This is a genomic window from Zoogloea sp. (assembly GCF_041914405.1).
In the GTDB taxonomy this organism is placed as follows: Bacteria; Pseudomonadota; Gammaproteobacteria; order Burkholderiales; family Rhodocyclaceae; genus Zoogloea.
Map to the genome: position 1 here is coordinate 57,356 of NZ_JAYSDK010000011.1, position 56,350 is coordinate 113,705.

General features: G+C 68.3%; 51 protein-coding genes (2 of these 51 cut by a window edge). 30 read left to right on the plus strand and 21 right to left on the minus strand.

Going from position 1 to position 56,350, the window contains the following annotated elements; translation table 11 throughout:
• Together ACE3RX_RS08880 and ACE3RX_RS08885 are read right to left on the minus strand one after the other, a co-directional pair.
• Positions 1-130: the beginning of an FAD-dependent oxidoreductase gene (locus ACE3RX_RS08880; RefSeq protein ID WP_374482470.1), read on the minus strand. 2,003 nt of this gene lie to the left of the window's left edge; 130 of the gene's 2,133 nt are visible here — the first part of the coding sequence; its start codon is at positions 128-130; the stop codon falls past the left edge of the window.
• 6 nt (positions 131-136) lie between these two features.
• A complete protein-coding gene (locus tag ACE3RX_RS08885; protein ID WP_374482472.1) occupies positions 137-967 on the minus strand; it encodes an alpha/beta fold hydrolase in 831 nt (276 codons plus the stop codon).
• 267 nt (positions 968-1,234) lie between these two features.
• Between ACE3RX_RS08885 and ACE3RX_RS08890 the strand changes: the two genes are divergently transcribed.
• Positions 1,235-3,082, plus strand: coding sequence for a long-chain-acyl-CoA synthetase (locus ACE3RX_RS08890; protein WP_374482474.1), 1,848 nt, complete (start codon positions 1,235-1,237; stop codon positions 3,080-3,082).
• A 232-nt stretch (positions 3,083-3,314) separates the two neighbouring features.
• Entirely contained in the window at positions 3,315-3,509 is a 195-nt protein-coding gene (locus ACE3RX_RS08895) for a hypothetical protein (RefSeq protein ID WP_374482476.1), read from the plus strand.
• Positions 3,510-3,555: 46 nt separating this feature from the next.
• Here ACE3RX_RS08895 and ACE3RX_RS08900 read toward each other — a convergent pair whose 3' ends face one another.
• A complete protein-coding gene (locus ACE3RX_RS08900; RefSeq protein ID WP_374482478.1) occupies positions 3,556-3,999 on the minus strand; it encodes a PaaI family thioesterase in 444 nt (147 codons plus the stop codon).
• A gap of 167 nt (positions 4,000-4,166) precedes the next feature.
• On the opposite strand from ACE3RX_RS08900, the gene ACE3RX_RS08905 reads away from it, so the two are divergent.
• Positions 4,167-5,087: a LysR substrate-binding domain-containing protein gene (locus ACE3RX_RS08905; protein ID WP_374482480.1), complete on the plus strand. Its 921-nt coding sequence runs from the start codon at positions 4,167-4,169 to the stop codon at positions 5,085-5,087.
• Here the strand turns inward: ACE3RX_RS08905 and ACE3RX_RS08910 are convergent.
• Together ACE3RX_RS08910 and ACE3RX_RS08915 are read right to left on the minus strand one after the other, a co-directional pair.
• Entirely contained in the window at positions 5,065-6,021 is a 957-nt protein-coding gene (locus ACE3RX_RS08910; protein ID WP_374482482.1) for an alpha/beta fold hydrolase, read from the minus strand. The genes ACE3RX_RS08905 and ACE3RX_RS08910 overlap by 23 nt on opposite strands.
• Positions 6,022-6,177: 156 nt before the next feature.
• Positions 6,178-7,170 (minus strand): GlxA family transcriptional regulator, encoded by a 993-nt coding sequence (locus ACE3RX_RS08915; RefSeq protein ID WP_374482484.1) that lies wholly within the window; start codon positions 7,168-7,170, stop codon positions 6,178-6,180.
• A gap of 115 nt (positions 7,171-7,285) precedes the next feature.
• On the opposite strand from ACE3RX_RS08915, the gene ACE3RX_RS08920 reads away from it, so the two are divergent.
• Entirely contained in the window at positions 7,286-8,017 is a 732-nt protein-coding gene (locus ACE3RX_RS08920; protein ID WP_374482486.1) for an NAD(P)H-dependent oxidoreductase, read from the plus strand.
• Here ACE3RX_RS08920 and ACE3RX_RS08925 read toward each other — a convergent pair.
• The gene (locus ACE3RX_RS08925; protein ID WP_374482488.1) at positions 7,993-8,403 is read right to left on the minus strand and encodes a cupin domain-containing protein; all 411 of its coding nucleotides are present in this window, start codon (positions 8,401-8,403) and stop codon (positions 7,993-7,995) included. The two genes, ACE3RX_RS08920 and ACE3RX_RS08925, sit on opposite strands and share 25 nt — an antisense overlap.
• Before the next feature lie 155 nt (positions 8,404-8,558).
• On the opposite strand from ACE3RX_RS08925, the gene ACE3RX_RS08930 reads away from it, so the two are divergent.
• The 5 genes from ACE3RX_RS08930 (at position 8,559) to ACE3RX_RS08950 (ending at position 16,056) form a co-directional block, all read left to right on the plus strand.
• Positions 8,559-9,164 (plus strand): DUF2760 domain-containing protein, encoded by a 606-nt coding sequence (locus ACE3RX_RS08930; RefSeq protein WP_374482490.1) that lies wholly within the window; start codon positions 8,559-8,561, stop codon positions 9,162-9,164.
• Positions 9,161-11,005 carry an Hsp70 family protein gene (locus tag ACE3RX_RS08935; RefSeq protein ID WP_374482492.1) on the plus strand — a complete coding sequence of 615 codons (1,845 nt, stop codon included), beginning with the start codon at positions 9,161-9,163 and terminating at the stop codon, positions 11,003-11,005. The genes ACE3RX_RS08930 and ACE3RX_RS08935 overlap by 4 nt, the downstream gene beginning before the upstream one ends.
• 10 nt (positions 11,006-11,015) lie before the next feature.
• Positions 11,016-13,769, plus strand: coding sequence for an Hsp70 family protein (locus ACE3RX_RS08940; RefSeq protein ID WP_374482494.1), 2,754 nt, complete (start codon positions 11,016-11,018; stop codon positions 13,767-13,769).
• Between the two features lie 128 nt (positions 13,770-13,897).
• On the plus strand, positions 13,898-15,109 hold the full coding sequence (locus ACE3RX_RS08945) for a thiolase family protein (RefSeq protein WP_374482496.1): 1,212 nt from the start codon (positions 13,898-13,900) through the stop codon (positions 15,107-15,109).
• Positions 15,110-15,114: 5 nt separating this feature from the next.
• Positions 15,115-16,056 (plus strand): OB-fold domain-containing protein, encoded by a 942-nt coding sequence (locus ACE3RX_RS08950; RefSeq protein ID WP_374482498.1) that lies wholly within the window; start codon positions 15,115-15,117, stop codon positions 16,054-16,056.
• A 105-nt stretch (positions 16,057-16,161) separates the two neighbouring features.
• On the opposite strand, the gene ACE3RX_RS08955 is transcribed toward ACE3RX_RS08950, so the two are convergent.
• Positions 16,162-16,641, minus strand: a complete 480-nt coding sequence (locus ACE3RX_RS08955; protein WP_374482500.1) for an RES family NAD+ phosphorylase — start codon at positions 16,639-16,641, stop codon at positions 16,162-16,164.
• Entirely contained in the window at positions 16,638-17,090 is a 453-nt protein-coding gene (locus ACE3RX_RS08960) for an antitoxin Xre/MbcA/ParS toxin-binding domain-containing protein (RefSeq protein WP_374482502.1), read from the minus strand. The genes ACE3RX_RS08955 and ACE3RX_RS08960 overlap by 4 nt, the downstream gene beginning before the upstream one ends.
• 180 nt (positions 17,091-17,270) lie before the next feature.
• On the opposite strand from ACE3RX_RS08960, the gene ACE3RX_RS08965 reads away from it, so the two are divergent.
• From ACE3RX_RS08965 to ACE3RX_RS09030, 14 genes are all read left to right on the plus strand, one after another.
• Entirely contained in the window at positions 17,271-18,167 is an 897-nt protein-coding gene (locus tag ACE3RX_RS08965) for a VOC family protein (protein WP_374482504.1), read from the plus strand.
• Between the two features lie 20 nt (positions 18,168-18,187).
• Entirely contained in the window at positions 18,188-19,063 is an 876-nt protein-coding gene (locus ACE3RX_RS08970; protein ID WP_374482506.1) for a CoA transferase subunit A, read from the plus strand.
• Between the two features lie 23 nt (positions 19,064-19,086).
• Positions 19,087-19,884 carry a CoA-transferase subunit beta gene (locus tag ACE3RX_RS08975; RefSeq protein WP_374482508.1) on the plus strand — a complete coding sequence of 266 codons (798 nt, stop codon included), beginning with the start codon at positions 19,087-19,089 and terminating at the stop codon, positions 19,882-19,884.
• An 18-nt stretch (positions 19,885-19,902) separates the two neighbouring features.
• Positions 19,903-20,820: an enoyl-CoA hydratase gene (locus tag ACE3RX_RS08980; protein WP_374482510.1), complete on the plus strand. Its 918-nt coding sequence runs from the start codon at positions 19,903-19,905 to the stop codon at positions 20,818-20,820.
• Positions 20,817-22,001: an NAD(P)H-dependent flavin oxidoreductase gene (locus ACE3RX_RS08985; protein WP_374482512.1), complete on the plus strand. Its 1,185-nt coding sequence runs from the start codon at positions 20,817-20,819 to the stop codon at positions 21,999-22,001. The genes ACE3RX_RS08980 and ACE3RX_RS08985 overlap by 4 nt, the downstream gene beginning before the upstream one ends.
• Entirely contained in the window at positions 21,998-22,750 is a 753-nt protein-coding gene (locus ACE3RX_RS08990; RefSeq protein ID WP_374482514.1) for an enoyl-CoA hydratase family protein, read from the plus strand. The genes ACE3RX_RS08985 and ACE3RX_RS08990 overlap by 4 nt, the downstream gene beginning before the upstream one ends.
• Before the next feature lie 7 nt (positions 22,751-22,757).
• On the plus strand, positions 22,758-23,933 hold the full coding sequence (locus tag ACE3RX_RS08995) for an acyl-CoA dehydrogenase family protein (RefSeq protein WP_374482516.1): 1,176 nt from the start codon (positions 22,758-22,760) through the stop codon (positions 23,931-23,933).
• Between the two features lie 8 nt (positions 23,934-23,941).
• Complete coding sequence (locus ACE3RX_RS09000) at positions 23,942-25,000, plus strand: acyl-CoA dehydrogenase family protein (RefSeq protein WP_374482517.1); 1,059 nt, start codon at positions 23,942-23,944, stop codon at positions 24,998-25,000.
• Between the two features lie 2 nt (positions 25,001-25,002).
• Entirely contained in the window at positions 25,003-26,154 is a 1,152-nt protein-coding gene (locus ACE3RX_RS09005) for an acetyl-CoA C-acetyltransferase (protein WP_374482519.1), read from the plus strand.
• Between the two features lie 64 nt (positions 26,155-26,218).
• On the plus strand, positions 26,219-27,094 hold the full coding sequence (locus ACE3RX_RS09010; RefSeq protein WP_374482521.1) for an SDR family oxidoreductase: 876 nt from the start codon (positions 26,219-26,221) through the stop codon (positions 27,092-27,094).
• A gap of 1 nt (position 27,095) precedes the next feature.
• A complete protein-coding gene (locus tag ACE3RX_RS09015; protein ID WP_374482523.1) occupies positions 27,096-28,658 on the plus strand; it encodes an amidase in 1,563 nt (520 codons plus the stop codon).
• A 35-nt stretch (positions 28,659-28,693) separates the two neighbouring features.
• Positions 28,694-29,479: an SDR family oxidoreductase gene (locus ACE3RX_RS09020; protein ID WP_374482525.1), complete on the plus strand. Its 786-nt coding sequence runs from the start codon at positions 28,694-28,696 to the stop codon at positions 29,477-29,479.
• 12 nt (positions 29,480-29,491) lie between these two features.
• Positions 29,492-29,983: a MaoC family dehydratase gene (locus ACE3RX_RS09025; RefSeq protein ID WP_374482527.1), complete on the plus strand. Its 492-nt coding sequence runs from the start codon at positions 29,492-29,494 to the stop codon at positions 29,981-29,983.
• Positions 29,984-29,995: 12 nt separating this feature from the next.
• The gene (locus ACE3RX_RS09030; protein ID WP_374482529.1) at positions 29,996-31,198 is read left to right on the plus strand and encodes an acetyl-CoA C-acyltransferase; all 1,203 of its coding nucleotides are present in this window, start codon (positions 29,996-29,998) and stop codon (positions 31,196-31,198) included.
• Between the two features lie 16 nt (positions 31,199-31,214).
• Here the strand turns inward: ACE3RX_RS09030 and ACE3RX_RS09035 are convergent, their stop codons facing one another.
• Complete coding sequence (locus ACE3RX_RS09035) at positions 31,215-31,715, minus strand: hypothetical protein (RefSeq protein WP_374482531.1); 501 nt, start codon at positions 31,713-31,715, stop codon at positions 31,215-31,217.
• Between the two features lie 8 nt (positions 31,716-31,723).
• Positions 31,724-32,452, minus strand: coding sequence for a hypothetical protein (locus ACE3RX_RS09040; protein WP_374482533.1), 729 nt, complete (start codon positions 32,450-32,452; stop codon positions 31,724-31,726).
• A 231-nt stretch (positions 32,453-32,683) separates the two neighbouring features.
• Between ACE3RX_RS09040 and ACE3RX_RS09045 the strand changes: the two genes are divergently transcribed.
• Positions 32,684-33,808: an acyl-CoA dehydrogenase family protein gene (locus tag ACE3RX_RS09045; RefSeq protein WP_374482535.1), complete on the plus strand. Its 1,125-nt coding sequence runs from the start codon at positions 32,684-32,686 to the stop codon at positions 33,806-33,808.
• Between the two features lie 4 nt (positions 33,809-33,812).
• Positions 33,813-35,048: an acyl-CoA dehydrogenase family protein gene (locus ACE3RX_RS09050; protein ID WP_374482537.1), complete on the plus strand. Its 1,236-nt coding sequence runs from the start codon at positions 33,813-33,815 to the stop codon at positions 35,046-35,048.
• Here the strand turns inward: ACE3RX_RS09050 and prpF are convergent.
• The 6 genes from prpF to ACE3RX_RS09080 form a co-directional block, all read right to left on the minus strand.
• Entirely contained in the window at positions 35,029-36,291 is a 1,263-nt protein-coding gene (gene prpF / locus ACE3RX_RS09055) for a 2-methylaconitate cis-trans isomerase PrpF (RefSeq protein ID WP_374482540.1), read from the minus strand. The genes ACE3RX_RS09050 and prpF overlap by 20 nt on opposite strands.
• A gap of 197 nt (positions 36,292-36,488) precedes the next feature.
• On the minus strand, positions 36,489-37,862 hold the full coding sequence (locus ACE3RX_RS09060) for a DUF1329 domain-containing protein (protein ID WP_374482542.1): 1,374 nt from the start codon (positions 37,860-37,862) through the stop codon (positions 36,489-36,491).
• A 23-nt stretch (positions 37,863-37,885) separates the two neighbouring features.
• Positions 37,886-39,541, minus strand: a complete 1,656-nt coding sequence (locus ACE3RX_RS09065) for a DUF1302 domain-containing protein (RefSeq protein ID WP_374482544.1) — start codon at positions 39,539-39,541, stop codon at positions 37,886-37,888.
• A 146-nt stretch (positions 39,542-39,687) separates the two neighbouring features.
• The gene (locus tag ACE3RX_RS09070; protein ID WP_374482546.1) at positions 39,688-40,917 is read right to left on the minus strand and encodes a helix-turn-helix transcriptional regulator; all 1,230 of its coding nucleotides are present in this window, start codon (positions 40,915-40,917) and stop codon (positions 39,688-39,690) included.
• A gap of 175 nt (positions 40,918-41,092) precedes the next feature.
• Positions 41,093-42,196, minus strand: a complete 1,104-nt coding sequence (locus ACE3RX_RS09075) for a Rieske 2Fe-2S domain-containing protein (RefSeq protein WP_374482548.1) — start codon at positions 42,194-42,196, stop codon at positions 41,093-41,095.
• Between the two features lie 108 nt (positions 42,197-42,304).
• A complete protein-coding gene (locus ACE3RX_RS09080; RefSeq protein ID WP_374482550.1) occupies positions 42,305-43,636 on the minus strand; it encodes a spinster family MFS transporter in 1,332 nt (443 codons plus the stop codon).
• A 142-nt stretch (positions 43,637-43,778) separates the two neighbouring features.
• On the opposite strand from ACE3RX_RS09080, the gene ACE3RX_RS09085 reads away from it, so the two are divergent.
• The 4 genes from ACE3RX_RS09085 (at position 43,779) to ACE3RX_RS09100 (ending at position 49,896) form a co-directional block, all read left to right on the plus strand.
• Positions 43,779-44,852 carry an MBL fold metallo-hydrolase gene (locus ACE3RX_RS09085; RefSeq protein WP_374482552.1) on the plus strand — a complete coding sequence of 358 codons (1,074 nt, stop codon included), beginning with the start codon at positions 43,779-43,781 and terminating at the stop codon, positions 44,850-44,852.
• Between the two features lie 68 nt (positions 44,853-44,920).
• Positions 44,921-46,603 (plus strand): class I adenylate-forming enzyme family protein, encoded by a 1,683-nt coding sequence (locus ACE3RX_RS09090; protein ID WP_374482554.1) that lies wholly within the window; start codon positions 44,921-44,923, stop codon positions 46,601-46,603.
• 182 nt (positions 46,604-46,785) lie between these two features.
• A complete protein-coding gene (locus ACE3RX_RS09095; RefSeq protein WP_374482556.1) occupies positions 46,786-48,171 on the plus strand; it encodes a DUF1329 domain-containing protein in 1,386 nt (461 codons plus the stop codon).
• 24 nt (positions 48,172-48,195) lie between these two features.
• Positions 48,196-49,896: a DUF1302 domain-containing protein gene (locus ACE3RX_RS09100; RefSeq protein WP_374482558.1), complete on the plus strand. Its 1,701-nt coding sequence runs from the start codon at positions 48,196-48,198 to the stop codon at positions 49,894-49,896.
• An 82-nt stretch (positions 49,897-49,978) separates the two neighbouring features.
• Here the strand turns inward: ACE3RX_RS09100 and ACE3RX_RS09105 are convergent, their stop codons facing one another.
• From ACE3RX_RS09105 to ACE3RX_RS09125, 5 genes are all read right to left on the minus strand, one after another.
• On the minus strand, positions 49,979-50,353 hold the full coding sequence (locus ACE3RX_RS09105) for a hemerythrin domain-containing protein (RefSeq protein WP_374482560.1): 375 nt from the start codon (positions 50,351-50,353) through the stop codon (positions 49,979-49,981).
• Positions 50,354-50,389: 36 nt separating this feature from the next.
• Positions 50,390-51,373, minus strand: coding sequence for an MDR family oxidoreductase (locus tag ACE3RX_RS09110; RefSeq protein WP_374482562.1), 984 nt, complete (start codon positions 51,371-51,373; stop codon positions 50,390-50,392).
• 49 nt (positions 51,374-51,422) lie between these two features.
• Positions 51,423-52,070, minus strand: a complete 648-nt coding sequence (locus tag ACE3RX_RS09115) for a TetR/AcrR family transcriptional regulator (protein WP_374482564.1) — start codon at positions 52,068-52,070, stop codon at positions 51,423-51,425.
• A gap of 105 nt (positions 52,071-52,175) precedes the next feature.
• Positions 52,176-54,551: an RND family transporter gene (locus ACE3RX_RS09120; protein ID WP_374482566.1), complete on the minus strand. Its 2,376-nt coding sequence runs from the start codon at positions 54,549-54,551 to the stop codon at positions 52,176-52,178.
• Entirely contained in the window at positions 54,548-55,552 is a 1,005-nt protein-coding gene (locus tag ACE3RX_RS09125) for a WD40/YVTN/BNR-like repeat-containing protein (RefSeq protein WP_374482568.1), read from the minus strand. Before ACE3RX_RS09125 ends, ACE3RX_RS09120 begins: the two co-directional genes overlap by 4 nt.
• 315 nt (positions 55,553-55,867) lie before the next feature.
• Here ACE3RX_RS09125 and ACE3RX_RS09130 point away from each other — a divergent pair, with 315 nt between their 5' ends.
• Positions 55,868-56,350 carry the 5' end (the start) of an acyl-CoA dehydrogenase family protein gene (locus tag ACE3RX_RS09130; RefSeq protein ID WP_374482570.1) on the plus strand. The gene runs 741 nt beyond the window's last position, so the window shows 483 of its 1,224 coding nt (coding positions 1-483); its start codon is at positions 55,868-55,870; the stop codon falls past the right edge of the window.

Consider the following 56,350-nt stretch of genomic DNA (forward strand, 5'->3'; position numbering starts at 1 on the left):
CCTGGATGCGCTCGCCGCAGAAGCCGCCGGGCTCGGCGAAGTTGGAGCCCATCGGCGCCATCACGATGCGGTTGCGCAGCGTCAGCCCGCCGATGCGGCCGGGTTGCAGCAGGTTGTCGAAATCAGCCATGGCGGATCAGCCCTTGTTCAGGAAGTCGAGGCAGCTGCGGTTGAACAGCTCGGTATGCTCCACCTGCACCCAGTGGCCGCAGCGGTTCAGCATGATGATGCGGGCGTTCGGCGCGTGGGCGAGGATCTTCAGCGCGCCGGAGGCCGGGTTGAAGTTGTCGTCGGTGCCCCAGAAGCCGAACACCGGGCAGCGCAGCTCGTGCAGGCGCTCGGTCATGTTGGGCACCATCATCGTCGAGAACAGGTTGGCCGGCTGGGTCACCGCCACGGCGGCCCGTTCGGCGAGCATGGCTTCCTCCAGCTGGCTGGCGTCGTAGAGCTGCAGGCTCATCACGTGGCGCATTTCTTCCACGCCCATCGGGCCCGCATTGTAGGTCTCGACCATGCGGACGATGCCCGGCATGCGGAAATAGGTTTCGCGCTCCTCGACACCGCCGGGCGCCATCAGGATCAGCTTTTCCACGCGCTCCGGGTGGGCCAGCGCCGCGCCCAGGGCAATGGCGCCGCCGAGGGAGTTACCCAGCAGCGTGCAGCGGTCGATGCCGAGGGCGTCGAGGAAGCCGCGCAGGCAGGACACGAAGAAATCCAGGTCGTAGCGGACGTCCGAGGGCTTGTCGGAACGGCCGAAGCCCGGCAGGTCCAGCACCAGGTTGCGGAATCCCGCTTCCGCGAATGCCGGGTAGTTCCCCTTGAAGTTGCTATAGCCGCTGGCGCCGGGGCCGCTGCCGTGCAGCCATACGACGACCGGGCCGCGGCCGATGTCCAGGTAGTGCAGGCGCAGGCCGCCGGGTAGCTCGGCGAAGCGGTCGAGAGGAAGCGGAAGGTCGTGGGATGTCATCGCGATGGGTCTCCTGTTGGCGCCGCCGATGGGCCGGATTGCGGCCCGGGGCGGAGGTCTGCGCGGATGCTGCGCCCGCCGCGGAGGGCGGGCATCGTCCGTTCAGACCAGCTGTGCCATGAGGGGTGGTGCCAGCGTGATTAGTCTTTCCGGACGATGTTTGCGGCATGGGGCGCGGGAATGATGGGCACCGATGGAGCGGGCGCAGATACCGCTCCCGCATCAAGACCAACCACACCAAGCTCGACTTGACCGGGGAGACCGTGCATGAACGCTTCCGATGCACACCACAATAGCGCTGACCCACGGGGAACCCTCGTTTCCCGGGATGTCACGCAGGCCAAGCTCGATCGTCGCGCCGCCGCCGGCGCCCTGATCAAGCCCCGCGACCTGTACACCATCGCCGACCGCCTGGAGGAACAGGCAGACCGCCACGGCGAGCGGCCCTTCATCATCTACGGCGGCCAGCGCTTCAGCTACGCGGAGGTGGACGCCCGCAGCAACCAGGTGGCCCATGCAGCCTACGCCCATGGCCTGCGTGCCGGCGACGTGTGCGCGCTGGCTCTGGAGAACCGGCCCGAGTTCTTCTTCAACTGGTTCGGCCTGGTCAAGCTCGGCGTGGTGGTGGCCTTCATCAACACCCAGGTGAGCGGACGGCCGCTGGTGCATGCGCTGGAAAGCACGGGTGCGCGGGCTGCGCTGGTCGGCGATGAGTGTCTGGCCAATTTCGTGGCCACCGAGGGGCTGCCGGACCTGCTGCTGTGGCGCGTGCCGGATGCCGAGAAGCCGTTTGTGGGCGAAGGTGGCGGGATCGCCGACGCGGGCTTTGCGGAATCCGTGGCGGCCGCACCCCGCGCGCGCTTCGAGCGCAGCCAGCGGGCAGCGACCACTGCCGAGACGCCGACGCTGCTGATCTTCACGTCCGGCACCACTGGCCTGCCGAAGGCGGCGCGCTACAGCCACATGCGCTGGATGTCCTCTGGCGATGTAATGGTGGTGACTATCAACGCGACACCGGATGACGTCTTTTATTGTTGCCTGCCTCTCTACCACGGGGCGGCGGCCACCTCGGTGACATCTACGGCGTTGAAGGCCGGCGCGGCCATCGTGGTGCGCCGCAAGTTCAGCGTGCGGGAGTTCTGGCTCGATGTGCAGCGCAACGGGATCACCGTCTGCCAGTACATCGGCGAGATCTGTCGCTACCTCATCAACCAGCCGCCAAGTGCTGCCGAGCGCGACAACAGCGTGCGCTGCATGATGGGCGCCGGGCTGACGCCGGAGATCTGGCAGCGCTGGGTAGAGCGCTTCGGTCCGGTGCAGATCTTCGAGGGCTGGGGTTCCACCGAGGCCAATACAGCCTTGATCAACCTGGACGACCGCCTGGGCTCCTGCGGCCGCGTGCCCTACTGGGAGAAGACCAACTTCCGGCTGGTGCGCTACGACGTGGAGAGCGAAGCCCATCCGCGCGATGACCGCGGCTTCTACATCCTGTGCCAACCGGGCGAGGTGGGCGAGGGCATCGGCTTCATCGTGGATCACCCGGACATCGGCGGCGGCCGCTTCGAGGGCTATACGTCGGCGGAGGCCACCGAGAACAAGATCCTCCGCGATGTGTTCACCAAGGGCGATGCCTACTGGAGCTCTGGCGATCTGCTGCGCTACGACGAGGACGGCTATTTCTACTTCGTGGACCGGATCGGCGACACCTTCCGCTGGAAGAGCGAGAACGTGTCCACCCAGGAGGTCGCCGATGCGCTGTCCGACTACCCCGGCGCAGAGCTGATCAACATCTATGGCGTGCAAGTGCCCGAGCATGAAGGGCGGGCCGGGATGGCGGCGATCCTGATGCAGGATGGCCAGGCCTTCGATGCCGACGCGTTTTATGCGCTGACGGAGGAGCGCCTGCCGCGCTACGCCGCGCCGCAGTTTGTACGTGTGGCGCAGACCGCCGATCTGACCGCGTCCTTCAAGCTGCGCAAGGTGGACCTGCAGCGTCAGGGCTACGACCCGACCGCCTTCGACGATCCGCTCTATGTGCGCGACGAAAGCCAGCGCACCTATCGACCCTATTCGCCCGAAGCCCTGGCGAGCGCAGGCTTTCCTCCCTTCCGCTGATCCGATTTCGGCGGTGCTCTACGGAACGCCTCTTCGGGGGCGTTCCGCTTTTTTTCATCTAGTCCATTTGGACGATGTGAGCGGTGAAAGCGCGGCGCAAGGTATGCTCCATTGAGCCCGGAGGAGACCAGCAGGCGAGTGATGCGCACAGACGCGTTGCCGTACCGGCTGTCCGGCTTGAGAAGGTAGTTCCACATCGAGACAGGCCCCATCAGGGCCGGAGGAGAAGACCATGATCACCAAATTCTGCGTGTTGAGCCTGATCTGCGGCGCGCTGGGCGCGCTCGGCAGCCTGTTCGGCGGCCGTGACGGCGCCAGCGAGGCGCAGGCCGGCCTGTGTACCGGCCCGTCCAGCCACTGTCCTCAGCAGATTGCGATGGCCAGCGTGTCGGCCGGGCAGTTTTTCTCGATGCTGGCGCATCGCTGAAACTGCGATATTTCCGGGGCCGGGTGCAGGCCCCGGGGGCAGGGCGCTATTTTTCCGCCTTGCCCTGCATGACCATGATGGTCTGCTGCATCAAGGCGCATAGCGTCTCCTTGCCGTCCTTCAGCGCGAAGACTTCAGCCTTGGTCACGATCAGGGTTCGACCCGGACGGACGACCTGCCCTCTGGCAACCAGCTTTTCGCCATCCGCCGGCGCGAGCAGGTTCATCTTGTATTCCACCGTCAGCACCGAGGCACTGGCCGGCACCATGCTCATCGCCGCGTAGCCGGCGGCGGAGTCGGCGATCATGCCGACCACGCCGCCGTGCACGAAGCCGTGTTGCTGCTCGATGCCGCTCCAGTGCGGAACGTGGATCTCCGTCAGGCCATGCTCGACGACGGGCAGGCTCGCTTTCACCAGATGCATGGCGTTCTGCTTGTCGAAACTGGCTCGCACGCGTTCGGCGAAGTGCGGGTCGGAAATAGGGGTCACTGAACTGTCTCCTGTGTTTATCGGCTGGGCGATCGGGCAGGTTTATCCTGTCGTCGCATGCTCCGTGCTCATGTTGGTCTGGTGGCTGATTGGCGGGTTCGCCCATTAGAATGCAGCAATACGGCGCGCTCAAATGAGTTTTTCAGTGCCCAGCATGAGGAAATGGAATGTCAGTCAGCCTGTCGAGGATTCCGTCGGTCGATCTGCTACGGCGCTTCGTCGCCGTGGGGCGGCGGATGAGCATTACCTTGGCGGCGGGCGACCTCTTCCTCACTCAGTCGGCAGTCAGCCGCCAGATCCATGCGCTGGAGGCCGCCCTTGGCGTCAAGTTGTTTGAGCGGGGCCACCGCTCCATCCGCTTCACGGCGGAAGGGGAGCAGCTGTTCCTGGCCGCGGATGCCGCCATGCAGACCTTGCAGGACGCCCTCGGCGTGCTGGAAGACAGCCTGCGCCGCCGTCCGGTGACGATCACCGCCAGCATCGGTTTCGTCAGCCTGTGGCTGTTGCCCCGGCTGCGGGAGTTCCAGAGCCTGCACCCGGATGTGGAGGTGCGCCTGTCGGCGAACAACGAGGTGGTGGATCTGCGCCAGGACGGGCTCGACATTGCGATCCGCTATTGCGCTGAATCCGCAATGCCGGCGGGGGCGAGCCGCCTGTTCGGCGAGACGCTTTTCCCGGTGGCCCACCCCAGCCTGGGGCTGACCCGCCTCGACAGCCCCGCGCTGATCGAAGGCGTCACGCTGCTGGAATTCGAGGGCGAGCCGTCGCCCTGGTGGCAGTGGAGCCGCTGGCTGGAATCCCAGGGCTGGGTCGGGGTGAAGCCGAAGGGCGTACTGCGCTTCAATCTATACGACCAGGTCATCCATGCTGCCGTCGCCGGCCAGGGCATTGCACTGGGCCGTGGGCAGCTGATCGCGCCGATGCTGGCCGACGGCCGCCTGGTCGCGCTCTCGACCCCGCTGCCAGGGCCGCAGTCCGACAAGGCTCACTACCTGATCCAGCGGGACGCCGAGCCGAGCAAGCAGGTGCGGGCGCTGATCGACTGGATCCGTGCCGAGGCACGGCTTACCGACGTGGCTCCAGCCTGATCTGCCGGTAGGGCAGGTCGTCCGTCAGCGCGCCGTCGCGTAGCCAGTCCAGCGGGATGCGCCACAGGGAGTCGGCGAAACGAGCGTTGAAGAAGGCGAAGTGCCCGATCGCCTCGAGCCCGAGGGCCTCCGGCTCGAGGCGCAGGTGGGTGGACGGGCTGCGTTCGTAGTAGCGGAGCAGCCGGTGGATGGCCGGCACCGTGCCGAACTCGTCGTCGCTGGTCGATAGCGCCAGTGTGGGCGCGGTGACGCGGGCAAAGGATTCGACCAGTTGCGTGCGCGCTTCGGCCGATAGCGCCTGCGGGCCGGAGCGGTAGATGTCCTCGAAGCGCGGGTGGGGCGCGACCCAGTCGCGCACGACGCCCCGCGGCGTATCCTCCAGCCAGCCGAGCCGCTTGCCCGGAAAGTAGCCGAACACGGCGGTCAGAGCCGGCATCAGCACATGCCAGCGCAGGTACATCGCCAGCCGCTTGTGCTCGGCGTAGTCCCGCCAGTAGGCAAACTGCGAGCCCATCGTGAAAACGCGCGCGATCAGGTGGTTCGACGGTGCCATGCCGACCAGGAAGCCGCCGACGCTGTGGGCCACGACGTGGATGGGATGCCCTGCGAAGCGCTGGCTCACGAAGCGGAGCACGCCCTCGAAGTCCTTGCTGCCCCAGTCCAGCCAGCTGGCCTCGAAGCCGCGCATCCTGTGCGGCCGCGAGCCGCCGATGCCCCGGTAGTCGTAGGTGATGACGTTGAATCCCTGGCCGTGCAGAAAATCGGCAAAGCGGCTGTAGTAGCGGCTATGGACGGAGGTGGCCGGATTGATGATGACCACCGGCGCCCGGTCGTGGCTTTCTGCCACCTCGTGGATCCAAGCATGGGCGTGGAGAGGGAAGCCATCTACCGCGGGAATGTCCATCCGTAAGGGTTTGGCAGGCGTTGCTTGCATGACGGCGGCGGGTGCTGTGGATCGGGATGGCCTTGAGCCTACGGCCGACAGCCCAGGGGCTCAACCGAGTTTTTGGTCGCAACGCATTCCTGTGCGGAATGCAGGAGCTGGCACGTGGTGGAAAAGTCCGCGATGTCTGGCGCCTTGTCCGCTGGGTCACGGTGTTCCGTTGAGCTGGAAGCGGTTGCGATAGGCGCCGGGGCTCATGCCGACGCGTTGCCGGAAGAGGCGCGAGAAGGAGCTGGTGTCGGTGTAGCCGACTTCGCCGGCGATGAGGTCGACGCTCAGGTCGCCGGTTTCGAGCAGGCGGCGGGCGGCCTCGAGGCGGAGATCCTGCAGGTAGGCCAGCGGCGTCTGCTGCAGCGCGGCCTTGAAGCGCCGGATCAGCGTGCGATCGCTGACCGCCAGTGCCTGGGCGAGCTCGGAGATGCGCAGCTCTTGCGTCATGTGGCGCTGCAGCCACTGCTGGGCGCGTTCCACCAGCGCGTCGGCGTGGTCGCGTTCGGCCAGCAGCGGCAAGTAGGGCACCTGGCTGGTCTGGCTGACGTCGATCAGCATGCTGCGGGCCACCTGCGAGGCGATGGCCTGTCCGACGAAGCGCTCGATGACGCGGATCGCCTGCAGCAGGTAGGAGGCCGAGGCGCCGGCGCAGACCAGCCGTTCCGCCTCGGTGATCACCGAGCGCAGTTGCAGGTCCACCTGCGGGTAGCGGGCACGGAATTGCTGCTCCAGCCACCAAGTGGTGGTTGCGGCCTTGCCGTCGAGCAGGCCGGTCTGGGCCAGGATGAAGGTGCCGGTGCAGTTGGCGGCCACCCACGCGCCGGCCTGCCACTGGGCGACCAGCCAGGCGCAGGTGTCGGCCTGGGCGGTGAGGATCTGCTCGAACGCCTGCCGCCCGCCGTAGTGCAGGCTGGGAACAAAGACGAGGTCGTAGTGCTCGCCAGACTCCAGCTGGCGGGTTGCCAATGACAAGCCATTGCTCGCCACGGCGGGCTGGCCCGAAAGCGACACGAACTGCCACTCGAACTGCTCAGCCGCCGCGCCTTGCCGGTGCACCAGATGGGCGTTGGCGACCTGCAGGATGTCGGCAAAGCCACCGACGCTGGAGGCATGGCATTCGTCAAAGGCAAGGATGGCGGCGCGGATCATGGTTTGGCGGATTTCGCACAAAAATAGTCAGTTCCGCCACTCTACACATCAGCACCCGATTTCTAAACTGCGTTCGTATTCACTACCACCTACCGATCAGAAACGGAGCCCGTTCATGAAAGTGTTCATCGTTCACGCCCATCCCGAGCCGAAGTCCTTCTGTTCCGCAATGAAATCGGCAGCGGTTGAAGAGTTTCAGCGCCAGGGCCACGAGGTGCAGGTGTCCGACCTGTACGCGATGGGGTTCCAGCCGGTGGCCTCGGCGGCGGACTTCGGCGAGCGCGCCAACCCCGACTACTGCGTCTACGCCCTCGAACAGCGACATGGAGCGAGCACTGGCACGCTCAGCGCGGACATTCAGGCAGAGCTCGACAAGCTGTTGTGGTGCGACCTGCTGGTGCTGGTGTTCCCGGTCTTCTGGTTCTCGACGCCGGCCATGCTGAAGGGCTGGATCGACCGGGTCTTCGTGTCCGGCCAGGTCTATGGCGGCAAGCGTGTCTACGACCGGGGTGGGCTAGTTGGCCGCCGTGCCTTGGTCGGCCTTACGCTGGGTGGCCAGGAGCACATGTTCGGGCCGGAGGGCATCCACGGCCCGCTGGACGGCATGCTGCGCCACCTGCTGCAGGGCACGCTGGGCTATGCCGGTCTGGAGGTGCTGCCGCCCTTCGTCGGCTGGCACATTCCCTACATCAGCGAAGAAGCGCGCAATGGGATCATGGACGACTGGAGGCTTCGCCTGCGCTCAATCGAAGGCGACGTGCCGCTGCAGTTTCCGAGCCTCTCCGATTACGACGATCGGCTGCGGCCCCTCGCCACGGCCGCTCAGTGCGCCTCGGCCGGGTCGTAAGGCACGACCTTGTCCTGCTCGGCCGGATCGTTTCGGGCGACGATCGCGCGGGCCGGTTCATCGCTGCTGAGGTTGATGGCTTGATGGGGCACGTCCGGCGGAATGAACAGGAAGTCGCCGGCGCTACTGATCACGCTGTCGCGCAGCCCCGGGCCATAGCGTGTCTCGACACGCCCGGCGAGGACGTAGATCGCCGTTTCGTGGCCGCGGTGCAGGTGGGGCGCTGACATGCCGCCCGGCGGAATCACCACCAGATGCATGGACAAGCCGCCACTGCCGGCGGTGGCGCCGGAGATACCGACAAAATAGGGTAGCCGCTGACTGGTGAGGACTTCACTGTCGGGGCGCACCGCGACGACGGTCTGGGATGGACGGTAGGGTGACATGCAGGGCTCCTTGCGGGGGCTACCACGGCGAGAGCATGGTGCTGCTGTAAAGCTAGCCAAGCCGGGGCGGAAGCGCCAGGCGCTGCGGAAGAATCGTTCGTCGGCCCCGAGTGGGTTATATTGCGACGCGACAAAATCAACAGCCTGGTGTTCCCATGTCTCAAACTCCGCTTTCCTTCCCGCGTCGCATCGCGCTGGCCTGCGGCAGCTTCCTGTCCATACTGACCGACTCCGGTTTTGCCGCGCGGGTCGCTGGCCTGCGGGACGGCGTTGACCATGCTCCGCAGCCGCAGCCGCAGCCGGTTGCCCCGGTAGCACCTGTACCTCCGGTAGCGCCGGCAGCGCCCGCCGCGCCGGTGGCACCGGCAGTGCTGCAACGCGCTCCCCACGAGGCGGCGCAGCAGCTGCTGGGGCTGCTGCAGCGGGATGCACGCCTCATCGACTTCGTGCAGGAGGATATCGCCGCGTATTCCGACGCCGATATCGGTGCCGCCGCGCGGGTCGTGCACGAAGGCTGCCGCAAGGTGTTGAACGAGCACTTCCGTATCGAGCCGGTGCGCAAGGAGAGCGAGGGCAGCCGCGTGACGCTGGCAGAGGGTTTCGACGCCGCGGCTGTGCGCCTGACCGGCAACGTCGTCGGCAGCCCCCCCTTCACCGGTAGCCTCAGCCACCGGGGCTGGCGGGTCACCGAGAGCCGCCTGCCCAGCCTGGCCGACGGCCACGATACGTCCATCATCGCCCAGGCCGAGGTGGAGCTGTGAGCGCGCGCTACACGATCGGCATCGATCTCGGCACGACCCACTGCGCCTTGTCCTATGTGGACATCGAGGCCAGCGACGGCGAGAAGGCCGTCCAGCAGGTGCTGGCGATTCCGCAGCTCAGCGGTCCGGGCACCGTGGATGAACGCCCGCTGCTGCCGTCCTTCCTGTATCTGCCCCACGCCGACGAGCTCGCCGACGGCGATCTCCATCTGCCGTGGTCGCGCACCCAGGACTTCGCGGTTGGTGAGTTTGCGCGCAGCCGCGGTGCCGCCACTCCGATTCGTCTGGTGTCGAGCGCAAAGAGCTGGCTGTGCCACGCGGGCGTGGACCGCCGCGCGGCGATCCTGCCGGCCGAAGCCTCGGCCGACGTGCCGCGGATCTCGCCGCTCACCGCGTCGATCCGCTACCTGTCCCATCTGCGCGACGCCTGGAACCTGGCCCACCCGGAAGCGCCCTTCGCCGAGCAGGACGTGACCGTCACGATCCCGGCGTCCTTCGATCCGGCGGCCCGCGAGCTCACCGCCGAGGCGGCCCAGGCCGCCGGCTACGGCCCGATGACGCTCCTCGAGGAACCGCAGGCCGCGCTCTACAGCTGGATTCAGAAGAGCGGCGGGCAATGGCGCAAGGAGGTGCGCAAGGGCGATCTGATCCTGGTGGTGGACGTCGGCGGTGGCACCACCGACCTGTCGCTGATCGCGGTGCTGGAGCAGGAAGGCAACCTGGAACTGCATCGGGTGGCGGTCGGCGAGCACATCCTGCTCGGCGGCGACAACATGGACCTGGCGTTGGCCTACGGCGTCGCGCGCAAGCTCGCCGCCCAGGGCTCCCAGCTCGATCCCTGGCAGACGCGGGCGCTGGCTCACGCCTGTCGCGGGGCGAAGGAGACGCTGCTATCCGATTCCACGGTGATGAGCGTGCCCATCGTCGTGCCGAGCCGCGGTTCGAGGCTGATCGGCGGCTCGATCCGCACCGAGCTTACCCGTGACGAACTGACGGCCAGCCTGGTCACCGGCTTCTTCCCGCAGGTCGCCGCGACCGACCGGCCGCAGACGCGGGCGCGCGGGGCTTTGACCCAGCTGGGCCTGCCCTATGCGCAGGACGCGGCGATCACCCGCCATCTGGCCGCCTTCCTCGGCCGTCAGCTCGATGCGACGGCAGAACTGGAAGGTTTTGCCGGTGCGTCGGCAGCCAACGAGAGCTTCCTGCACCCGACCGCCGTGCTCTTCAACGGCGGCGTGCTCAAGTCCGAGCTCATCGCCGGCCGCGTGCTGGACATCCTCAACGGCTGGCTGGCGGCTGAAGGTGCCGCGCCGGCCCGCCTGCTCGGCGGGGCCGACCTGGATCTGGCCGTGGCGCGCGGTGCCGCCTATTACGGCTATGTCCGGCGCGGGCGCGGCGTGCGTATTCGTGGCGGCACGGCGCGGGCCTACTACGTGGCGGTGGAGTCGGCGATGCCGGCGATCCCCGGCATGGAGCCGCCGGTGCAGGCCCTATGCCTGGCCCCCTTCGGCATGGAGGAGGGCACCGACGCGGCGCTGCCCGAGCAGGAGTTCGGCCTGGTCGTCGGCGAACCGGTGCGCTTCCGCTTCTTTGGTTCGTCCGTGCGTCGCCAGGACCAGGTCGGCAGCACGCTGGATTTCTGGGCGCCGGATGAATTGCAGGAGCTGGAGGAGATCGAGGCCACGCTGCCCGCCGAAGGCCGCGTGCCCGGCGAGGTCGTGCGTGTGAAGCTGCACGCCCGCATCACCGAAACCGGCACGCTGGAGCTCGAGGCGCTGCCAGTCGGCGGCCATCAGCGCTGGAAGGTGCAGTTTGACGTGCGCGGTGAAGGTGGCGTCTGAGCGGGAGGCCGTGGGCCGCTACACCGTAGGTATCGACCTCGGCACCAGCAACACGGTCGTTGCCTACGCGGCGCCGGGCGACGCGCGCATCGAGTTGCTGGCCATCGAGCAGTTCGTGGGCCGTGGCGAGGTCGCGGCCCGTCCGCTGCTGCCCTCGCTGCGCTACCACCCGGCACCCGGCGAGCTGGATACGCCCTCGCTGAGCCTGCCGTGGCAGGCGGCCTCGGACGGGGATGAGGGCCCGCCGGCGATCATCGGCAGTTACGCCCGCGATCTGGGCGCCCAGGTGCCGGGGCGTCTGGTGGCCAGCGCCAAGAGCTGGCTGTCCCATGCGGGCGTTGACCGCAGCGCGCCCATCCTGCCGTGGGGGGCCGCTGATGATGTGCCCCGCGTGTCGCCAGTGGTCGCCAGCGCCGGCTATCTTGCCCATGTGCGCGCCGCCTGGGATGCGCGTTTTCCGGATGCCCCGCTGGCGGCGCAGGACATCGTGCTCACGGTGCCCGCATCCTTCGACGAAGGTGCCCGTGCGTTTACCGTTGAGGCTGCGCGGCTGGCCGGCCTGCCGCAATTGCGCCTCGTCGAGGAACCCCAGGCGGCCTTTCATGACTGGCTGTTCCGTCACCGCGAACAGCTCGCCAGCGAACTCGACGGGTCGCGTCTGGTGCTGGTTTGCGACGTAGGCGGCGGCACCACAGACCTCACCCTGGTCCAGGTGGAGGTCGGGGAGGGCGGCGTGCCGCGCCTGACCCGCATCGGCGTCGGCGACCATCTGATGCTCGGCGGCGACAACATGGACCTGGCCCTGGCCCATCTGGCCGAGCGTCGCCTGGGGAGCACCGAGCGCCTGTCTGCGGCGCGCTTTGCACAACTGGTGCAGCGCTGCCGGACAGTCAAGGAACAGCTGCTGGCGGCTGACGGGCCGGAGCAACTCAGCGTGACCTTGCTCGGCGAGGGCTCCCGGCTGATCGGCGCGGCACGCTCCGTCGTGCTGACCCGCGCTGAGGTCGAGGCGCTGGTTGTCGATGGCTTTCTGCCCGTCGGCGGCACCGACGACAAGCCGCAGCGGCGCCGGGCGGCGATCGTCGAGTTCGGCCTGCCGTATCCGGCCGACCCGGCGATCACCCGTCATCTGGCGGCCTTCCTGCAGCGCCATGCGAGTGCGGCCAGAGCGGCCCTGGGGCCTGACGCGCCGCCCGCCGGTGGGCTCCCGGTGCCGGATACCGTATTGCTCAATGGCGGCGTATTCCGTGCGGACGCGCTGAGCCGGCGGCTGGTGGACGTGCTCACCGCTTGGCGTGGCCGCGCACCGCGCGTGCTGCACAACGACGCCCCCGATGTGGCCGTCGCCCGGGGGGCTGTCGCCTTCGCCCTGGTGCGGGAGGTGCACACCGGTCTGGGCCCGGCGATCGGTGGCGGTTCGGCACGCAGCTATTTCCTGGTGCTGGAGGAAGACGGGCGGCGGAGCGCGATCTGCGTGCTGCCGCGGGGCACGGAATCCGGCCGCGAAGTGGTATTGCCGGAGCGCCGCTTTGCGCTGCAACTGGGCCGGCCGGTGCGTTTCCACCTTGTGTCGACCAGTGGCGACAGTCCCTGGCAAGCCGGCGATCTGGTTGATCCAGACCAGGCGGATTTCATTCACCTGCCGCCTGTCGCCGCATTGCTGCCTGCGTCGCATGGCGGCCGCAGCAGCGTGGTCGTGAGCCTGAGTGCCACGATGACTGAAGTCGGCACGCTGGAGATGAACTGCGTCGGCACGGGCGAGAACCCTCCACGCTGGAAGCTGGACTTTGCGTTGCGCGGCGAGGCCGCCGAAGTCCCGCCGCCGGCTGCTCCCGGTCTCGCCGAGGCCATCGCGCTCATCGACACGGTCTTCGGCAGCCAGGGCAAGGACGCAGACCCGCGAGGGGGGCGCCAGCTGCGTACCCGTCTGGAGCGCCTGCTCGGCCCTCGGGATGAATGGGACACGGCGCTGCTGCGCCCCCTCTTCGACGCTCTCCTCGAGCGGGCCCGGCGCCGGCGCCGTTCTGCGGAGCACGAGCGGGTGTGGCTGAACCTGGCTGGCTACTGCCTGCGCCCGGGGCTCGGCGCGGCCCTCGACGAGTGGCGTATCGAGCGGCTGTGGGCGCTGTTTGGCGAAGGCATCCAATACGCCAACGAGGGCCGCAACTGGAGCGCCTGGTGGACCTTGTGGCGCCGTGTGGCGGGAGGCCTGCCTGAAGCCGCGCAATTGCAGGTGCTGGAGGTGCTGGCCGGTCATCTGGAGCCCGCCGCCGAGGGGCGGGCCCGTGCGCCGCTGCAGGCCAGCTACGATGACATGCTGCGCTTGGCGGCGGTGCTTGAGGGGGTGCCGGTGATGCACCGCATCGAGGTTGGCAAGTGGCTGGTCGAGCGCTTGCAGCGTCCGGCCGAGAGGGCGCTGGCGTGCTGGGCGCTCGGCCGCGTCGGCGCGCGCGCGTCGCTGTACGGCAGCGCGCACCAGGTGGTGCCCGCCGAGATCGGCGCCGAGTGGCTGGCGGCCGTGTTGGCCCTCGACTGGAAGGTATTGCCGGCGGCTGGCTTTGCGGCCGCGCAGATCGCCCGCCTGACCGGCGACCGCAGTCGGGATCTGCCCGATGCGCTGCGCGAAGAGGTGATCCGCCGCCTCACGGCGATCCGTGCGCCCCAGGGCTGGATCACGATGCTGCGGGAAGTCGTCCGCTTGGACGAAGCCGAAAGCCGCCTCAGCTTCGGCGAGGCCTTGCCGGCGGGGCTGCGCCTGATCTAGCCCCGTCGCCGGGCTTTCAGTGCCCGGCCGGCCTAGTCGATTTGAACGATTGCCGCGCCGGGGCCGTGTGGCATCTTGCGCCCATGGCCGCCGCGTGGCGCGCCCAATCATCGGAGCCGAGAGAACACATGGGACTGAAAGGAAACGCTGCAATCGTGGGCGCGGCCCAGTACAGGCCGGAGAAATACACGACGGCCCCGCGCATGTTCCACCTGGAGCAGGTGGCCGACCTGGCCGCCCGCGCGCTGGCGGATGCCGGCCTCAAGGCCACGGACATCGACGGGCTGGTGATCAACGGTCCGCAGTTTCACGAGGCCTCGGTGTTCGTGCCGGCGATGGCCGCCGAATACCTGGGGCTGAGCGTCAATTTCGCCGAGGTCGTGGACCTGGGCGGCTGTACCTCGGTGGGCATGGTGTGGCGGGCCGCTGCCGCCATCGAGCTGGGCCTGTGCCAGGCGGTGCTGTGTGTGCTGCCGGCGCGCATGGCGCCCTTTGGCCCTGACGAAGATCCGTCGTGGATGGCCCGCGCGATGCGCTTCGGTGGCCACAGCACGGCCTTTGGCGCACCGGAGGCGGAGTTCGACCTGCCTTACGGGCACATGGGCCAGAACACCGGCTACGCGATGATCGCCCAGCGCTACGCGGCCCAGTACGGCTACGACCCGCTGGCGATGGCCAAGATCGCGGTGGACCAGCGTACCAACGCGCTGACCAATCCGGATGCAATCTTCTTCGGCAAGCCGCTGACCGCCGACGAAGTGCTGGCGAGCAAGATGGTCGCCGATCCGCTGCACGTGCTGGAGATCGTCATGCCGGTGGCCGGCGGTGCCGCGGTGATCGTCGCCTCGCCGGAAGTGGCGGCCAAGGCGCGTAACCGCGGCGCCCGTATCACCGGCTTTGGCGAGCATCTGGCCTTCAAGTCGCCGACCTACGCGGCGGACATGACCCGCACGCCCATCGGGCCCGCGTCGGCGCGCGCCTTCGCGATGGCCGGCCTGAAGCCGGCCGACATGGACGCGGCGCAGATCTACGACTGCTACACCATCACCGTGCTGTTGACCCTCGAAGACGCGGGCTTCGCACCGAAGGGCGAGGGCATGCGCTGGGTGCGCGAACACGACCTGACCTGGCGCGGCAACTTCCCGATGAACACCCACGGCGGCCAGCTCAGCTTTGGCCAGGCCGGCTCGGCGGGCGGCATGTCGCAGGTCATCGAGGCCTTCACGCAGATTGCCGGCAAGGCCGGCGACCGCCAGCTGAAGCGCTGCGACACGGTCTTCGTGTCCGGCACCGGCGGCGTGATGAGCGAGCAGGGCGCATTGATTCTCCAGGGAGCATGACGAGCATGTCCACGAACAAACCGATGCCCGTGCCGACCGAGATCTCGGCACCTTTCTGGGACGGCCTGAAGGCCGGCCGGCTCAGCCTGCAGCGCTGCAACAGCTGCGGCCACTGGATTTTCTTTCCGCGCCGGCACTGCGACAAGTGTTGGTCCCACGACGTGGAGTGGCGCGAGGTGGCCGGTACCGGCACGCTGTACACCTACACGCTGACACGCATTCCGACGCTGCCGGATTTCGCCGACGAGATGCCGCAGAAGATGGCGGTGGTCGAGTTGGACGAGGGCGTGCGCATCAACACCACGCTGGTCGGCTTGGCCGAGGACGAGATCGCCGTCGGCATGCGCGTTAAGCCGGTGTTCGACAAGGTGAAGCCCGACGGCACGACGCTGCTGCGCTTCACCGGCCTCGACAAGACCGTGGCGCCGCGCAGCTTCGACGAGCCGGAAGCCGCCGCCGTGCCGGAGGAAGCGGCCGTGCCGATGCGCCAGATCCCTGTCGGCGACGAAGCGGCGCTGCAGGCCCTGGTCAGCGATGAATTTACGCCGTGGAGCAACCAGATCGTCGTGGACCAGGCGCTGATCGACGAATTCGCCCGGCTGTCCGGCGACGACTACTGGATCCACACCGACCCCGAGAAGGCCCGCAAGCAGGGGCCCTTCGGCGGCACCATCGCCCACGGGGCGCTGGTCCAGGTGCTGCAGTCGAGGCTGAAGATCCCCCTCGGCTTCGAGGTCACCGGCTTCACCAACATGGTGAACTACGGCTCAGATCGCCTGCGTTTCCCGTCACCGGTCCCGGCCGGCGCGCGCATCCACGCGCGAGCCCGGGTAAAACGGGTGGAAAAGGTGCGTAGCGGCACCCAGCTGACGCTGGAAGTGAACATCCACGTGGTCGGCGCCGAGCGTCCGTCGGTGATCAACGACCTCGTGATCCTCTACATGTGATCGTCCCGCCGGGGCGCGTTGCCCCGGTCAGTTTTACCCCTCCTTGTCTCCACTTGGTTAGCCAACCCTCGCGGGTTGGCTTTTTTTTGGGGGGGCGAGGGAGGCTCACGCCTGCCGGCCAAGATTGCGCAGCAGGCGGGTATCGGTCTGCAGTGACTGGGGTTCGCCCACCGTGATAAGGCCGAAATCCCGATGGCGGGGGTTGAGCAGGTAGTTCCGCTCGGCCGGAAGCACCGCGCTGGGAACGCTCAGAACCGCGGTTTGCATGTTCTGCAGCCACGCCTGCCCCAGGGCCTGCAGGACGTCGCGGGCGCCGATGGTGCGCCAGTCGTCCGGCAACTGCGCGACGTCGATGCGGGTTTCGGGCAGGTCCGCAGGCAGGTGGGCGGGGATCAGCACGTAATGGGCGCGCAGCGGGCCGTCCTGCACCATCAGCTCGAGCAAGGCCAGGGATTGGGATTCGGCGGTGTAGACCACCTCCCAGCCTTTCGGATTCCAGCGTCCGCCGTAAAGCCGGGCGCCTTCACCGCTGAATGCGGTCTGCGCAAAGCGGGCGGTGGTGATGCGCCAGACAGTCCGGGTCAAGCAAACACTCCGTGCTCGATGCGTCCGAGGGTGTCCATGACGCTGTCGGCGCCGATGTCGGTGTCCAGCAGTGACAGTGGGGTGACGCCGCCCAGCGACGCATTGGGGCTCTGGAGCCAGTCCAGCGCGCCATCGGCATCCTCGAAGACGACCTCGGCGCGTTCGACCACGCGGGCAAAGCGCACGAGCTTGGCCGACTCTTCGGGGGACAGGGCGCCTTCGCGTTTGCGCCTGGCCAGCGTGCGTTCGGGGATGGCCAGGGCATGGGCCAGATCGCTCTGCGTGATGCGCGTGATGCGCACCACCGCGTCCACACAGGCCGACGGCAGACCCCGGCGCACCAGGGGGATCCAGTCCATGATGACCCGGGGCCGGGCGTGCAGCACGCCTTCGCCACCGAGCAGCGTTACGGCTGAAACGGAAGAGACATTCAGGCTGGCGGTCGTCATCGGTGGCTCCTGTGGCATAAGCGCCATTTGGCAGTCATTTTGGTCAAATTTGACCGCAAAGTCCAGGCGGTACGGTATGCCCCATACCGATCAATGCTTAGTCTCAACGGACGATGAGCGCCGGCCTCGCTGTTCGCACAATGCTCCCGACACATCAGGACTCTTCAAAGGGGAGCAGACATGATCGACATTCGCGGTTTGGGCTATTTCGTTGCCGAGACCCCCGACCTCACCGAGTGGCAGCGCTACGCCGAAGACGTGCTCGGCATGATGACTTCGAGCGCGCCCGGCGGCGGCCTTTACGTGAAGATGGACGAGCGGCCCTTCCGCATGCTGGTGGTGCAGGGCGAGCAGCGCCGCTACGTCGCTTCCGGCTGGGAGCTGGCGGGCGAGGGCGCCTTCAAGGATGCACTCGCTACGCTGGAAAAGGCCGGCGTCGGCTACGAGCTGGCCCCGCAAGCCCTGTGCGCCCAGCGCGGCATGCAGGCCATCGCGCTCGTCACCGACCCGTCCGGCAACCGCCACGAGCTCGGCTGGGGCCATCGCTCCGACTGCCAGCCCTTCGTGTCGCCGCAGGGGGTGCCGCGCTTCCTGACCGGCGCGATGGGCCTCGGCCACACGGTGTTGCCGTCGCCCAACTTCGACGCGTCGGTGGCCTTCTTCCGCGACGTGCTCGGCTTCGGGCTGTCGGACATCTTCAACTTCCGTCCCGACCCCAACGGCCCGGCGATCCGCATCCACTTCCTGCACTGTGGCAACGCGCGCCACCACAGCCTGGCCATCGCCGAGTACCCGGTGCCCAGCGGTTGCGTGCACGTGATGGTGGAGGTCGATTCGATGACCGAAGTCGGCCGCGCCCACGACCGCATGGTGGCCCACAAGGTGCCCCTGTCGGCAACCCTCGGCCAGCACCTCAACGACCGCATGACCTCCTTCTACATGAAGACGCCGTCGGGCTTCGACCTGGAGTACGGCTACGGCGGCCTGCAGGTGGACTGGGAGCATCACAGTACCTTCGAATTCACCCGCGTGAGCCTGTGGGGCCACGACTTCAGCGCCGGCCAGAAGGCCGCCTGATCCGCCGGAGACAGCCATCCATGAACAAGCAGATGACGGCGGCGGAAGTCGTCGCCCAGCTCCGCGACGGCATGACCATCGGTTTCGGCGGCTGGGGTCCGCGGCGCAAGCCGATGGCCCTGGTCCGCGAGATCCTGCGCTCGGACCTGAAGGACCTCACCGTGGTGGCCTACGGCGGCCCGGAGGTCGGCATGCTGTGTGCGGCCGGCAAGGTGAAGAAGCTCGTCTTCGGCTTCGCCACCCTCGATGCGATCCCGCTCGAGCCCTGGTATCGCAAGGTTCGGGAGAGCGGGGCGCTGGAGCTGATGGAACTCGACGAGGGCATGTTCCAGTGGGGCCTGCGCGCCGCCGGCATGCGCCTACCTTTCCTGCCGACCCGCTGTGGCCTGGCCACCGACATCGTCAAGCTCAACCCCGAGCTGCAGACGGTGCGCTCCCCGTACGCCGACGGCGAGGTGCTACTGGCCATGCCGGCACTCAAGCTGGACGTGGCGCTGCTGCACGTGAATGTCGCCGACCGCCTCGGCAACACCCTAGTTACCGGCCCCGATCCTTATTTCGACCACCTGTTCGCCCGCGCCGCCGAGCGCTGCTTCGTGTCCGCCGAGCGGATCGAGCCGCGGCTGGAGCTGGACGCCCAGCAGGCGCGCTTCAACACCTTCGAGCGCTACCTGGTGAGCGGCGTGGTAGAGGCGCCCTGCGGCGCCCATCCCACGTCCTGCCCGTCCGACTACGGCTGGGACATGACCCACTTCAAGCGCTACGCGGCGAGCGCCGCTGAGGACGGCGGCTGGCAGGCCTACATGGACGAATTCGTGCTGCCCGGCGAAGCCGCCTACCAGGACCGCAACGGCGGCACCGCCCGCATGGGCAGCCTGCCCCTGCCGGTGTTCTGACGAGAGGCTGAGGAAACATGGCAATGAGCGACAAACCCGATTTCACCCTGGCCGAGCTGATGATCGTCGCGGCCTCGGAAGCCTGGCGCGGCAACGGCGAGGTGCTGGCCTCCGGCCTCGGCATCATCCCGCGCCTGGGCGCCAGCCTGGCCAAGCTGACCCACAGCCCCGAGCTGCTGATGACCGACAGCGAGGCCTTCCTCGTCGAGGAGCCGATCCCCGTTGGTCCGCGTGGCGACTACGTGCCGCGCTACGCCGGCTACATGTCCTTCGAGCGGGTCTTCGAGTGCGTGTGGGGCGGCCGCCGCCACGCGATGATCGGCCCGACCCAGATCGACCGCTGGGCGCAGACCAACCTGTCGGTGATCGGCGACTACCGCAAGCCGAAGTCGGCCATCCTTGGCGTGCGCGGCCTGCCGGGCAACAGCATCAACCACATCAACTCCTTCTTCGTGCCCAGCCACAGCCCGCGCGTCTTCGTGGCCGGTGAGGTGGACATGGTGTCCGGCGTTGGCTTCAAACCCGAGCGCTGGGATGACGGCGTGCGCCGCGACCTGATGGAGGTGCGCATCGTCCTCACCGACCTGTGCGTGATGGACTTCGGGGGCCCCGGCCGCGCGGCCCGTGTGCGCTCGCTGCATCCCGGCGTGAGCTTCGAGGAGGTGCAGGAGAAAACCGGCTTCCCGCTGCTGAAGGCCGAGGACATGGGCGAGACGCCCCATCCCACCGCGGCCCAGCTGGACATCATCCGCCGCCTCGATCCCCACGACCTGCGCGCCGCGCAGCTCAAGGGCAACCCGCCCGGCATCCGTGCCGCCTGACCGACCAGGGAGCCCACCATGACCGCCCCGATCAGCGATCCGCACTTCGTCAGCCGGCCCGACGGCGCGGTGTACGAAACCGACGAACCGGTGACATACACCGTGGCCGACGGCATCGCCAGCGTGACGATGAACCGGCCGAGCTTCAACAACGCGCAGAACTCCCAGATGACCTACGCCCTCGACGCGGCCTTCCGCCGCGCGGTGGACGACGACGCGGTGAAGGTGATCGTACTGCGCGGCGAAGGCCGGCATTTCTCCGCCGGGCACGACATCGGCACGCCGGGGCGCGACATCAACAAGCCCTTCGAGCGGACCCAGCTGTGGTGGGACCACACCAACAAGCCCGGCGGCGAGTTCCTGTACGCCCGCGAGCAGGAGGTGTACCTGGGCATGTGCCGGCGCTGGCGTGATCTGCCCAAGCCGACCATCGCCATGGTGCACGGCGCCTGCGTCGCTGGTGGCCTCATGCTGGCCTGGGTGTGCGACCTGATCGTGGCCAGCGATGACGCCTTCTTCCAGGACCCGGTGGTGCGCATGGGTATTCCCGGCGTCGAGTATTTTGCTCACCCGTACGAGCTGAATCCGCGCATCGCCAAGGAGTTTTTGTTCACCGGCGAGCGCATGGGTGCCGAGCGGGCCTTACAGCTCGGCATGGTGAACCGCGTTGTGGCGCGGGACGCGCTGGAGAGCGCCACCTACGCGCTGGCGGCGCGCATCGCCAGCCAGCCGCGCATGGGGCTGGCCCTCACCAAGCAGGCCATCAACCATGTGGAGGACCTGCAGGGCAAGCGCAGCGCGATGGACGCCGCCTTCGCCTGGCACCACTTTGCTCACGCCCACAACGAACTGCTGTCCGGCGACCGTCTGGGCGGCTTCGACGGGCGCGCGATGGCCGAGGCCAACAAGCGCGCCGCCGCGGGAGAGCAGGCATGAGCCGCGACACCTCCGCGCTGCTGCGCACACCGCTGACCGAGAAGCTCGGCTGCCGCTACCCGATCGTGCAGACCGCGATGGGCTGGGTGGCCGACGCCAATCTGGTCATCGCCACCACCCGCGCCGGCGGCTTCGGCTTCCTGGCCGGTGCGACCATCGCCGCCGAGCGGCTGGAAGGCGAGATCCAGAAGGTGATCGCCGCCACCGGCGGCAGCAACTTCGGCCTCAACTTCCACATGTTTCAGGACAACGCCGCCCAGTGCGTGGACCTGGCCATCCAGTACCGCCTGAAGGCCGTCAGCTACGGTCGCGGGCCGGACAAGAAGACCATCGCCCGCTTCAAGGCCGCCGGCGTGCTGTGCATCCCGACCGTCGGCGCGCTGAAGCATGCGGTAAAGGCCGTCGAGCTGGGCGCCGACATGCTCACCATCCAGGGCGGGGAGGGCGGCGGCCACACTGGCGGCGTGCCCACCACCATCCTGCTGCCCCAGGTGCTCGACGCGGTGAAGGTGCCGGTGATCGCCGCCGGCGGCTACTCCACCGGGCGCGGGCTGGCCGCCGCGCTGGCCGCCGGTGCGGCCGGCATCGCGATGGGCACCCGCTTCATGATGACCACCGATTCGCCCACGCCGCCGGCCACGCTGCAGCGCTACGTGGCGGTGGACGACCCGCAGAAGATCCGCGTGACCCTGGCGGTGGACGGTATGCGCCACCGCATGATCGACAACCCCTTCATCCGCCGGCTGGAAGCCGCCAGCCCCTTCGGCCGTCTTGCCATCGCGCTGAAGAGCGCCTGGCACTGGAAGCGCCAGACCGGCATGAGCGCCGGCCACATGCTCGGCGTGCTGCGCCGGGCCATCAAGGAAGACCCGTCCACGGTCTCGCAGACCGTGATGTCGGCCAACCAGCCGGTGCTGCTGCAGCGCTCGATGGTCGAGGGCTTCCCCGACGAGGGCATCCTGCCCAGCGGCCAGGTGGCTGCGGCCATCGGCGAGTTGCAGAGCTGCCGGCAGGTCATCGAAGGCATTGCCGGCGAGGCCGAAGCCTGCCTCGCTGCGCTGCTCTCGCGTGCCGAGTGCGTTGCGCCGGACGGCGGGCCGGACAAACCCTTCGTGCGCTGGCCGGACGTCGTGCCTGCCGCCTCTTCCCCCAATCCTCTTCCCCTGGAGACTGCCCCGTGACGCAGGCCTTTCGTACCCTCATCGACGCCGGCATCGCCGAGCTGATCATCGACAAACCGCCGGTTAACGCCCTCGACAGCGAGGAGTGGCTGGCTCTGGCCCGTCGCCTGGAAGAACTGGGTGACGACCCGCAGGTGCGCGTCATTGTGGTCCGCGCCGAGGGGCGCGGCTTCTGCGCGGGCGTGGACATCAAGGAACTGGACGCCTACCCGGAGCGCATCGTGGCGGTGAATGCCGGCAACTACGCCACCTTCAAGGCGGTGCACCGCAACCCGGTGCCGGTCATCGTCGCGGTGCACGGCTTCGTGCTCGGCGGCGGCATCGGCATCACCGGCGCGGCCGACATCGTGGTCGCCTCCGACTGCGCCACCTTCGCGCTGCCCGAGGTCGATCGCGGCGCGATGGGTGGCGGCGCCCACCTGCAGCGCCTGTTCCCGGTGCAGAAGGTGCGCTACCTGTTCTTCACCGGCGAGAAGATCGGCGCGCGCGAGGCCGAGCGCTACGGCTTCATCGAGCGCGTCGTGACGAAGGCCGAGCTGCGCGAGGCCGCGATGGAGATCGCCCGCAAGATCGCCGCCAAGAGCCCGGCCATGATCCGCATCGCCAAGGAGGCGCTGAACGGCATCGAGGACGGCAACCTGGAAGACAAGTACCGCTGGGAGCAGGGCTTCACGCTGCAGGCCTACACCAGCCCCGATTCCGCCGAAACCCGCCGCGCCTTCGTCGAAAAGCGCGACGCCAAGTTCTGAGGACGCCATGGATCTTGCCTACACCCCCAAGCAGAAAGCCTTCCGCGCCGAGGTGCGGGACTGGCTGGCGCGCAACCTGCCGCGCCATCCGCTGGCCAGCTACGACACCCGCGAGGGCTTCGAGCAGCACCGCGACTGGGAACGCCGCCTTTTCGAGAGCCGCCTGTCGATGGTCATGTGGCCGGAAGAACTGGGCGGCCGCGGTTGCGACCTCATCGAGTGGCTGATCTTCGAGGAGGAGTACTACGGCGCCGGTGCCCCGATGCGCGTCAACCAGAACGGCCAGCTGCTGCTCGGCCCGACCCTGATGGAGTTCGGCACCGAGGCGCAGAAACGCCGCTTCCTGCCGCGCATGGCGGCCAGCGACGATATGTGGGCGCAGGGCTGGTCCGAGCCCAACGCCGGCTCCGACATGGCGGCCATCACCAGCCGCGCGATCCTGTCGGACGACGGCAGCCACTACGTGCTCAACGGCCAGAAGACCTGGTCCACCCGCGCCATTTTCGCCGACTGGCTGTTCGGCCTGTTCCGCTCCGAGCCGGGTTCGACGCGCCACCACGGCCTGTCTTATCTGCTGGTGCCCCTAAACGCGCCGGGCGTAACGATCCGCCCGATCCTGGCCCTCAACGGCAAGCAGGCCTTCGCCGAGATCTTCCTCGACGACGTGAAGGTGCCGGTGGACAACCGCATCGGCGACGAAGGGCAGGGCTGGCACGTGGCGATGGCCACCGCCGGCTTCGAGCGCGGCCTGCTGCTGCGCTCCCCGGCCCGTTTCCAGGCCACCGCGCGGAAGCTGGTGGCGCTCTACAAGGCCAACCGGGCCAGCGCCGACCGCGACCCCGGCCTGCGCGAAGCGGTCTGCGAAGCCTGGATGGGTGCCGAAGCCTACGCGCTGTCGGCCTACCACACGGTCGGCCGGCTGGCGAAGGGCGCGCGGATCGGCGCCGAGGCCAGCACCAACAAGATCGTGTGGTCCGAGCTGGACCTGAAGATGCACGAGGCCGCGATGCGCATCCTCGGTGCCCGCGGCGAGCTGCTGGCCGACGCACCGGACGCCGGCAGCGATGCCGCCGGCTGGCTGGACGGCTTCCTGTTCGCCCAGGCCGGGCCGATCTACGCCGGCACCAACGAGATCCAGCGCAACATCATCGCCGAGCGGATGCTCGGCTTGCCCAAATCCTGAGGCCGGCCATGGACTTCACCTTTACCGACGACCAACTCAGCTTCCGGGAGGCGGTGAGCCGCTTCCTGATGACCGAAGCGGCCCCCGAAATGCTCCGCGAGATCTGGGAGACCGACCCCGGCCGCTCACCGGCCCTGCGCAGCAAGCTCGCCGCCCAGGGGCTCACCGCCCTGTCGGTGCCCGAGGACTGCGGCGGGCTCGGCATGGACGACGTGGCCTGGGCGTTGATGAGCCAGGAGCTGGGCTACTACGCGATCCCCGACTCCCTCGCCGACGCCGCCTACGTAGCAGCCGGCCTCATCGCCAGCCTGCCGGCCGGCTGCGCCGGGCGCGAGGACTGGCTGGCGCGCATCGCCGACGGCAGCGCCCGCGTGGCGGTGGGGCATGCCGTCAATCCGCTGGTGGCCGATGCCCAGTCCGCCGACCTGCTGCTGCTGCCCCACGGCGACGAGGTGCATCTGGTGCCACGGGCGCTAGTGGATGTGATCGCCAACCCGAGCATCGACCTGTCCCGCCGCCTCAGCCGCGTGATGTGGGAGCCCAGCTCGGCCACCATCGCCGCGAGCGGCGAGGCCGGGCGCCGCCTGTGGGCGGACACCCTCAACCGCGGCGTGCTGGCGGTGGCCGGCCAGCTGCTCGGCCTGGCCCAGCGCATGCTCGACCTGTCGGTGGACTACGCCGCCCAGCGCAAACAGTTCGGCAAGCCCATCGGCGGCTTCCAGGCCGTCAAGCACCACTTGGCCGACGTGGCCACCCGCATCGAGTTCGCCAAGCCGGTGCTGTACCGGGCCGCCCACGCGCTGGCCCACGGCCGGGCCGACGCGGACGTCCATGCCTCCCACGCCAAGCTGGCCTGCGGCGAGGCCGCCTGGCTGGCAGCGCGCCACGGCATCCAGGTGCACGGCGCCATGGGCTACACCTGGGAGGTGGATCTGCAGATGTTCATGAAGCGGACCTGGGCCCTCGATGCGGCCTGGGGCGACCGCGGTTTCCACAAATCCCGCGTGGCCGACGCCGTCCTCGCCGACGGCGCCGAACTCGGCCCCGGCCACACCTTCAAGGAGTAAGCATGGCCCAGGCCTACATCGTGGACGCCCTGCGCAGCCCCACCGGCAAGCGCAAGGGCGGCCTGTCCCACCTCCACGCCATCGACCTCGGCGCCCACGTGCTGAAGGCGCTGGTGGAGCGCAACGCCATTCCCGCCGAGGACTACGACGACGTGATCTTCGGCTGCGTGGACACCATCGGCTCCCAGGCCGGCGACATCGCCCGCACCGCCTGGCTGGCCGCCGGCCTGCCGCTCAACGTCCCCGGCACGACGGTGGACCGCCAGTGCGGATCGAGCCAGCAGGCCATCCATTTCGCCGCCCAGGCGGTCATGAGCGGCACCCAGGACGTGGTGGCGGTCGGCGGCGTGCAGACGATGACCCAGATCCCCATCTCGTCGGCGATGCTGGCCGGCCAGCCGCTGGGCTTTCCCGACCCGTTCTCGGGCAGCAAGGGCTGGCAGGCGCGCTTCGGCGGCCAGCCGGTGAACCAGTTCTACGCCGCGCAGCGCATCGCCGACCACTGGCAAATCAGCCGCGCCGACATGGAGGCCTACGCGCTGGAGAGCCATCGCCGGGCGCTGGCCGCCATCGAGGCCGGCCGCTTCGAGCGGGAGATCGTGCCGCTGGAAGGCGTGCTCCGCGACGAGACGCCGCGCCAGACCACGTTGCAGAAGATGGCCGAGCTGGAGCCGGTAGGGCCGGAGTTCCCGGGCATCACCGCCGCCGTGTCGAGCCAGACCTGCGATGCGTCGGCAGCCCTGCTGGTGGTGTCGGAAGCCGCGCTGAAGCGCTACGGCCTCACGCCGCGGGCGCGCATCCATCACCTCAGCGTGCTCGGCGACGACCCGATCTGGCACCTCACCGCACCGATTCCGGCCACCCGGGCGGCCCTGCGCAAGACCGGCATGAGCCTGTCCGACATCGACTGCGTGGAGATCAACGAGGCCTTCGCCTCGGTGGTCATGGCGTGGCTCAAGGAGACCGGCTACGACCCGGCCCGCACCAACCCCAACGGCGGCGCCATCGCCCTCGGCCATCCGCTCGGCGCCACCGGCGCGCGCCTGATGACCGGGCTGCTGCACGAGCTGGAACGCACGGGCGGCCGCTTCGGCCTGCAGACCATGTGCGAAGGCGGCGGGCAGGCCAACGTAACGATCATCGAACGCTTGTGAGGCAGCGGCGCATCGCCGCCTGCACTACCGCGGACCATAGAGAAGAATATTCTGGAGACAGCAAATGGGTATTTGTGAGGGACGTACTGTCATCATCACCGGCGCCGGTGGCGGCCTGGGGCGGGCCTACGCGCTGGCCTTCGCGGCCGAGGGGGCCAACGTGGTGGTGAACGACATCCGCCTGGCAGCTGCCGAGGCGGTGGTGGACCAGATCGTCACCGGCGGCGGCAAGGCCATCGCGAACGCGGACGACATCACCCGTAGTGAGTCGGCCCAGCGCATCGTGGATGCGGCGCTGGCGGCTTTTGGCGAGGTGCATGTGGTGGTGAACAACGCCGGCATCCTGCGCGACCGCATGTTCATCAGCCTCAGCGAAGAGGACTGGGACGAGGTGATGCGGGTGCATCTAAAGGGCCACTTCTGCCTTGCCAACATCCTCGGCCGGCGCTGGCGCGACCAGGCCAAGGCCGGTAACAAGGTCGATGCACGGATCATCAACACCAGCTCCGGTGCCGGCCTGCAGGGCTCGGTGGGACAGTCCAACTACTCGGCGGCGAAGGGCGGCATCGCCGCGCTGACCCTGGTGCAGGCGGCGGAGCTGGCGCGCTACGGCGTCACCGCCAACGCGCTGGCGCCGGCGGCCCGCACGGCGATGACCGAGAGTGCGATGCCGGACGTGGTGAAGGCGCCGGAGAGCGGCTTCGACGCCTGGGCGGCGGAGAACGTTGCGCCGCTGGTCGTGTGGCTGGGCAGCGCCCTGTCTGCTCATGTGAGCGGGCAGGTCTTCGAAAGCCAGGGCGGGCGCATCTCCGTCTGCGACGGCTGGCGTAACGGCCCGCAGCGGGACAAGGGCGCCCGCTGGCTGCCCGCCGAAATCGGCGCGGTGGTAGACGAGCTGATGGGCCAGGCCGTGCCGGCCCAGAAGGTGTGGGGGAGCTGACATGGAAAACACGCCTGACAAGCCCGGCCGGCGCCGCTTCGTGCAGGGCGGCCTGGCCCTCGGTGCCGCTGCGCTGATCGGCCGCGCGCAGGCGACGACTCAGGTGGCAACCCAAGCGCTGCCACTGCCCGAATACGAGGGCTTCGACGCCCACGACCTGGCGGCCCACATCCGAGACGGCCGGCTGACGCCGCTGGAGGTGGTGGACGCCGCCATCGCCCGCGCCGAGGCGCGCAGCGCGCTCAACGCGGTGGTGCTGCGCCACTACGAGCTGGCCCGCGAAAGTGCAGTCGCCCTGGGCCGCGCCGGGCGTGCCGAGCGGCAGGCGCGGGCGGCCAAGGCGCCACTGGCCGGCGTGCCCTTCGCGCTGAAGGACCTCAACGTCGCCCTGAAGGGCACCATCACCACCAACGGCTGCGCCTTCTTCAAGGACGCCGTGGCCGACCACGACTCCACGCTGGTCCAGCGCTACCAGGCGGCCGGTCTCAACATCTTCGCCAAGCTCGCCTCGCCGGAGTTCGGCCAGACCGGCACCACCGAATCCCGCCTGTGGGGGCAGACCCATAACCCGTGGAACACCGCCCACAGTGCCGGTGGTTCGTCGGGCGGTTCAGCCGCGGCGGTGGCGGCGGGCATCCTGCCGGCGGCCCACGCCAGCGACGGTGGCGGCTCGATCCGCATCCCGTCGTCCCACTGCGGGGTGTTCGGCCTCAAGCCCAGCCGCGGCCGCGTGCCGGCGGGGCCAAAGGCCCTGGAAGGCTGGATGGGCCTGTCGGTGAACAACGTGATCACCCGCAGCGTGCGCGACTCGGCACTGCTGCTGCAACTCACCCAGGGGCCGGAGGCCGGCTCCCGCGTCGGGCCGCCACCGGCCGACATGATGGCCGCGCTACGCCAGCCGCCGAAGGGGCTACGCATCGCGCTGATGGACGTCAATCCCTTCGGGATGGGCGTGCACGCCGACTGCCTGGATGCAGTGAAGAAGGCCGCCCGGCTGTGCACCGATCTCGGCCACAAGGTGGAGGTCGCTGCGCCGCAGCTGCCGATCCAGGAGATGTTCGCCGGCATGGGCGTGGTGACCGCCACCGGCATGTTGAGCAGCGTGCAGGCCCGCGAGAAGCTGCTCGGCCGGGCGGTGCGCGAGGACGAGATGGAGCCGATCAACTGGCGCAGCCTGCAGCTCGCCAAGGGCTACAGCGCCGAGCAAGTGTTCCGCGCCCGCGCCGCGTTCGACCAGGCCGGCCGCATCCTCGACGAGTTCTTCGCACGCTACGACCTGATCCTGTCGCCGGTCACCGCCGCGCCGCCGCCGCTGCTCGGCGCGCTGTCCCTCGACCAGCCCTACGAGGATTTCGTTAAGAACGCGATGCTGGCCTCCCCCTTCACGGCGATGTTCAACATGAGCGGCCAGCCGGCCATGTCGGTGCCGCTGCACTGGAACGCTTCCGGCCTGCCGATCGGCGTGCAGTTCGCCGGCCCCTTCGGCGGCGAGGCGCGCCTGCTGGCCCTGGCTGCGCAGCTGGAACAGGCCGCACCGTGGAAACACCGCCGGCCGCCGCTTTGAGCGACCGACGACGACAAGAACGACTGGAGACACCCATGAGCAAGATCCCCGAATACGTGCCCGGGCACGGCCTGCTGAAGGGCAAGTCCGTGCTGATCACTGCCGCCGCCGGCGCCGGCATCGGCTTTTCCGCCGCCCGCCGCTGCGTGGAGGAGGGCTGCCGCGCCCTGATGATTTCCGACATCCACCCGCGCCGGCTCGAAGAAGCCGTCGCCACGCTGAAGGCCGACAGCGGCCTCACCGAGGTGTATGGCCAGCTGTGCAACGTGACCGTTGAGGAAGAAGTTCGCGCGCTGGTGGCCGCCGCCGAGGAACGCCTGGGCGGCGTGGACGTGCTGATCAACAACGCCGGCCTCGGCGGCCAGAAGCGCGTCACCGAGATGAGCGACGAAGAGTGGAACCGGGTGCTGGACATCACGCTGACCGGCACCTTCCGCATGACCCGCGCGATGCTGCCGCACATGGAAGCACGCGGCCGCGGCGCCATCGTCAACAACGCCTCGGTGCTCGGCTGGCGCGCCCAGAAGGAGCAGGCGCACTACGCGGCGGCCAAGGCCGGCGTGATGGCGCTGACCCGCTGCGCAGCCCTCGAAGCCGCCGAGCACGGCGTGCGCATCAACGCGGTGTCGCCGTCCATCGCGCTGCACGACTTCCTAAAGAAGGCCTCCAGCGAGGAACTCCTCGCCCAGTTGGCCAGCCGCGAAGCCTTCGGCCGCGCTGCCGAAGTGTGGGAAGTGGCCAACGTGATGGTCTTCCTGGCCAGCGATTATGCCTCCTACATGACCGGCGAAGTGCTGTCGGTCAGCGCCCAGCACGCCTGAGCGGAGCCGTCGATGAGCACCACCACTACCACGACTTTCTCCAGCGCCGCCGCGCTGCTGGCCGCCGCCGGCCGTGAGCTTGGCACCACCGACTGGCTGGAGATCACCCAGGAGCGGGTGAACCAGTTTGCCGATGCGACGGGCGACCACCAGTGGATCCACGTGGACCCGGAGCGGGCCAAGGACGGGCCCTTCGGCGGCTGCATCGCCCACGGCTACCTGACCCTGTCCCTCGCCAACTTCTTCCTGCCGCAGCTGATCCACATCGACAACATGAAGATGGGCGTCAATGTCGGCGCCGACCGGGTGCGCTTTCCGGCGCCGGTCCGCGTCGGGGCGCGCATCCGCGGGCGCGGCGAGATCCTCAAGGTGGAGGCCGTCGGCGAGGCGGTGCAATCCACCGTCCGCGTCAGCATCGAGATCGAGGGCGAAACACGCCCCGGCTGCGTGATCGACACCATCAGCCGTTACACCTTCCATTCCGCCGCCGAGGCGATTTCCTGAGAGATGCCCGTCATGACCGAAGCCGTCATCGTTTCCACCGCGCGTACCGCGCTGACCAAATCCTTCCGCGGCGCCTTCAATGACACCGAAGCGCCGGTGCTCGGCGGCCATGTGGTACGCGCCGTCGTCGAGCGGGCCGGCATCGAGCCGGCCGCCGTCGAGGACGTGATCATGGGCGCCGCCGTGCAGCAGGGCACCCAGGGATACAACATCGGGCGCCTGTGCGCCTACACAGGCGGTCTGCCGCAGAGCGTGGCGGGCATGGCGGTGGACCGCATGTGCGCGTCCGGCCTGATGAGCATCGGCATCGCTGCCAAGAACATCCTGGCTGGCGAGATGAAGATTGCCATCGCCGGCGGCGTCGAGTCCCTGTCGCTGACCCAGACCAAGCACAAGAACAGCTATCGTGCCCAGTCGGAAGCCGCCATCGCGGCGATGCCCAGCGCCTACATCCCGATGATCGAGACGGCCGAGATCGTCTCCCGCCGCTACGGCATCAGCCGCGCCGCGCAGGACGCCTATGCGCTGCAGAGCCAGCAGCGCACCGCAGCCGCGCAGGAAGCGGGCCTCTTCGACGACGAGATCGTGCCGCTGGCGGCGCGCCGCCTGCTGCTCGACAAGGAAGGCAAGCCGCTCGGCCACGAAGACGTGGTAGCCCGCAAGGACGAATGCAACCGGCCGTCCACCACGCTGGACGACTTAGCCGCGCTGAAGCCGGTGTGGAAGGACGGCAAGTGGGTGCAGCAGGGCGAGTTCGTCACCGCCGGCAATGCCTCGCAGTTCTCCGACGGGGCCGCCGCCGCGCTGTTGATGAGCCGCGCCGAAGCCGAACGCCGTGGGCTGGCGCCACTGGGCATCTACCGCGGCATTGCGGTGGCCGGCTGCGCGCCGGACGAGATGGGCATCGGCCCGGTCTTCGCGATTCCGAAACTGCTGGAGCGCTTCGGGCTCAGCGTCGGCGACGTGGGGCTGTGGGAGATCAACGAGGCCTTCGCCTGCCAGGTGATCCACTGCCGCGACACGCTGGGCATCCCCAATAATCGCCTCAACGTGAATGGCGGCGCGATTTCCATCGGCCACCCCTTCGGCATGTCGGGCGCCCGTATGGTCGGCCACGCGCTCGCCGAAGGCCGCCGCCGCGGCGTGCGCTACGTGGTGGTGTCGATGTGCATCGGCGGCGGCATGGGCGCGGCGGGGCTGTTCGAGGTTGCCTGAGCGGCCCTGAACAGGACTACTTCTTCGGCACGCCGCGTCCGTCCTCCAGGGGCGCGGTCGACGCCGACAGCTCAAGTGCCTTGCAGCTTTGAAGCGGAATCGTCGCGCGGGCCAGTGCCTCGGTGAAGCCGGTGAGCTGCACGGGCTTGCCATCGACGCGAATGCGGACGAAACCCGGCCCCTGGTAGTCCGGGTTGCGCAGTTCGAGGGTGGCTTTCGCAAAGCCGTCCGGCTTCGCCTTGGCGGACGGCATCCGGATCGCCGCCACCTGGGCCAGCTGGAGCGTGCTCGCCGCTGCGTTGCCGATGCGCAGCTCGATCATTGGGGAGGCCTCGTCGGCAGCCAGCCGGGCCCGTTGCAGCGTGGTGGTTTCCCCGCTGTCGCGGTAGGTGCAGCGCGCCTCGATGGTCTGGGAGCCGCTCGGCCGCGGCGGGTTGATGCCGTTGCCGAAGGCCGGCTCGCCGAGCAGGCCGCACAGCAGCAGGGGAATCGCGTATCCGTAGCGGGTTGGCTTCATTGCACACCTCATTGCTGGTTGATCCGCCGGACGATCATCGCCGCCACGTCGTCCGTGCCGCGATTGCCGATCTCCACCGCCTGGGCCTTGATCTTCGCGTGTTCGTCGAAGGCATCGAAAGTCGGGTCGAACTGGGCGCAGGGGCTGTGGCTGCGGGTGGTCGGCGTGCAGTACAGGCCGGTGAGCCATCTGTCGATCGAGGCCGAGACGATGTTCAGCCGGATCGCGTAGTCCTTCAGGGCCTTGTCGACGGTCGGCGTGGCGGCGGCAGCGGCGTCGTCCTGGAACACCACCGACAGGGCGACCACCTTGGCGTAGGCGTCGTAGCGGCGCAGCTTGATCTCGGCGATCCGGCTGACGTATTGCAGATAGACGTCTTCGTCGATCTCCACCCGCTGGGTCAGCGGCAGCACCGCGTAGTACTCCTGCCACAGGGTGTTGCTGTAGAGCAGGAACTGGGCGAGGCAGTCCTGCATCAGCACCACCTGCTGCTTGCGGTTGTCGTAACGGCGCTGGAAGTCGGGCACCAGCACCGAGGTGATCAGCGACCCCACCAGCAGCAGCACGAAACCGTTGGAGAGAAAGTCGAGTACCTGTGCCAGGCGGCCCCTGGGGGCTGCCGGCGCTTCCGGCGGACGCGCCTCCCGCGCCGCGATCAGGGCGTAGCGAACCTCCGCGCGGATCTTCGCCTGCTCGGATTCGGAAAGTTCCGGCACCTCATCCGCTTCCTTCGTCATTGGCCCTGGCCTCGTTCTTGTTGGTATCCCTCGTTCCCAGTGTAGGAAACGGGAGCCCGGAGCGCTGACCCGGTCATCCATCTAGGCCTTACGGACGATGCCGCCCGATTGGCGCCTCCCGCACCATCGTCGCCACACCCATACAAAACGTGAGGAGATGCAATGAGCAAGTCCAGCAAAATGCCGTTCAATGGCGGCACCTTCACTATCTGAGCGGATGAGGGCAGGCTGATGAACTTCGATTTTTCCGACGACCAGCAGCTGCTGCGCGACGAGTTGCGCAAGTTCCTGGTCAATGAGTCGCCGCTGAGCGAGGCCCGCCGCGTGATGGACCAGGGCCTCAGCCACAGCGCCACTGTGTGGGCGGGGCTGGGCGGCATGGCGGTCAATACGCTGATGCTGCCGGAAAGCTGCGGCGGGCACGGGCTGGGGGCGCTGGAGCTGTGCGTGGTGGCGGAAGAGGCCGGGCGCCAGCTGGCGCCGGTGCCGCTGGCATCGACGCTGTATCTGGCGGTGCAGGCCCTGCTGCTGGGGGCCGGCGAGTCCCAGCAGCTGCGCTGGCTGCCGCGCGTCGCCGACGGGCAGATTGCCACGCTGGCGGCGCCGCTGGATGGCAACCCGATGGCGCGCCCCCGCTTCGACGGCAAGGCATTGCACGGCAGCGCGCCGCTGGTGATGGATGGCGAGGCCGCCCATTTCGCGGTGGTGCTGGCCGACGGTCCCGACGGCCGGCCGCTGCTGGTGGTCGCGGAGCTGGGTGCCAGCGTGGCGCGCCGCCGCCTGGCCACCATCGACCCGAGCCGCGGCTTTGCGGCGCTGGCTTTCGAGGCCACGCCGGCCGAGGCGCTGGACGCGGTGGACGACGCAGAGGCACTGCTCGACACGCTGCGCAACCGGGCGGCGATCCTGCTGGCCTTCGAGCAGCTCGGCGGCGCCGACAGCGCGCTGGCGATGGCCGCCGGCTACGCCCGCGAGCGCAAGGCCTTCGGGCGGGCCATCGGCTCCTACCAGGGTATCAAGCACAAGCTGGCCGACATCTACACGCGCAACGAGATGGCCCGCGCCCATTGCTACTACGGCGCCTGGGCCCTGTCCTGCGACGCGCCGGAGCTGGGGCTGGCGGCGGCCGGTGCGCGCATCGCCGCCACCGACGCCTTCGGCTACGCCGCCCAGGAGAACATCCAGACCCACGGCGGCATGGGCTACACGTGGGAGATGGACTGTCATCTCTATTACCGCCGCGCCCGCCAGCTGGCCGTGGCGCTGGGCAGCCGCCACGCCTGGAACGAGCGCCTGGTGCGCGAGCTGGAAGCTCGCCTGGACGACGCGGCGGCGCCGCAGGATCACAAGGAGTAATCGCATGGATTTCAAGGACTCTCCCGACGAAGCCGCCTTCCGCGCCGAATGCCGCGCCTGGCTGGAAGCCAACGCCACGCGCAGGACGCGCCCGGACCAGGTCTACGGCCGCGGTCTCAATGCCGAACAATTGATGGCCGCGTCGCGGGAATGGCAGGGCCGCAAGGCGGCGGCCGGCTACGGCGCGATCACCTGGCCGGCGGCCTTTGGCGGCCGCGGCGGCACGCCGATGCAGGAAGTGATCTACCGGGAGGAGGAAGGGCAGTTCGAGGTGCCGCCCAACGCCTTCGCGGTGAGCCTCGGCATGGTCATCCCGTCTCTCTTCGTGCATGCCAGCGATGAAGTGCGGGCGCGCTACGTCGGCCCGGCGCTGCACGGCACGGAGCTGTGGTGCCAGCTGCTGTCCGAGCCGGGCGCCGGCTCGGACCTGGGCATGGTGCGGACCCGCGCCGAGCGCTGCACCGACGGGCGCGACGGCTGGATCCTCAACGGCCAGAAGGTATGGACCACCTACGCCCAGTTCGCCCAGTTCGGCATGGTGCTGGCGCGTACCGACCCGAACGTGCCGAAGTTCGACGGCCTGACCAGCTTCTTCATCGACATGCAGGCACCGGGCGTCGAGGTGCGGCCGATCCGCCAGGCCAGCGGCGAGGCGGAATTCAACGAGGTGTTCTTCAACGACGTATTCGTTCCCGACGCGCAGCGGGTCGGCGGGGTGGGCGCCGGCTGGAAGGTGACCGTGACGGCGCTGATGAACGAGCGCCTGTCCATCGGTGGTGTGATGCCGCCGGGCCTATGGAAGACCGCCGCCGGCATGATGCGCGAAGCGAGCCTCAACGGCGCCAGCGCGCTGGCCGACGGCCGCATGCGCGAGCGCCTGGCCGATCTCTACCTCAACGCCCACGGCCTGTGGCTGCTGCAGGCCCGCGGCCTGACCGCCCTCGGCAAGGGCCGCGAGCCGGGGCCGGAGCTGTCCATCGCCAAGATCGTCGGCGCCCGCACGTTGCAGGATTTCGGCTACCTGGCCATCGACCTCCAAGGGGAACGCGGCGTGCTCGCCGCTGAGGAACAGGGCGAAGCCTGGCGTCTGGTGGAGCAACTGTGGTTCGGCGCGGCCGGCATGAGGATCGCCGGCGGCACCGACGAGATCGTCAAGAACAGCGTCGGCGAACGGGTGCTGGGGCTGCCGCCGGAGCCGCGTACGGACAAGGGGGTACCCTTCAGCCAACTGGCGGGTTGAGTGCATCGCCCGGCACCCGCACCCAGCCTTCCATCAGGATGCGGGCGCTGCGGCTCATGGCAGCGCGGGTGACCACCCAGCCGCTGCCTGTGGCGCGTGCCTCGGCGCCGACGCGCAGGGTGCCGGACGGGTGGCCGAAGCGCACGCTGTTGCGTTCGCCGCCGCCCGCGGCGAGATTGACCAGGGTGCCGGGGATGGCGGCGGCGGTGCCGATGGCGACCGCCGCCGTACCCATCATCGCGTGGTGCAGTTTGCCCATCGACAGGGCACGCACCAGTAGATTGATGTCAGCCGCCGCGACGGCCTTGCCGCTGGAAGCGACGTAATCGGCCGGCGGGGCGACGAAGGCGATCTTGGGGGGGTGCTGCCGCGTCGCCGCTTCGGCGAGACTGCGGATCAGGCCCATACGCAGCGCGCCGTGGGCGCGGATGGCCTCGAAGCGGGCCAGCGCGGCGGCGTCACCGTTGATGGCGTCCTGCAGTTCGGTGCCCCGGTAGCCGAGGTCGGCGGCGTTCACGAAGATGGTCGGAATGCCGGCGTTGATCAGCGTGGCGCGCAGCCGTCCGCCGGCGATCAGCGTTTCGGGCAGTTCCAGCTCGTCCACCGGCTGGCCGGTCGGGAAGAGGGCGCCGCCAGCCCCCTCGGCGTCGCCCTCTTCGGCTGGATCGAGGAACTCCAGCGCGATCTCGGCGGCGGGAAAGCTCACGCCGTCCAGTTCGAAATCGCCGGTCTCCTGCACGTGTCCATTGCGCAGCGGGACGTGGGCGATGATGGTCTTGCCGATGTTGGCCTGCCAGATCCGCACCGCGCACAGGCCGTCCGCCGGGATGCGGGCGACGTCCACGAGACCGGCCGTTATCGCGAAGGGGCCGACCGCCGCCGACAGGTTGCCGCAGTTGCCGGACCAGTCCACGAAGTCGCCGTCGATGGCGACCTGGCCAAAGAGGTAGTCCACGTCGTGCTCGGGTCGGGCGCTCCTGGCCAGGATAACCACCTTGCTGGTGCTGGAGGTGGCGCCGCCCATGCCGTCGATCTGCTTGCCGTAGGGATCGGGGCTGCCGATCACCCGCTGCAGCAGGCTGTCGCGGGCCGGGCCCGGCATGCGGCAGGCTTCCGGCAGGTCGTCAAGGCGGAAGAACACCCCCTTGCTGGTTCCGCCGCGCATGTAGGTGGCGGGGATGCGGATCTGTGCCGGAAAAGCTGGAGGCAGATCGGCGGGAGACGTTGTGGTGCTGCGGGTCATGTCGGGCTCCTGGCCGGCGCGGGGCGGGAAATCGTCAGCGCGGCATTGTAGGACGTGCGGCGCGCTGTGAGCCGGCAGGAGCGAGGTGGAAAGCGAAGCGCTTGCGGCGGACCGGGGGAGGTGCGACCTTCCCGGTCAGTCCGGCGTGGATGGTGACGGCTGCCGAAAGCGTCCCGGCGGCCGTCGCCCTGGAGGGCTCAGAGCCCCGCGCGGCGCGCGGCTTCCGGCCCGAAGTCGCGCTCGCTGAACTTGCCCTCGTTGAGCTTGTAGGCACCGGGCTGCTCGTTGATGAGGTTGAAGGCCAGGTAGGTGCCGGCATTCAGGTCATGGTAGAGGCCTACGCCGGCCTGCCAAGTGTTCATCTCGTAGGCGTAGAAGTAGTTGAGCATGGAGGTACGCCACAGCTCGCCGCGGGTGTCGTAGTTGTCCGCCATCACCATGAACCAGGTGTCCTCGTCCAGGTACATCACGCGCTTGCCGTACAGGTGGCGGAAGCCCGGCTTGAGCTCGGCTTCGAGCACCCACACCCGGTGCAGCTCGTAGCGCATGTGCTCCGGGTTCACGTGGCCGGGGCGGATGATGTCGCTGTACTTGAGCTTGCCGGAGTGGAAGCGGTAGGCGTTGTAGGGGATGTACAGCTCTTTCTTGCCGACGATCTTCCAGTTGAAGCGTTCCGGCGAGCCGTTGAAGTGGCGCACCTCGTCCACGGTGATGGAGCCGCCAGTGCCGGGGAAGGACATGTCGTAGCCGTAGCCGGGTGATTGCCGCACCCGCCGCGTGCCCGGATCGTAGCGCCAGCTCTGGCGCGGCTCTTTGGCGAAGTTCCAGTACTCGGTGCCGGTGTTCACCTCGCCCTTGTCGCGCTCGGGCAGCAGGGTTTCGTTCATGTAGAAGGACGAGTGGCCGACGGTCTTGCCACGCTTGCCGGGTTCGCTGGGCGGTGCGAAGTTGCGCGACTTGACGCGGCCCCAGTTCACCTTGCCGTCGGCCAGCACGTAGGCGTTGTCGGAGACGAGTTCCTCGGTCCACGCGCGGTAGGGGGCGTTGGCGTTCCACAGCAGTTCGAGGCCGGACTTGGGCAGCGGGAACAGCGGACCGCCGCCGGTGCCGGCAACACCCTCGCCGCCGTCGATCAGCTCGGCGCTGGCGGCGTTGTCGAGGGCCGTCTTGCAGACCGCGTCGGGGAAGCGGAAGTCCCGGTGGGACGGATACACCGGCATGCGGAAGGTGGACGGGTAGCGGGTGAACAGCGCCTTCTGGCCCGGCGACAGGCGGTTGGCGTACTGGGCCATGTTGGCGGCGGTGATGACGAACAGCGGCTTCTCGTTGGGGTAGGGATCCACCGGGTGGTGGCCGGTGCCCTTGAAGTCCACGCCCGGCGGTACGCCGAGCCATTTGCCGCTGAAGGCAGGAATGCTGCCGTCGGCGTTGGCGGCCTTTTCGGCGCCGACGCAGGTGAGGTCCTTGCCGAGGCGGGCGATCTCGTCGGGGGCCGCCTTGGCCAGCGCGGCGGAGGCCGGCAGCAGGGCCACGGCGGCGCCGAGGACAAGGCCGGTGATCTTCTTGCTCATGGTGTCTTCCTGGTTATCGGGCATCAGAAGGTGTACTTGGCGTTGAAGGAGAGGTAGTCGCGGTCGGACAGGCTGCGGCCGTCACGCAGGCTCGGCGAGCCGATATAGCCCACGTAGGTGAGGCCCAGTTGCAGGTTGCCGAGGTACTTGAAGTCGGCACCGAGGGTCAGGCGCCGCTCGTCACGGCCCATGCCGGAGAAGCTGCTGCCGGCCAGGTTCTGGGTCCAGATCACCTTGGTGCTGAGGTCCCAGCCGCTGAACAGGTTGGGGTAGTCGAACAGGGCGCCGAAGCCGCCGACGGTGGTGCTGCGGGTTTGGCCGTCATAGACGAAGCGGTTGAAGTCGCCGTTCTGGGTCGGCAGGCCGCCGCTGATGGTCAGCGTGTCGGCACCGGTGATGCGCTGGTGGGCCACTTCGCCCATCAGCGTGGTCTGGTGGGCGATGGCGCTGGGGCCGAGCATGTAGACGAAGTTGCCGTTGCCCTGCACGTAGCGGCCGCGGGTCGGGGCACCGTTGTCCAGGTAGACCGGCGCGCCGTCGCGGTAGCTGAGGTCGCCGCCGAGCTGCACGGAGTCGCCGATCTTGGTGCTCAGACTGAGGCCGGTGAGCTTGATGTCCTCGAAGTAAGCGAGCTGGAAATAGGGCGCACTGCCCCCCAGGCCGCCGAAGCGCGGTACCGACGAGTAGCGGGTGCTGCCGGTGAAATCGAACAGCAATGCGCCGACCCGGTCGTGATAGCGATAGTGGAACAGGCCCAGTTCGGTGGTGTCGCTGAGCTGGTAGCGGGTGCCGAGGCCCCACTGGCCGGAGTCGCGGGCGCTCAGCTCGCCAGCGAAGTTGGCGACGGTGAAGCTGTGGTCGGGCAGGCTGGACACCGTGCCGGCCGCCAGGCGGAAGAACTGGGCGCCGGGGCCGAAGTAGTCGCTGCCGAAGTAATCGCCGACCGGGTTGAGGCGGCTCTTTTCCCACTTGTATTGGTAGTAGCCGGTAACCGTCAGGGCGTCCGTCAGGCCGAGGCTGGCGGACAGCTGGCCGACCGGCAGGTAGGCTTCCTTGGCCTCGGTGCCGGGCACGTTGAATTTGGTGGCGTCCACCGGCACCTGGCCCTGGCTGATGTTGGGCCAGAACATGCTCTCGCCCCACACCACCGCATGGCGGCCAAGCTTGACCGACAGCGGGTGCTCGCCGCCGAGCAGCCAGTTGCCGTACACGAAGGCTTCGAGCAGGCGGGAGTTCTGGCCGCTGAGGCGGCGGGTGTCATGGACGAACTCGTCCGCCGGCCCGATCTTGTTGACGGTAGCGGGCGAGTCGTTGTCGTTGCTGCCCCGGTAAACGCTGTCGTAGAAGGCGCTGCCGCGCAGCATGCCGCCCAGGTTGTCGTGCTTGAACTTGACCTCTCCGAGCAGGTTCACCCGGTTGTTGATGAGGCCGTAGCGCTTGAAGTTGCGGCTGCCGTCGTCGTTGTTGAGGTCGGCTAGGTATTCGCTCGCCGGCTTGGCGGTGCGCATCGAGCTGGTGTACGACAGGGTCAGGGACGTATCGACGGTGGTGGCGTCGTCCAGCGTGAAGCTGGGGCCGGCCCAGGCGGGGCTGCAGGCCAGGGCGACCAGCAGCGGGAGCCGGCGTGGCTGCAGGGAACGGGCAGCGTGCCGGGGCGGACGGATGTCCAGGTGGGGCATGGGTCTTCCTCGTATGGTGGGTCTGTCGGTCTTGTTGTGTGCACCGTGCCGGGCACGGCCAGGCCATGGTGCCGATGGGTATGGCGTGGCCGCATCACCCATACGGGTGATAGGGGTATGAAAAATGGGATGGATCGGCGGAGGCGTCAGCCCAGCGGCGCGACGCTGCGCAGGATCAGCCGCACCAGCTCGGTCTGGCGGGTGACGCCGGTCTTGGCGAAGATGCTGCGCAACTGGCTGCGCACCGTGTGGCGGCTGCTGCCGAGGCGCACGGCGGCCTCCTCCAGCGTGATGCCGTCGGCGAGCAGCAGGGCCAGGCCGGCCTCGGCCGGCGTGAGGTTGAACAGCGCGCGGATCACCGCCGGCGAGGCGCCGACCTGGCGCTCGGGGTCGCTGATGTGCAGCACGGCCACCGGCCGGGCGCCGTATATCAGGCCATCCGCCGGACGCAGGGGGCGGACCAGCACGCCGTAGGGGCTGCGGCCAGAGGGACGGCTGAGGGTCAGGCCGGCGACCAGCCCTGGTTGCTCGGCTTCGCCGCCTGCGGCCTGGGCGATGAGTTCGGATAGAGCCTGGCGTTCGCGGCGCAGGTGGGGGCGCAGCTCGTTGTTGATCAGCTGCAGGCCGTCGTCACCGGAAAGGATGTCCCTCGCGACGCGGTTGGCCGCGACGACCTTGCCATGCCCGTCGAGCAGCAGGGTGCCCACCGCGAGGCGTTCGACGGTGCCGCAATGGAGCTGGCGCTCCGTCTCCAGCGCCTCGACGGTGGAGTGGATGCGCACCGCGCGGCGCAGGTGGGGCAGCAGCAGTGAGCACAGGGCGCGCTCGGCTGTGCCGAAACGGCCGTCGCCCGCGCCGCGGCTGACCCGGAAGCGGCACACGCGGCCGTCCGCCAGCGCCAGGTCCGCGCCGATCAGGTAACGCACGCCGAGGGGCGCCAGGTAGGACTGGTAGACCGCGCTGGCCAGCCAGTCCAGTTCGTCGATCAGCTCCTCGACAGCCATGATGCGGTCGCGGGGCAGGTTCACGAACGGATCCAGCGCGTGCAGCGAGCCGGTGTAGCGGGCGGTCAGGTCCGGCTCGGCGCGGCCGGCGAAGAGGGCCGACCAGCCACCGTCGGACAGGGCTGGCGGCAGCAGCAGGGACACGTAGCTGGCGCCCAGGCGCAGGCGCATGGCGTCCAGCCAGCCCTGCCACGGGCGGTCCTCGAAGGGACCGTCCTGCAGCAGGGCGATGAGCGCGTCGAAATCGGCGAAACCGATGGCTGCCTGACGGAAGAGGGCGTCGGTGTCGGCGGCCTGGCTTGATTGGCAGGTTTCGTGATGTGGGTGGGAAGGGCTGACGGAGGCAACGAGGGGGGAGGCGAAGGGCGTCACGGTCCGGAGCGAGAAGTGGCGTTCCGCCTAGGGTTCCATGGGGTGTCGCGGGCCGGCATCGTCCGGGCGGACGAGTTGTGGTGTTTCGTTATGGCCGGACTCGGTAATCGTGGCCCGTGATAAGAAAACGGCCCACCGCGTGCTGCGGCAGGCCGTTTGAACCCGGTGCGGCAGATCAGGCCATCACGGGTTCGCTATATGGCATCGCGCCCTTGGGCACATAGACGCCCTCGCACTGGTCAAGGAATTCCTGCTTTTTGGCGCGCGGGTTGTAGAACTGTTTGTACCAGATGCGGGCCTTCATGAAGGGGCCGTCGCTGGGGATGAACAGGCCGTTCAGGCACGGCCCCTTGTTGGTCCATACCTCGAAGTCCTGGGCGAAGGCGAGGCGGCTGGACTCCTGGAACTGGCGTGCGGCGACCGTGTCGGCCACGGTGACCACGTCGTTGCCGCCCGGCGACTTGACCAGCAGGGAATGCCAGACCTTGACGCTGCCGTCGTCCACCGGAGTGTGGGTGATCATCAGCACCGATTCGTAGAGGCCGGTCAGCTCGGACAGCAGCACGCCGGGGCCGTGGTAGGTGGTCAGGGTGTGCAGGATCGGGCTGATGCCGTCGGCGCCCACCAGGGTGCGGTGCGGGCCGCACTGGCGCTGGGTGGCGGTGTGGCCGGCGAATTCGTTCTCGTACTTCTGCACCGTGGAGCCGTGAATCGGGCTCAGGTGGCCGTAGTCGCAGATGTTGTCGATGACCTCCTGCGGGTGCTGGTTGAGCACGCCCAGGTGATCGAACTTCCAGCGCACCCAGGACGGGTCGTCCCACTGGGGCAGGCTCGGGTGGGCCCATTCCGGTTCGCCGCCTTCCGGGTCGTGCCACACCCAGATGGCGCCGAGGCTCTCGACGACGGTCCACGACTTGACGCAGGCCGACGCCGGGATGGGGCCGGTGTGGTAGGGGATGTCGTCGCACTTGCCATTGGCGTCGAAGCGCCAGGCGTGGTACGGGCAGCGGATGCCGTCGCCTTCCACGTTGCTGCCGCCGCCGTCCACCACCACGTAGGAGGTGTTGTTGGGCGCCGCCAGGTGGGTCTTCATGTGCGGGCAGTAGGCGTCCAGCAGGACCACCTTGCCGGTGGCGCGGCCGCGGTACAGCGCGAAGTCCATGCCGAAGAAGCGTACCGCCAGCGGCTTGTGGGTGTTCAGCTCTTCCGCGTCGGCGATCATGAACCAGCCGCGGGGGAAGGTGTATTCGCCCAGCCGGTAGTCCTTGGATGTGGCCATGTGTCCTCCTTGTGTCGGTGTGTTTGGGTGTCCCCGGAGATTCTGTGGATTTGCATCCGGCGCCGCATACCCTGTTCGGACGATGGGCGCCGGAGCTTTCCGCTTTCTTCAACTGGCGGTGGTGGCAAGGGCGCCGAGGCGGGCCTCGTAGGGGCGCACGGCACGCCAGAACAGGAACAGCGTGGCGAGCATCACCAGCAGCGTGGCGACCAGCGCGTAGCGCAGGCCGGCCGGGCCGAGACTGGCGGTGAACAGATCGCTGAGGGCGCCGGACAGCAGCGGGCCGAAGCCGGCGCCGAAGAGGGTCAGGAACAGGTTGAGGATGGCTGCGCCCATCGCCCGCTGGTGGGACGCCATCATGTGGCTGGTGGCGGCGTAGGACAGCGGCGGCCACCAGCTGTTGAAAAAGCCAAAGCCGGCGGCGAACAGCATGGCGTGGGGCACATGCAGTGCGCCGATGGCCCATTGACCCTCCGCCGGCCACAGCAGGAAGGCGATGCCCATCGGCAGGCTGGCGGCGACGCCGCCGAGGGGCATCAGGATCTGCCAGCGCACGTGGCGGCGGGTCAGGCGGTCGCAATACCAGCCGGCGAAGATCGCCCCAGCGGCGGCGCCGAGGCCGCTGGCCAGGCCGAACAGCAGGCCGGCCTGGGCCAGCGGCAAGCCGTGGCTGCGCACCAGGAAGGTTGGCACCCAGATCCCGTAGCCGTAGCCGGCCACGCCGGCCAGCCCGCAGCCCAGGCACACGTAGCGGAAGGCCGGGATGGCGAGCAGCGTGCGCACCTGGGTCAGCAGCGAGCCACTGTCCGGCGTGGCGGCGGCCTTTGCGCTGGAGCCGTCGAAGGCGCCGCGGCGGGGCTCGCGGACCAGCAGCCACAGCAGGCCGGCCAGGAGCAGGCCGGGAGCGCCGAAGGTCAGGAAGGTGGCACGCCAGCCGTACTGCTGGGCGATCCAGCCGCCGAATGCCATCGCCAGGATCAGGCCGACGTGGGGTCCGACCATGAACAGGCTGATGGCCAGCGAGCGGCGCTCCTTCGGGTAAAGGTCGGAGACCATCGAGATGGCCGGGGCCATGCCGCCGGCCTCACCGACGGCAACGCCCATGCGGGCCAGCATCAGCTGCCAGAACTGGCCGACCAGCCCGCAGGCCATCGTCGCGCAGCTCCACAGGCCGCAGCACACCGCAACCAGGTTGCGCCGGTTGGCGCCCCGGTCGGTGTAGCGGCCGAGCGGAACGCCCATCACCGCGTAGAGCACGCCGAAGGCGAGGCCGGTGAGCAGGCCCATGGCGGTGTCGGAGGCGCCGAACTCGCGTTTGATCGGCTCGATGAGCACCGCGATGACGGTGCGGTCGATGTAGGAGAAAACATAGACCAGGGCCAGCAGGAGCAGGCTCAGGTGGGTGCGCCAGGTGACGCTGGGCGGGGGGGCGGCGTTCATGGAGAGTCCTCGGGGGGGGGCGGGCAGGCTGGCCCATGGCGGGGCATGCTGGGCTCGCGAAGGAGTGCGGGCATCGTCCTTTTGGACGTTTTGCATGCACAGGCATGGCGCCTAGATTCAGGTACCCCAACAAGGAGGGCCTATGGCTGACTTCGCCCGAGATTCCGACACACCGGCGGCTGCAGCCGCCGCCCCGCTGGCTTTTCCCTTCGACCCACCCACCCCCGACGGCGCCGTGGTGGAACTGGCGCCGGGCATCCTGTGGGCGCGCATGCCCATGCCGATGCAGCTGGACCACATCAACGTCTACCTGCTGCGCGACGACGATGGCTGGTACATCGTCGATACCGGCCTCAACACCGAAACCAGCCGGGCCCTGTGGGAGCAGATCGCCGCCACCCGGCTGGACGGGCTGCCGTTCAAGGGCCTGCTGTGCACCCACTTCCACTACGACCACGCCGGGCTGGCCGACTGGCTGACGCGGCGCTTCCACATTCCGCTGTGGATGACCCACGGGGAGTTCTACATGATGCGGGCGCTGGCGGTGCCGCTGCCCGAGCCGGAGCCGGACGGGCTGCGGCTGTTCCATGCCCGCGCCGGCATGCCGGCGGAGCGCATCGATGCGATGATCCGCGGCCTGCGCCGCGACCCCTTTCTGCCGCCGCAGCCGGAGAGCTTCCAGCGCCTGCGCGCCGGGCAGACCCTGCGCATCGGCGGGCGGAGCTGGCAGGTGGTGGTCGGCGAGGGGCATTCACCGGAGCACGCCTGCCTGTACTGCGCCGCCGACCGCATCCTGATCGCCGGCGACCAGTTGCTGCCGCGCATCACCTCGAACGTCCTGGTGTCGAGCATCGAGCCGGAGGGCAATCCGCTTCAGTTATGGCTCGAATCCCTCGACCGGCTCGAGAAGCTGGCGCCGGACACGCTGGTGCTGCCGTCCCATGAGAAGGTGTTCACCGGCTTGCCGGCCCGTGTCGTCGGACTGCGCGATCATCATTACACCCAGTTTGGGCTGGTGCTGGCGGCCCTCGCGGAGGCCGACTCTGCCACCGCCTTCGAGGTGATGGGGCGACTTTTCCCGCGCCGCCTGAGCTCGGTGGAGGAGATGATGGCCCTCGGCGAAACCGTCGCCCACCTGTCCTGGCTGCGCTACGACGGCCAGGTGGTGCGCGTGCTCGATGAGGATGGGGTTTACCGATTCAGCGTGGCTGCCTGAGACTGGCGGCCGCGAGACAACCATAACAACGCCCGGCCCGCCCGACAGCGGCCGGCGAGGAGACCACGATGACTCATTCCCTGGACCTGGCGCTGCAGTGCCGGGCGCAGTTGCTCGCCCCCGGCGGCCCCTTCGAACTCGTCGAGCGCGAGGTGGCCGGCTACACGCAGCGCAGCTACCGCAACGCCTTCCCGACCCTGCCGGCGCTCATCGAGGCGAGCCGCGGCCACGGCGACAAACCCTTCATCGTCTATCGGGACGCGCACTGGAGCTTTACCCGCTTCTTTGCCGATGTGGATGCCGTCGCCGCGCGTCTGCACGGGCTGGGCATCGCCAAGGGCGAGCGGGTGGCGATTGCCATGCGCAACCGGCCTGAGTGGGCGGTGGCTTTTGCCGCGGCGGCGCTGATCGGTGCGGTGCCGGTACCCCTCAACAGCTTCGGGCTGGCCGAGGAGCTGCTTGCGGCACTGGCCGACGTGAGCCCGCGGGTGCTGTTCTGCGACCCCGAACGCCATGCACGGCTTGCCGGGGTGCTGCCGCCGAGCCTCGAAGTCGTCGTAACCGACGACGGCGCGGCGGGTGCCCACGCCTACCGGGAGCTGGCCGCCCAGCCGGCGCCACAACGGCCCGAGGTGACGGTAACGCCCGACGATGCGGCGCTGATCCTGTTCACTTCCGGCGCAACGAGCCGGGCCAAGGGCGTGCTGTCCACCCAGCGCGCGGTGTGCCAGGCCTTGTTCAACATCGACTTCATCGCCGCAGTGTCGGCGATGAGTTCGCCGGAGGCCGTGCAGGCCATCATGGCCCGTGGCCTGCCGCCGACGACGCTCACTGCCGTGCCGCTATTCCACGTCAGCGGCCTCCATGCCCAGTTGCTCAACGCGCTGCGCAACGGCCGGCGGCTGGTGTTCACCCACCGCTGGGACCCGGCCGCGGCCCTCGAACTGATCGCGCGGGAGAAGGTGACCCAGTTCAACGGCGCGCCGTCGATGGTCATGCAGTTGCTGGCCGAACCGGGCTTCAACGATCCGGCGATCACGGCCAGCCTCGGCGGGTTGGGCTTCGGCGGCGCAGGCCTGCCGCAGCGGGCCATCGACGAGGTGCTGCGCAGCCCCCAGGGGCAGATGTCGGGCATCGGCTTCGGGCTGACGGAGAGCAATGGCGTCGGCGCAGCGGTGTCCGGCTCGGTGTTCCGCTACCAGCCGAAGTCCTCCGGGCTGGTGTCGCCGATTATCGACGTGCGGATTGTCGATCCTGGCGGCACCCCGCTGCCGGAAGGGCAGGTCGGCGAGATCTGGCTGCGCGGCGTGACGGTGATGGAAGGCTACTGGAACGCGCCGGAGGCCACCGCCGCGGCGCTGCAGGATGGTTGGTTCCATACCGGCGACGTGGGCTACGTGAGCGAGGAGGGGCTGCTGTTCATCGTGGACCGCATCAAGGACGTGATCAACCGCTGCGGCGAGAAGATCGCCGCAGCGGAGGTCGAATCCTGCCTGCTGCAGTTGCCGGCGGTGCGCGAGGCGGCGGTCTTTGCGATGCCCGACGAGGAGACCGGCGAGGCGGTGGCGGCTGCGGTGGTGGTGGACGAGGGCAGCCCGCTACGGGCGGAGGATCTGCGTGCCCACGTGGCCGCCCATCTGGCGGCCTACAAGGTGCCGGAGCGCATCTTCGTGCGTTCGCTGGCCCTGCCACGCAACCCGGCCGGCAAGCTCCTCAAGGCCGACCTGAAGCGGGAGTATTTGCCCGCCTGAGCACCAAACCGGACCTCTGCGGGGGAGGTCCGGTTTGCTTAGTCCTCTCGGACGATGTTCCGGTGTCGCCTTCCCCGAAGAATGGTCCCGGATGAATAGCGGCAACCCCGGTTGCCTGGCTGGACATCCACACCTCTGACCATTCAGACCAGGAGGCCGCCAGGCCTCCGGAGGAGACACAAATGAAAAGAACCCCGTCATGGCTACCCGTGATGAGCACCCTGGCCCTGTCCATCGCTGCAGCGAACGTCAGCGCCAAGGTTCCCGAAGCAGAGGCCGTCAAGCTCGGCAAGGAACTCACCTGTATGGGTGCCGAAGCCGGCGCCAATAAGGATGGCAGCATTCCTGCCTTCTCCGGCAAGTGGCTGGGTACGCCGCCGGGGGTGAAGTACACCCCGCATGTGGGGCAGCATCCGGTGGACCCTTACGCCAGCGAGAAGCCGCTGTTCACCATCAGTGCCGCCAACATGGCCCAGTACGCCTCTCGCCTCAGCGATGGCCAGAAGGCGATGCTGACCCGCTATCCGGACAGCTTCCGCATTCCGGTCTATCCCGGCCACCGGGACTTCCGCTACCCGGACAGGATCTGCGAGCTGGCCAAAAAGAACGCCCGCGAGGCGGAGCTGATCGACAACGGCCTCGGCTTCACCGGCGTGATGGGGCCGGTGCCCTTCCCGATCCCGAAGTCGGCAATGGAAGTGCTGGCCAACCATAACTTCCCGTACCGGGCCTTCACCGAGAACAACCTGGGCCGCGACATCGCCGACGTGAACTCCAAGGGCAACATCACCTGGGGTCGCCAGATCAACCGCAACTACAACGTGGTGACCCAGCCCGACAACCTCGGCAAGCCGATGGAAGGCACCATGGCCTACACCATCACCGGCACGCTGCTGCCTGAGCGCGACAAGGGCACGATGACCACCTCCACGGAGCCGGTCAACTTCGCCCGCGCCAAGCGCCTGGCCTGGAACTACGACCCGGGCACCCGCCGCGTGCGCCAGCTGCCCCAGTACGGCTACGACACGCCGATGGCCGGCACGGGCGGCAAGCTCACCATCGACTCGGACCGCCTGATGAACGGCGCCCCGGACCGCTACGAGTGGAAGCTGCTCGGCAAGCGCGAGATGTACATCCCGGCCAACGCCTACAAGATCCACGGCAAGAACGTGAAGTACGCCGACCTTCTCAAGCCCGGCCACGAGAACCCGGAGTACATGCGCTATGAGCTGCGCCGCGTGTGGGTGCTGGAGGGCGACCTGAAGGAAGGTTACCGCCACGTCTTCGGCAAGCGCGTGATGTTCATCGACGAGGACAACTGGCATGCGGTGATGGGCGATTACTACGACACCCGTGGCCAGCTGTGGCAGCACGCTTACATCAACTACTACTACGCCTTCGACCTCAACGCCTGGCACGCCGGCTCGAGCTTCTATCACGACCTGAACTCGGGCAGCTACATGGCCTACAACCTGTTCCAGGAGCGGGACATCGGCCCGATCCTCAACAAGGGCGACTTGAGCCCCGAGCAATTCACGCCGGCCGCGCTGCGTTCGGCCGGCAACTGATCCTTGCACCGGGGAGACACACAGATGAAAAAACACAACACCCTGCGCCCCCTGGCGCTAGCCCTGATCGGCGTCGGCCTCGCCGCGCCGGCCCTGGCTGGAGAGAGCGTCGTCTTCGACAACGGCTACAAGCTCGACTGGCGGGTCAATAGCACCTACACGCTGTCCACCCGCCTGCAGGAGCAGGACAAGCGCCTCGCCGCCAATGCGGGCGGCAACGACGGCGAGAACAACTTCAACAAGGGCAGCCTGACCGCCAACCGCCTGAGCCTGCTGTTCGATGCCACCGTGTCGAAGGGCGACACGGGCTTCGTGATGTCGGCCAGCACCTTCTACGACGACGTCTATCACCACAGCAACGACAACAAGGGCCCGATCAACCAACCCGGCCCGGTGGATGAGTTTGCCCGCCCGACGGTGTTCTACCACGGCGGCTACACCCGCATGCTGGACGCCTACGGCTACACCAGCTTCGACCTGCCGGGTTCGAGCCGCGCCACCGTGCGCCTGGGGCGCCATGTGGTGTCGTGGGGCGAAGCGCTGTTCTTCCCGAGCATCTCCCTGGCCCAGGGGCCGGCGGACGGAACCAAGACCGGTATCGTCGGTACCGAGACCAAGGACCAGCTGTTGCCGGAAGACCAGATCTCCGGACAGATCGAGGTGAGTCCGCGCTGGTCGCTGCTTGGCCAACTGCAGTTCGGTTTCCATCCGACACTGGCGCCGGCGCCGGGCTCCTACCTCAATACCAGCGACTCCGTCGGGCCGGGCGGCAGCTGCCTGGGGCCGTACTCGCGGATTCCCGCCGTCGGCAGCCTGTTCGCGGGCTACTCCGGCTGCAGCTTCGGTAAGCGCGGCGACAATATCAATCCGGGCAACACGCCCCAGTGGGGCGTCGGCACCCGCTACCGGGTCAGCGACGAGACGGAAGTGGGTCTGTATTACCTGAACTACCACGACCGCACGCCGATCCCGGTGATCAACGCTTTCACGCCGGGCGTCGGCATTCCGACCGCCTTGCAGCCGGCCTTCGGCGGTATCACGCAGATCGGCAACGGCTCCTATCGGATCCGCTACTTCGACAACATCAGCCTGGTCGGCGCAACCTTCAGCACCATCGTCGGCATCGCCTCGATCGCCGGTGAGCTGTCGTACAAGCACGGCGCGCCGACGCTGGTCAGCACGGTGGTCAACCCGTCCTCGGGCGCGGTGATGCCGACCCCGAGCCGAGCCGACATCATGCAGGCCAACCTGAACGCGATCTTCAACTTCGAGCGCACCATCCTCGCCGACACGACCACGCTGACGACCGAAATCGCCTACGTGGGCGTGTCCAACATCGAGAAGATCAAGGCGCCTGGCGTGGAAGGACTGGGCGCGATGGCGGCCTTCTTCCCGACCTCCGACAAACCCTTCTTCAACACCAACCATGGTGTGGCGGTGTCCGGCACGCTCAGCCTGAGCTACCCCGGTGTCTTCGAGGGCTGGGACCTGTCGGTGCCGATCAGCCTTTCGCGCCAGCTGCAGGGCCGCACGCTGACCGGTGGTGTGGGCGGGGAAGGGGATACCCGTGGCAGCATCGGCGCCAACTTCACCTACAACCGCAACTTCCAGATCGGCCTGACCTACCTGGGCTATTTCGGCAAGGCGGAGACGGTGGACCAGAAGAAGATCAACCTGCTCACCGACCGGGACCAGCTGTCCCTGGTGATGAAGTACTCCTTCTGATCCCGCAGTCGCCGTCCGCTAGACGCGCAAAGCCCGCCCGACGCAAGCCGGGCGGGCTTTTCCGCTTTGGTTTGCGGCGTATTCAGGAACGGGCTGCCCAGTGCTGCTGGAGGGCTTCGAAGAGCTCCCGCTCCTCGAAGCGGACATGCTCGCCCAGCACGCGCCCAAGGCGTGCCAGCGCCTGGGGGTCCTCATCCTGTGCCATCAGGGCTTCCATTTCCCGGTGATCGTCCACGAGCCGCCGGGCCAGCGCCGCCTCGCCGAAATCGAGCAGCTGCGGAAGCAGGTCCCGCTCCTCATCGCCGAAGTGGCGGAGCAGGGTGGGCTTTTCCTTGCGCAGGAAACTCGTGACGGCGGGCAGGCTGTCCGCGGCGGCCGCGCCGGCGAGGCGCTTGGCCAGGCGCAGCGCGGCATGGTGTTCACGGGACAGTTCGATGAGGCGAGGGTCGCGCAACATGGTTCGGCTCCGGGGCGTTGGGCTGGATGAAGGGAGTCAGCGAGCGATGTCGACGATGACGCGGCCGCGCAGCTTGCCGGCGAGGATCGCGGGTGCCAGTCCGATGGCTTCGCTCAGGCCGATCTCGTGGGCGATTAGGCCCAGCTTGTCGATGTCCAGGTCGCGGCCGAGGCGCTGCCAGGCCTCGAGGCGGCGCGGACGGGGGCACATCACGCTGTCCACCCCGGCGAGGGTCACGCCGCGCAGAATGAAGGGGGCGACGCTGGCCGGTAGATCCATGCCGCCCGCCAGGCCGCAGGCCGCGACGGTGCCGCCATACTTGGTGCCGGCACACACATTGGCCAGCACGTGGGAGCCGACCACGTCCACCGCACCGGCCCAGCGCTCCTTGGCGAGGGGCTTGCCGGGTGCGCTGAACTCATCGCGGGACAGCACTTCACTGGCGCCGAGCTGGCGTAGATAAGGCTCTTCCTCCATGCGGCCGGTGACCGCGACTACCCGGTAGCCCAGCTTGGACAGCAACGCGACAGCGACACTGCCGACGCCGCCACCCGCGCCGGTGACCAGGATGTCGCCCTGGTCCGGTGTCACACCGTGGCGTTCCAAGGCCATCACGCACAACATGGCGGTGTAGCCGGCGGTGCCGATGGCCATCGCCTGGCTGGGCGTGAAGGCGGCCGGCAGCGGAACCAGCCAGTCGCCCTTCAGGCGTGCCTTCTCGGCGAGACCGCCCCAATGCACCTCACCAACGCCCCAGCCGTTGAGCACGACGAGGTCGCCGGCGTGATAGCCCGGATGGCGGCTTTCCTCCACGGCGCCCACCAGGTCGATACCCGGCACCATCGGAAAGCGCCGCACCACCGGGCTCTGGCCAGTGATCGCCAGTGCATCCTTATAGTTGAGCGTGGAGTACTGGACCCGCACGGTCACGTCGCCGTCGGGCAGGCCGGCTTCGTCGATGTCGCGCAGCGTGGCGCGGTAACCGGCCTCATCCTTCTCGATCAGAATTCCCTTGAACATCGTCACCCTCCGTTTAATTAGACTGATCGTCTATTAATAGACAAAAAATTCACCGGGGCAGGCCGGCGAAGAAAAAATCGGCAAAGACTTCCAGTGGCCGGCTCGATGCCTCCAGCTTGGCACGCAGCACCGCGCCTTCCCAGCCGATCCAGAAACAGTTGGCCAGGCGCTGGCAATCGGCGTCGGCGGCGATCGCGCCATCGGACCGCGCCGCTTCCAGACAGGCGGCCACGCGTTCTTCCCAGTCGGCGAAAACTGCCGCGAGCTGCTGGCGCAGTGTGTCCGGCAGGCTGGCGGTTTCCTGGCCCAGGTTGCCGACCAGGCAGCCACGGCGGAACTCGAAGCGCGCCATGCCGCCGCCGGCATCGGCAACGAAATTGCGCAGGCGCTGTAGCGGCGGCTGGCTGTCGTCGAGCAGGAAGCGGTCGAGCTTGCGGGCGAAGTAGCCAGCATAGCGTTCGATCAGCGCGCTGCCGAAGGCTTCCTTGCTGGAAAAGAAATGATAGAAGGACCCCTTCGGCACGCCCACGCGGGACAGGATCTGGTCGATGCCGGTAGCGGAAAAGCCCTTTTCGGTCAGCACCTCGACGCCCGCACGCAGCAGCGCCTCGCGGGTTTCGCTGAAGCCGTTGGCGCTCTTCGGCGGACGGCCGCGGCGGCGCGGGGTGGTGTTGGAGGCGGGGGGCTGAAGGTCCATGGAGAGAAATTAGACCGACCGTCTCAATAAATCAAGCTTACGATGAAGAACGGGGCGCCACCCGTTGCAGGGGACGCCCCGTTCTTGGTCAGCTGATGCTTCGCGTTACGGTGCAACCAGCTCCGTTGCCCGCCGCTGGCGCAATTCACCCACCCCCAGCCACACGGCCAGGGCCGGCAGCAGGAAGATCGCGCCGAGCACATTCACCAGGAACATGAAGGCCAGCAGAATGCCCATGTCGGCCTGGAACTTGAGCGCCGAGAAGGCCCAGGTTCCGACGCCGATGGACATGGTCACCGCGGTGAACACGGCGGCCGTGCCGCGCTGGCGCATGGCCTCGTAGAAGGCTTCGCGCAGGTCGCAGCCGCGGTCGGCCATCTCGTGCTGCAGGCGCTCGTAGATGTAGATGCCGTAGTCCACGCCGACGCCAACGCCCAGTGCGATCACCGGCAGCGTGGCGACCTTGAGGCCGATGCCGAGCAGGGCCATCAGCGCGTTGCACATGATGGTCACCAGTACCAGCGGCACGATCACGCACAACACGGCGCGCCAGGAGCGGAAGGTGATCCAGCACAGCAGCGTGATGGCGCCGAAGATCGACACCAGCATCTGCACCTCGGCCTGTTCCACCGCCTCGTTGGTGGCGGCGGCGACGCCTGCATTGCCGCCGGCGAGGCGGAAATGGACGCCCGGCGTGGTCTCGGCATCGATGAAGCGGCGCACTTCCCTTACCACGTGGGCGAGGGTCGGGCCCTGGTGGTCTTTCAGGTACACCAGCAGGTTGATGGTCTTGCAGCCGGGCGAATTGAGGCCGAACTCCGGGTTGGCGGCGCGGGCGGCGCCGGTGCGCAGGGCCGCTTCGGTACGCTGCAGGCCGGCCCAGCGCGGGTTGGCTTCGTTGTTGCCGGCGGCGTAGAGCTTGGCCATCCCGGCCACGGTGCTCACCGACTGCACGCCCTCGACACCGCGCATGTGGAAGTCGAAGCGTTCCACCGCGTTCATCACCTTCCAGTCGAGACAGGCTTCGGTGAGGTTCTCCGTATCCACATACACCGACAACACGTCCATCCCGATGGAGTAGTCGCGGATGATCTGGGCGTTGTCCCGGTTGTAGCGGGACTCGGGGCGCAGCTCCGGCACGCCGCTGCCCACGTCGCCGGTCTGCAGGTGGCGGGATTCCCAGGTGGCGCCGGCCAGCAGCACCAGCATCACCGCGAAGGTGGCGAGCGCCGGGCGCGGCAGCGACAGGGCCGACAGCTTCCACCACAGGCCGTGGCGGCCACCCGGCTCGGTGGGCGCGCCGAGGGCCATGCGCTCCAGGCGCAGGTGGCTCAGCACGATGGGCATGAACATCTTGTTGGTCATGATCATGATGCCCACGCCGAGGCAGGCGGTGATGCCCAGCTCACGCACGATGGGGATGTCGATCAGCATGATCACCAGGAAGCCCAGCGCATTGGCCAGCAGGGCCATGGTGCCTGGGATGGCCAGCTTGCGGAAGGCGCCCTCGGCGGCGTCCATGGCCGTCTGGCCGTCGAGCACGTCCTGCTTCCAGGCGTTGGTCATCTGCACCGCGTGGGACACGCCGATGGAGAAGATCAGGAAGGGCACCAGCACCGACATCGGGTCGATGCCGTAGCCGATCAGCGGCAGCACGCCGAGCAGCCAGATCACAGGCAGCAGGGCCACGGTGATGGCCAGCAGGGTCAGGCGGATCGAGCGGGAATACAGCCACAGCAGCAGCGTGGTCACCGCGAAGGCGATGGCGAAGAAGGCCACCACGGTGCTCAGGCCGGCCATCACGTCGCCCATTACCTTGGCGAAGCCGACGATCTGGATGTCGATGTTCTTGCCGGCGTGGCGGGTGCGGATGGCTTCGAGCTTCTCGGCGACGCTGGCGTAGTCGAGCTTCTGGCCGGTCTGGGGGTTGATCTCCAGCAGGTCGGCCTGAACCAGCGCCGATTTCAGGTCGTTGGCCACGAGGCGGCCGATCTGGCCGGACTTGGCCACGTTGGCGCGCACCTGGGCGAGGCCGGCGGCGTCCGCCTCAAAATGGGAGGGGATCACCACGTCGCCGGTGAAGCCGTCCTCGGTGACCTCGATGTAGCGCACGTTCGGGGTGTACAGGGAGCGCACCTCGCCCCGGTTGATGCCGGGGGTGAAGAAGACCTCGTCGGTCACCTTGTGCAGGGCCTGCATGAACTCCGGGTTGTAGATGTCGCCATCACCCTTCCAGCGCACGCTAAGCATGATGCGGTTGGCACCGGAGAAGACGCCCGAGTACTCCAGGAAGGCCTTCATATACGGGTGGGACATCGGGATCAGCTTGTTGAAGCCGGGGTCCAGCCGGGTATGCGTGGCCGAGAAGCCGAGGCCGACGGTGATCAGCAGGAAGAGGATGCCGAGCGGCCTGCGCCAGACGATCAGCATTCGGGCCAGAAAGGCCACCAGGGCATCGGTGCGGGTCATGCTTGCGCTCATGAGGAGGCTCCGGAAATCGAGGGCCGGGTGGCGGCGGCCGCGTGGGTTGTGGGTTGGTAGCGCTGCAGGCCGCCGTCGCTGCTGAGCAGCCAGCTTCCGTCGCCCAGGGCCTGCAGGCCGGTGAGGCTGGCGCGGCCTTCCTTGCGCACGATGTTGAAACTGCGCCCGCCGTCATGGCTCGCGAGAACCATGCCGCCCTGGCCGGCCAGCAGCAGGCTGCCGTCGGCCCCGACCGCGTGGCCGTAGGTGGAGATCGGGCCAGGCATGCTGGAGGCCTGCCAGCTGCGGCCTCCGTCCTCGCTGTGGAAGACCTTGCCGCGCATGCCGTAGGCCACCCAGCGGCCACTGCCCAGGTCGGCGGTGCCGTAGATGGAGCCGTTGTAGAAAGGTGGTACGACGCTCCAGTTGCGGCCGCCATCGTCGGAGCGGAGCAGGGTGCCGGCCTCGCCGGCGATCAGCCACTGCTGGCCGTCAGCCGAGCCGGCGATGCTGTTGAGGTGCCAGTCGCTCAGGCCGGGGATCTCGTGGGGTGTCCAGCTGTGGCCGTCGTCGGTGGACTTCAGCACCCGGCCGAAGGCACCGATGGCCAGCCATTCGCCTGTTGGCAGGCGGGCGGCGCTCATCAGCGGTTCGCCGTTGGACTGGGTGAAGGCGCTTTCCTGCCAGCTGCGCCCGCCATCCGTGCTGCGCAGGATCCAGCCCTCGTGGCCAAGGGCCAGCCCGGTGCCGTTGCCGGCGAAGACCATGTGGGTGATCACCGCCTGGCGGTCCTGGGGCAGGTGGGCTGGCTGCCAGCTGCGGCCGTCGTCCCGGGAGACCAGGATCTTGCCCAGCTCACCGGCTGCAACGAGGCCGGCCTGGGTGCGTGCGAGGCTGTTGAGCTGCATCTTGTCCACCGGTAGATCAGTCGGGCGGAACTGGGGCGTGCTGCGTGGGGAAAAGGCAAAAATGCCGGCGGCCGCGACGACCGCGGTCAATGCCATGCCAACGTGGGTTCGCACGGGTCTCTCCTTTCGGGCTGGGGGCCAGGGGCCTCGGATGGCGCGTCTGTCTGCGTCGAGTGGTTGAATTATTGGCGCCCGCATTTCCACGGCATCGTCCAAAAGGCTTAGTGCGGATGGGCGCCGCGCATGCCGGCACCGTGCGGCTTCTCTCTTGCTGGCTCCCTGTTTCACTCCGCCGGCTTGCGCGCTCTCAAGCGTTAGTCCATTCAGACGATGAATCGCCACTCCCCGCTGTGGAACGCTTGGCCCCATCGAAGTGTTTGACTGGCCACAGCATTTCCGCTGTTCGCCTTGACCGACGAGGGAAGACCCATGAACGCAGTGACGAAGGAGCAGGAGATGGATGTGCATGCAAACGACTACATGACCCCGGAGGCGATCGAGCTGATCGCCCGGGCGAAAGCCCTGGCACCGAAGCTGGCCGAGCGGGCCCGCGACGCCGAGAGCAAGGGCATCGTGCCGGCCGAGTCGGTGCGCGAGATGGCCGAAGCCGGGCTGTTCCGCGTGCTCCAGCCCCGTCGCTGGGGCGGCTACGAGCTGGATCCGCGGGTCTTCTACCGGGTGCAGATGGCGCTGGCCGAAGGCTGCATGTCCACCGCGTGGATCTACGGCGTGATCGGCGTGCACAACTGGCAGCTGCCGCTGTTCCCCGAACAGGCCCAGAAGGATGTGTGGAGCAAGGACAACGGCACGCTGATCGCCTCCACCTACATGCCGGTCGGCAAGGCCGAGAAGGTCGAGGGCGGCTACCGCTTCTCCGGTCGCTGGGGTTTCTCCAGCGGCGTCGAGCATTGC

What these genes read in the sequence shown, in the direction of transcription:
- ACE3RX_RS08885 (WP_374482472.1), bottom strand. Translation starts at nt 967, where the DNA reads ATGACATCCCACGACCTTCCGCTTCCTCTCGACCGCTTCGCCGAGCTA.
- ACE3RX_RS08890 (WP_374482474.1), top strand. Translation starts at nt 1,235, where the DNA reads ATGAACGCTTCCGATGCACACCACAATAGCGCTGACCCACGGGGAACC.
- ACE3RX_RS08895 (WP_374482476.1), top strand. Translation starts at nt 3,315, where the DNA reads ATGATCACCAAATTCTGCGTGTTGAGCCTGATCTGCGGCGCGCTGGGC.
- ACE3RX_RS08905 (WP_374482480.1), top strand. Translation starts at nt 4,167, where the DNA reads ATGTCAGTCAGCCTGTCGAGGATTCCGTCGGTCGATCTGCTACGGCGC.
- ACE3RX_RS08910 (WP_374482482.1), bottom strand. Translation starts at nt 6,021, where the DNA reads ATGCAAGCAACGCCTGCCAAACCCTTACGGATGGACATTCCCGCGGTA.
- ACE3RX_RS08915 (WP_374482484.1), bottom strand. Translation starts at nt 7,170, where the DNA reads ATGATCCGCGCCGCCATCCTTGCCTTTGACGAATGCCATGCCTCCAGC.
- ACE3RX_RS08920 (WP_374482486.1), top strand. Translation starts at nt 7,286, where the DNA reads ATGAAAGTGTTCATCGTTCACGCCCATCCCGAGCCGAAGTCCTTCTGT.
- ACE3RX_RS08925 (WP_374482488.1), bottom strand. Translation starts at nt 8,403, where the DNA reads ATGTCACCCTACCGTCCATCCCAGACCGTCGTCGCGGTGCGCCCCGAC.
- ACE3RX_RS08930 (WP_374482490.1), top strand. Translation starts at nt 8,559, where the DNA reads ATGTCTCAAACTCCGCTTTCCTTCCCGCGTCGCATCGCGCTGGCCTGC.
- ACE3RX_RS08945 (WP_374482496.1), top strand. Translation starts at nt 13,898, where the DNA reads ATGGGACTGAAAGGAAACGCTGCAATCGTGGGCGCGGCCCAGTACAGG.
- ACE3RX_RS08950 (WP_374482498.1), top strand. Translation starts at nt 15,115, where the DNA reads ATGTCCACGAACAAACCGATGCCCGTGCCGACCGAGATCTCGGCACCT.
- ACE3RX_RS08960 (WP_374482502.1), bottom strand. Translation starts at nt 17,090, where the DNA reads ATGACGACCGCCAGCCTGAATGTCTCTTCCGTTTCAGCCGTAACGCTG.
- ACE3RX_RS08965 (WP_374482504.1), top strand. Translation starts at nt 17,271, where the DNA reads ATGATCGACATTCGCGGTTTGGGCTATTTCGTTGCCGAGACCCCCGAC.
- ACE3RX_RS08970 (WP_374482506.1), top strand. Translation starts at nt 18,188, where the DNA reads ATGAACAAGCAGATGACGGCGGCGGAAGTCGTCGCCCAGCTCCGCGAC.
- ACE3RX_RS08975 (WP_374482508.1), top strand. Translation starts at nt 19,087, where the DNA reads ATGAGCGACAAACCCGATTTCACCCTGGCCGAGCTGATGATCGTCGCG.
- ACE3RX_RS08980 (WP_374482510.1), top strand. Translation starts at nt 19,903, where the DNA reads ATGACCGCCCCGATCAGCGATCCGCACTTCGTCAGCCGGCCCGACGGC.
- ACE3RX_RS08985 (WP_374482512.1), top strand. Translation starts at nt 20,817, where the DNA reads ATGAGCCGCGACACCTCCGCGCTGCTGCGCACACCGCTGACCGAGAAG.
- ACE3RX_RS08995 (WP_374482516.1), top strand. Translation starts at nt 22,758, where the DNA reads ATGGATCTTGCCTACACCCCCAAGCAGAAAGCCTTCCGCGCCGAGGTG.
- ACE3RX_RS09000 (WP_374482517.1), top strand. Translation starts at nt 23,942, where the DNA reads ATGGACTTCACCTTTACCGACGACCAACTCAGCTTCCGGGAGGCGGTG.
- ACE3RX_RS09005 (WP_374482519.1), top strand. Translation starts at nt 25,003, where the DNA reads ATGGCCCAGGCCTACATCGTGGACGCCCTGCGCAGCCCCACCGGCAAG.
- ACE3RX_RS09010 (WP_374482521.1), top strand. Translation starts at nt 26,219, where the DNA reads ATGGGTATTTGTGAGGGACGTACTGTCATCATCACCGGCGCCGGTGGC.
- ACE3RX_RS09015 (WP_374482523.1), top strand. Translation starts at nt 27,096, where the DNA reads ATGGAAAACACGCCTGACAAGCCCGGCCGGCGCCGCTTCGTGCAGGGC.
- ACE3RX_RS09020 (WP_374482525.1), top strand. Translation starts at nt 28,694, where the DNA reads ATGAGCAAGATCCCCGAATACGTGCCCGGGCACGGCCTGCTGAAGGGC.
- ACE3RX_RS09025 (WP_374482527.1), top strand. Translation starts at nt 29,492, where the DNA reads ATGAGCACCACCACTACCACGACTTTCTCCAGCGCCGCCGCGCTGCTG.
- ACE3RX_RS09030 (WP_374482529.1), top strand. Translation starts at nt 29,996, where the DNA reads ATGACCGAAGCCGTCATCGTTTCCACCGCGCGTACCGCGCTGACCAAA.
- ACE3RX_RS09035 (WP_374482531.1), bottom strand. Translation starts at nt 31,715, where the DNA reads ATGAAGCCAACCCGCTACGGATACGCGATTCCCCTGCTGCTGTGCGGC.
- ACE3RX_RS09040 (WP_374482533.1), bottom strand. Translation starts at nt 32,452, where the DNA reads ATGACGAAGGAAGCGGATGAGGTGCCGGAACTTTCCGAATCCGAGCAG.
- ACE3RX_RS09045 (WP_374482535.1), top strand. Translation starts at nt 32,684, where the DNA reads ATGAACTTCGATTTTTCCGACGACCAGCAGCTGCTGCGCGACGAGTTG.
- ACE3RX_RS09050 (WP_374482537.1), top strand. Translation starts at nt 33,813, where the DNA reads ATGGATTTCAAGGACTCTCCCGACGAAGCCGCCTTCCGCGCCGAATGC.
- prpF (WP_374482540.1), bottom strand. Translation starts at nt 36,291, where the DNA reads ATGACCCGCAGCACCACAACGTCTCCCGCCGATCTGCCTCCAGCTTTT.
- ACE3RX_RS09060 (WP_374482542.1), bottom strand. Translation starts at nt 37,862, where the DNA reads ATGAGCAAGAAGATCACCGGCCTTGTCCTCGGCGCCGCCGTGGCCCTG.
- ACE3RX_RS09065 (WP_374482544.1), bottom strand. Translation starts at nt 39,541, where the DNA reads ATGCCCCACCTGGACATCCGTCCGCCCCGGCACGCTGCCCGTTCCCTG.
- ACE3RX_RS09075 (WP_374482548.1), bottom strand. Translation starts at nt 42,196, where the DNA reads ATGGCCACATCCAAGGACTACCGGCTGGGCGAATACACCTTCCCCCGC.
- ACE3RX_RS09080 (WP_374482550.1), bottom strand. Translation starts at nt 43,636, where the DNA reads ATGAACGCCGCCCCCCCGCCCAGCGTCACCTGGCGCACCCACCTGAGC.
- ACE3RX_RS09085 (WP_374482552.1), top strand. Translation starts at nt 43,779, where the DNA reads ATGGCTGACTTCGCCCGAGATTCCGACACACCGGCGGCTGCAGCCGCC.
- ACE3RX_RS09090 (WP_374482554.1), top strand. Translation starts at nt 44,921, where the DNA reads ATGACTCATTCCCTGGACCTGGCGCTGCAGTGCCGGGCGCAGTTGCTC.
- ACE3RX_RS09095 (WP_374482556.1), top strand. Translation starts at nt 46,786, where the DNA reads ATGAAAAGAACCCCGTCATGGCTACCCGTGATGAGCACCCTGGCCCTG.
- ACE3RX_RS09100 (WP_374482558.1), top strand. Translation starts at nt 48,196, where the DNA reads ATGAAAAAACACAACACCCTGCGCCCCCTGGCGCTAGCCCTGATCGGC.
- ACE3RX_RS09105 (WP_374482560.1), bottom strand. Translation starts at nt 50,353, where the DNA reads ATGTTGCGCGACCCTCGCCTCATCGAACTGTCCCGTGAACACCATGCC.
- ACE3RX_RS09110 (WP_374482562.1), bottom strand. Translation starts at nt 51,373, where the DNA reads ATGTTCAAGGGAATTCTGATCGAGAAGGATGAGGCCGGTTACCGCGCC.
- ACE3RX_RS09115 (WP_374482564.1), bottom strand. Translation starts at nt 52,070, where the DNA reads ATGGACCTTCAGCCCCCCGCCTCCAACACCACCCCGCGCCGCCGCGGC.
- ACE3RX_RS09120 (WP_374482566.1), bottom strand. Translation starts at nt 54,551, where the DNA reads ATGAGCGCAAGCATGACCCGCACCGATGCCCTGGTGGCCTTTCTGGCC.